Origin of the sequence: Actinomyces sp. S6-Spd3, from assembly GCF_000758755.1 — a bacterium.
Classification (GTDB): Bacteria; Actinomycetota; Actinomycetes; order Actinomycetales; family Actinomycetaceae; genus Pauljensenia.
This window is the reverse complement of sequence record NZ_JRMV01000196.1, coordinates 1-57,671: the sequence shown is the minus strand read 5'-3', so window position 1 is coordinate 57,671 and position 57,671 is coordinate 1. Positions and strand designations below refer to the sequence as shown.

At 58.8% G+C, this 57,671-nt stretch carries 38 protein-coding genes (1 of these 38 running past the window's edge); 29 read left to right on the top strand and 9 right to left on the bottom strand.

The features are described 5' to 3' along the window. Both cysS and rlmB read left to right on the top strand, forming a co-directional pair. On the top strand, positions 1 to 785 hold the 3' portion of the coding sequence (gene cysS / locus HMPREF1627_RS01330; protein ID WP_034500437.1) for a cysteine--tRNA ligase. Its footprint begins 679 nt before the window's first position; the window shows 785 of its 1,464 coding nt (coding positions 680-1,464); the start codon falls outside the window, past its left edge; it ends in the stop codon at positions 783 to 785. A gap of 125 nt (positions 786 to 910) precedes the next feature. Next, positions 911 to 1,897 carry a 23S rRNA (guanosine(2251)-2'-O)-methyltransferase RlmB gene (rlmB, locus tag HMPREF1627_RS01325; RefSeq protein WP_034500436.1) on the top strand — a complete coding sequence of 329 codons (987 nt, stop codon included), beginning with the start codon at positions 911 to 913 and terminating at the stop codon, positions 1,895 to 1,897. A 54-nt stretch (positions 1,898 to 1,951) separates the two neighbouring features. Here the strand turns inward: rlmB and HMPREF1627_RS01320 are convergent, their stop codons facing one another. After that, positions 1,952 to 2,557, bottom strand: a complete 606-nt coding sequence (locus tag HMPREF1627_RS01320) for a hypothetical protein (RefSeq protein ID WP_234305190.1) — start codon at positions 2,555 to 2,557, stop codon at positions 1,952 to 1,954. Positions 2,558 to 2,713: 156 nt separating this feature from the next. Between HMPREF1627_RS01320 and HMPREF1627_RS01315 the strand changes: the two genes are divergently transcribed. From HMPREF1627_RS01315 to HMPREF1627_RS01260, 12 genes are all read left to right on the top strand, one after another. Beyond that, positions 2,714 to 3,226, top strand: a complete 513-nt coding sequence (locus HMPREF1627_RS01315; RefSeq protein WP_034500435.1) for a DUF456 domain-containing protein — start codon at positions 2,714 to 2,716, stop codon at positions 3,224 to 3,226. A gap of 264 nt (positions 3,227 to 3,490) precedes the next feature. Further along, on the top strand, positions 3,491 to 4,777 hold the full coding sequence (locus HMPREF1627_RS01310) for an adenylosuccinate synthase (protein ID WP_034500434.1): 1,287 nt from the start codon (positions 3,491 to 3,493) through the stop codon (positions 4,775 to 4,777). Positions 4,778 to 4,965: 188 nt separating this feature from the next. Continuing rightward, positions 4,966 to 6,177 (top strand): hypothetical protein, encoded by a 1,212-nt coding sequence (locus HMPREF1627_RS10685; RefSeq protein WP_234305189.1) that lies wholly within the window; start codon positions 4,966 to 4,968, stop codon positions 6,175 to 6,177. Between the two features lie 214 nt (positions 6,178 to 6,391). Then, entirely contained in the window at positions 6,392 to 6,982 is a 591-nt protein-coding gene (locus tag HMPREF1627_RS01300; RefSeq protein WP_034500433.1) for an FABP family protein, read from the top strand. Positions 6,983 to 7,171: 189 nt separating this feature from the next. Beyond that, a complete protein-coding gene (locus tag HMPREF1627_RS01295) occupies positions 7,172 to 8,284 on the top strand; it encodes a folate-binding protein (protein ID WP_234305197.1) in 1,113 nt (370 codons plus the stop codon). Between the two features lie 94 nt (positions 8,285 to 8,378). After that, positions 8,379 to 8,804, top strand: a complete 426-nt coding sequence (gene dtd, locus HMPREF1627_RS01290) for a D-aminoacyl-tRNA deacylase (protein WP_034500432.1) — start codon at positions 8,379 to 8,381, stop codon at positions 8,802 to 8,804. A 436-nt stretch (positions 8,805 to 9,240) separates the two neighbouring features. Beyond that, complete coding sequence (locus HMPREF1627_RS01285; RefSeq protein WP_034500431.1) at positions 9,241 to 11,706, top strand: ATP-dependent Clp protease ATP-binding subunit; 2,466 nt, start codon at positions 9,241 to 9,243, stop codon at positions 11,704 to 11,706. A gap of 312 nt (positions 11,707 to 12,018) precedes the next feature. Beyond that, entirely contained in the window at positions 12,019 to 18,105 is a 6,087-nt protein-coding gene (locus tag HMPREF1627_RS01280) for an Ig-like domain-containing protein (RefSeq protein ID WP_034500430.1), read from the top strand. Between the two features lie 103 nt (positions 18,106 to 18,208). After that, a complete protein-coding gene (locus HMPREF1627_RS01275) occupies positions 18,209 to 19,174 on the top strand; it encodes an AAA family ATPase (protein ID WP_034500429.1) in 966 nt (321 codons plus the stop codon). Positions 19,175 to 19,216: 42 nt separating this feature from the next. Then, on the top strand, positions 19,217 to 20,518 hold the full coding sequence (locus HMPREF1627_RS01270; RefSeq protein WP_234305188.1) for a DUF58 domain-containing protein: 1,302 nt from the start codon (positions 19,217 to 19,219) through the stop codon (positions 20,516 to 20,518). Further along, on the top strand, positions 20,518 to 23,025 hold the full coding sequence (locus tag HMPREF1627_RS01265) for a transglutaminase-like domain-containing protein (RefSeq protein ID WP_034500428.1): 2,508 nt from the start codon (positions 20,518 to 20,520) through the stop codon (positions 23,023 to 23,025). Before HMPREF1627_RS01270 ends, HMPREF1627_RS01265 begins: the two co-directional genes overlap by 1 nt. Continuing rightward, positions 23,022 to 24,974: a serine/threonine-protein kinase gene (locus tag HMPREF1627_RS01260; RefSeq protein ID WP_081940731.1), complete on the top strand. Its 1,953-nt coding sequence runs from the start codon at positions 23,022 to 23,024 to the stop codon at positions 24,972 to 24,974. The genes HMPREF1627_RS01265 and HMPREF1627_RS01260 overlap by 4 nt, the downstream gene beginning before the upstream one ends. A 125-nt stretch (positions 24,975 to 25,099) precedes the next feature. On the opposite strand, the gene HMPREF1627_RS01255 is transcribed toward HMPREF1627_RS01260, so the two are convergent. The 3 genes from HMPREF1627_RS01255 to HMPREF1627_RS01245 are packed head-to-tail and all read right to left on the bottom strand — an operon-like array spanning position 25,100 to position 29,042. Beyond that, entirely contained in the window at positions 25,100 to 26,392 is a 1,293-nt protein-coding gene (locus HMPREF1627_RS01255) for a S8 family serine peptidase (RefSeq protein ID WP_052040782.1), read from the bottom strand. Further along, entirely contained in the window at positions 26,389 to 27,732 is a 1,344-nt protein-coding gene (gene eccB, locus HMPREF1627_RS01250) for a type VII secretion protein EccB (protein WP_034500427.1), read from the bottom strand. The genes HMPREF1627_RS01255 and eccB overlap by 4 nt, the downstream gene beginning before the upstream one ends. Continuing rightward, a complete protein-coding gene (locus tag HMPREF1627_RS01245) occupies positions 27,732 to 29,042 on the bottom strand; it encodes an EsaB/YukD family protein (protein ID WP_052040781.1) in 1,311 nt (436 codons plus the stop codon). Before HMPREF1627_RS01245 ends, eccB begins: the two co-directional genes overlap by 1 nt. Before the next feature lie 179 nt (positions 29,043 to 29,221). Here HMPREF1627_RS01245 and HMPREF1627_RS01240 point away from each other — a divergent pair, with 179 nt between their 5' ends. From HMPREF1627_RS01240 to HMPREF1627_RS01210, 7 genes are all read left to right on the top strand, one after another. Then, positions 29,222 to 29,539, top strand: a complete 318-nt coding sequence (locus tag HMPREF1627_RS01240) for a WXG100 family type VII secretion target (RefSeq protein WP_034500426.1) — start codon at positions 29,222 to 29,224, stop codon at positions 29,537 to 29,539. Positions 29,540 to 29,559: 20 nt separating this feature from the next. Then, on the top strand, positions 29,560 to 29,871 hold the full coding sequence (locus HMPREF1627_RS01235; RefSeq protein WP_034500425.1) for a WXG100 family type VII secretion target: 312 nt from the start codon (positions 29,560 to 29,562) through the stop codon (positions 29,869 to 29,871). 89 nt (positions 29,872 to 29,960) lie between these two features. Beyond that, positions 29,961 to 30,581 carry a hypothetical protein gene (locus HMPREF1627_RS01230; protein WP_197678554.1) on the top strand — a complete coding sequence of 207 codons (621 nt, stop codon included), beginning with the start codon at positions 29,961 to 29,963 and terminating at the stop codon, positions 30,579 to 30,581. A 24-nt stretch (positions 30,582 to 30,605) separates the two neighbouring features. Beyond that, positions 30,606 to 32,312, top strand: coding sequence for an alpha/beta hydrolase (locus HMPREF1627_RS01225; RefSeq protein ID WP_034500424.1), 1,707 nt, complete (start codon positions 30,606 to 30,608; stop codon positions 32,310 to 32,312). A gap of 134 nt (positions 32,313 to 32,446) precedes the next feature. Then, the gene (locus tag HMPREF1627_RS01220) at positions 32,447 to 32,944 is read left to right on the top strand and encodes a DUF4853 domain-containing protein (RefSeq protein WP_234305187.1); all 498 of its coding nucleotides are present in this window, start codon (positions 32,447 to 32,449) and stop codon (positions 32,942 to 32,944) included. A 170-nt stretch (positions 32,945 to 33,114) separates the two neighbouring features. Then, entirely contained in the window at positions 33,115 to 33,468 is a 354-nt protein-coding gene (locus HMPREF1627_RS01215) for a hypothetical protein (RefSeq protein ID WP_158705795.1), read from the top strand. Between the two features lie 21 nt (positions 33,469 to 33,489). Beyond that, complete coding sequence (locus tag HMPREF1627_RS01210) at positions 33,490 to 35,298, top strand: alpha/beta hydrolase (RefSeq protein ID WP_052040779.1); 1,809 nt, start codon at positions 33,490 to 33,492, stop codon at positions 35,296 to 35,298. A gap of 5 nt (positions 35,299 to 35,303) precedes the next feature. Here HMPREF1627_RS01210 and HMPREF1627_RS01205 read toward each other — a convergent pair whose 3' ends face one another. Both HMPREF1627_RS01205 and HMPREF1627_RS01200 read right to left on the bottom strand, forming a co-directional pair. Continuing rightward, on the bottom strand, positions 35,304 to 36,698 hold the full coding sequence (locus HMPREF1627_RS01205; RefSeq protein ID WP_034500422.1) for a hypothetical protein: 1,395 nt from the start codon (positions 36,696 to 36,698) through the stop codon (positions 35,304 to 35,306). Beyond that, positions 36,695 to 38,086 (bottom strand): hypothetical protein, encoded by a 1,392-nt coding sequence (locus tag HMPREF1627_RS01200; protein ID WP_034500421.1) that lies wholly within the window; start codon positions 38,084 to 38,086, stop codon positions 36,695 to 36,697. The genes HMPREF1627_RS01205 and HMPREF1627_RS01200 overlap by 4 nt, the downstream gene beginning before the upstream one ends. A gap of 167 nt (positions 38,087 to 38,253) precedes the next feature. Here HMPREF1627_RS01200 and HMPREF1627_RS01195 point away from each other — a divergent pair, with 167 nt between their 5' ends. The 5 genes from HMPREF1627_RS01195 (at position 38,254) to HMPREF1627_RS01170 (ending at position 48,916) form a co-directional block, all read left to right on the top strand. Then, on the top strand, positions 38,254 to 42,225 hold the full coding sequence (locus HMPREF1627_RS01195; protein WP_034500420.1) for a type VII secretion protein EccC: 3,972 nt from the start codon (positions 38,254 to 38,256) through the stop codon (positions 42,223 to 42,225). 160 nt (positions 42,226 to 42,385) lie between these two features. Then, on the top strand, positions 42,386 to 42,724 hold the full coding sequence (locus HMPREF1627_RS01190; RefSeq protein WP_034500419.1) for a hypothetical protein: 339 nt from the start codon (positions 42,386 to 42,388) through the stop codon (positions 42,722 to 42,724). After that, the gene (locus HMPREF1627_RS10680) at positions 42,721 to 45,591 is read left to right on the top strand and encodes a hypothetical protein (protein ID WP_234305186.1); all 2,871 of its coding nucleotides are present in this window, start codon (positions 42,721 to 42,723) and stop codon (positions 45,589 to 45,591) included. Before HMPREF1627_RS01190 ends, HMPREF1627_RS10680 begins: the two co-directional genes overlap by 4 nt. A 171-nt stretch (positions 45,592 to 45,762) precedes the next feature. After that, positions 45,763 to 46,110: a hypothetical protein gene (locus tag HMPREF1627_RS01175; RefSeq protein ID WP_034500418.1), complete on the top strand. Its 348-nt coding sequence runs from the start codon at positions 45,763 to 45,765 to the stop codon at positions 46,108 to 46,110. A 1-nt stretch (position 46,111) separates the two neighbouring features. After that, positions 46,112 to 48,916 carry a putative T7SS-secreted protein gene (locus HMPREF1627_RS01170; RefSeq protein WP_034500417.1) on the top strand — a complete coding sequence of 935 codons (2,805 nt, stop codon included), beginning with the start codon at positions 46,112 to 46,114 and terminating at the stop codon, positions 48,914 to 48,916. 110 nt (positions 48,917 to 49,026) lie between these two features. Here HMPREF1627_RS01170 and HMPREF1627_RS01165 read toward each other — a convergent pair whose 3' ends face one another. The 3 genes from HMPREF1627_RS01165 to HMPREF1627_RS09945 all read right to left on the bottom strand — a co-directional run bounded on the left by HMPREF1627_RS01165 (position 49,027) and on the right by HMPREF1627_RS09945 (position 52,172). Then, on the bottom strand, positions 49,027 to 49,317 hold the full coding sequence (locus HMPREF1627_RS01165) for a YciI family protein (RefSeq protein ID WP_034500416.1): 291 nt from the start codon (positions 49,315 to 49,317) through the stop codon (positions 49,027 to 49,029). A 108-nt stretch (positions 49,318 to 49,425) separates the two neighbouring features. Further along, a complete protein-coding gene (locus HMPREF1627_RS01160; RefSeq protein WP_234305185.1) occupies positions 49,426 to 51,306 on the bottom strand; it encodes a hypothetical protein in 1,881 nt (626 codons plus the stop codon). 83 nt (positions 51,307 to 51,389) lie between these two features. Next, positions 51,390 to 52,172 (bottom strand): hypothetical protein, encoded by a 783-nt coding sequence (locus HMPREF1627_RS09945; protein WP_052040778.1) that lies wholly within the window; start codon positions 52,170 to 52,172, stop codon positions 51,390 to 51,392. Between the two features lie 155 nt (positions 52,173 to 52,327). Here HMPREF1627_RS09945 and HMPREF1627_RS01150 point away from each other — a divergent pair, with 155 nt between their 5' ends. The 3 genes from HMPREF1627_RS01150 (at position 52,328) to ppdK (ending at position 57,611) form a co-directional block, all read left to right on the top strand. Continuing rightward, entirely contained in the window at positions 52,328 to 53,182 is an 855-nt protein-coding gene (locus HMPREF1627_RS01150; protein WP_052040777.1) for a PP2C family protein-serine/threonine phosphatase, read from the top strand. A gap of 17 nt (positions 53,183 to 53,199) precedes the next feature. Continuing rightward, positions 53,200 to 54,750 carry an FHA domain-containing protein gene (locus HMPREF1627_RS01145; RefSeq protein WP_034500414.1) on the top strand — a complete coding sequence of 517 codons (1,551 nt, stop codon included), beginning with the start codon at positions 53,200 to 53,202 and terminating at the stop codon, positions 54,748 to 54,750. A gap of 149 nt (positions 54,751 to 54,899) precedes the next feature. After that, on the top strand, positions 54,900 to 57,611 hold the full coding sequence (gene ppdK / locus HMPREF1627_RS01140; RefSeq protein WP_034500413.1) for a pyruvate, phosphate dikinase: 2,712 nt from the start codon (positions 54,900 to 54,902) through the stop codon (positions 57,609 to 57,611). Positions 57,612 to 57,671: the final 60 nt, after the last annotated feature.

Here is a 57,671-nt window from a genome sequence, read left to right as displayed (position 1 = left end):
GTGAGGCTTTTGATATCCACGGCGGAGGAATCGATCTGCGCTTCCCTCACCACGAAAATGAGCAGGCTCAGTCTCACGGAGCCGGCTGGGACTTCGCGCGCCTGTGGGTCCACAACGCATGGGTGACCACCAAGGGCGAAAAAATGTCGAAGTCCTTGGGAAATGTGCTCTCGATCGACACCCTCACGGAGGATTTCCCAGCAGCTGCGGTGCGTTGGGCTCTCTCGACCGTGCACTACCGCAGTGCCATCGAGTGGGGGCCGGACACTCTCCCGGATGCGAACGCAGCATGGGAAAAGTTCTCCACTTTTGTCACTCGCTCGATTGAGGCCGTAGGTGAAGCAAGCCCGGAGGAACTGTTCTTGAGTCCCGAAGAACTCCCCGAAGCATTCACTCAGGCAATGAACGACGACCTCAATGTTGCCGGCGCGCTTGCCGCAATCCACGAACAACTCAAGCTGGGCAATATTGCCTTGGCTGACGGTGATTCTCAGGCCATTAAACGCCAGCAAATCCTGGTCCGTTCCATGCTTGATGTGCTCGGTTTGGACCCGGCCTCGCCGCAGTGGGCAAATGCAGGTACGGGTGCGTCGGCCTCGGGAAATACCGGGGATGACCCACAAAAGCACGCACTTGACGTGCTGGTTGGCGCTCTCCTCGAGCAGCGTGCCCAGGCGCGCGCCGACAAGGATTGGGCAACAGCTGACCAGATTCGTGATCGCCTCGCAGAAGCGGGAGTCCAGGTCGCCGACGGAAAAGACGGAGCAACCTGGAGCATCGGGTAGTCCGCGCACATCAAAGGCAGGAGGGATCCGCGTGGAGTGTAAATTAGCCCACGCGCGCCCTCGCCACCCCGATGTGTCCCAAGACCGTATGCTTGTGTCAGTTCACGACGAAACAAGGAGACACGATGGCTGGAAATGATGGACGTCGCGGTGCCGTAAGAAAACCGGGCTCGAAGAAAGGCCCAAAGGTCGGCACTGGCGGTCACTCGCGCCGTCGCCTCGAAGGTAAAGGCCCGACGCCCAAGGCCGAGGACCGCACCTACCATCCCGCTTTTAAGCGCAAGAAGGCCCGCGAAGCCCGCGAGGCCCAGGAGGCCGCCATCGCGCGTGCTCGAGCCAAGTCCTCGATCAAGATCGCCGAGGGCCACGAGCTGATCGCCGGCCGCAATCCCGTTGCCGAGGCCGCGCGCGCGGGAGTGCCCATCGAACGTGTCTTTGTCCTTGACAACGTGAAGGACGACCGCGTTGAAGAAGTTGTCCGCCTGGCCTCGGGAATGGGAGCGCCGGTCTACGAGGTCACGCGCCGCGATCTCGACGTCGCAACTGACGGTGCGGTCCACCAGGGCGTCGCCATTGAAGTGCGCGGATACGAATACCGCGACGTCGAGGATCTTATTGCGGACTCTTTGCAGCAGCTGGATATCCCGCTCTTGGTAGCCCTAGATCAGGTCACTGACCCGCATAACCTGGGTGCTGTCTTGCGTAGTTCTGGTGCTTTTGGCGCGGACGGTGTGATTATCCCCGAGCGCCGCAGTGCAGGCGTGAACACCACTGCATGGAAGGTCTCGGCAGGAGCGGCGGCACGCGTGCCTGTTGCGCGTGCGACAAACCTTGTGCGAGCGCTCGAAGACTGCAAGAAGGCCGGTTTCTTCGTTGTCGGCCTCGATGGGGGCGGCGACACCGAATTGCGCGATCTCAAGCTTGCCGATGGGCCGCTGGTCGTCGTCACCGGCGCCGAAGGAAGTGGCCTGTCTCGTTTGGTTCGTCAGACCTGCGATCAGATCGTGTCGATCCCGATCGCCTCGGCGGTGGAATCGCTCAACGCGGCAGTTGCCACGGGAATTGCCCTCTACGAGGTTGATTCGCTTCGTCGCGCACGCGCAGAAAAGTAGCGAGAGTAGCGCTCAATGCGAATAATGCCCCCTGCCTGCGCAGGGGGCATTTCCTTAAATCTTGCCTTTGCGGCGGCGCTTGACGTCTCTGCGGATGCAGTAGATGTTTTGCGTCTCTAAGAAGTGGTCTTTCGGCAGGTCGGCGGCGTAGAAATACGTTGCACCCCCGCGCAAGAGACCAGTGTTTCGGTATTCCTCTTCGAACTGGTGCAGTGTCTCGTATAAAACATCGTTCAGAATCGAGTCGTTATTCGCGATGATGTCGCTTGGAGTGCAGTAAAGCTCAGTAAAGAACTCTCCTTCTGCGGACGCGCGGCGCGCGGCAACCAGCACCCGGTTCCTCCCGAGCATCGAACGCTTGAGCTTTTGCGGGAATAAACGCGGCGCAAAGTTCACCCAATCATCAGAAATTCCCGACCATAGCAACTCTTTGAGGTCCGAGCCGATAATGATCTCGGTGCCCGTCCACCCGTGAAGGGCAAGTTCCTCCCTGTATCCGGGAGTTTCCCCACGCGCGCCAAAGCGATTCCAAAAATCAAGGCAGCGTCCCACAGCGTGCTCGGGCGATTCATTGACCGGGTACATCGCTGAATAGCGAGCGACCGACGTTGTAAGAAAACCGGGATGTTTATTGGGATCTCGGTGTTTAATGAAACCCATCGTTCACTCCTTTGCTGCAGGGATGCGCTTTGGCACCTTATTGTGTCTTTTATTGTGGGTGCAAATCAAAGCCGAATAAGGCCGAAATCAGGACTGAGTAGCGTCAGTCAATTACTCACTGAAAAATTTCAGATTCAAGAATGCTATGATCCGCTCATGAGCTCAATTGGTCTAATCATCATCGGCTTGGTCATTCTCGTCGGCATCATCGGTGCAGTCGTTCAAGTTTGGCCATCTTCGCCTTTCATTGGTGGAGCAATCTTTGTCTGGGCGTGGATGACGGGAACGGGAATCGCCTGGACTGTTTTCGCGATCGCTGCGGTCCTTCTGGGAATTGCTGCGATTCTTAAATATGTGATTCCCGCGCGGCAGATCGCTAAAGCAGGAATCCCCAAATCGACACTGGTCTGGGGTGGTTTCGGTGGCCTCGTGGGATGGTTCCTCTCTGCGCTGACGGGACTTGTGGCGGCTTTCCCCTTCGGATTGCTCATCGGAATGGTCGCGGCTACCTACATTGCTGAATACCTTCGTGCCACGGACAAACAGACAGCGACGGCCTCGACACTCCAAGTTCTGAAAGCGTTCGGGTGGTCTGTTGCCATCGAACTCTTCGCAGCGCTCTCTTCTGCAACGGCGTGGCTCGCCATTGTCATCGTCGGAGCCAAGTGAAATATCGCCACTGATCTTGTGCCTGCGCGTGGGTGTCCTTCCTGCGCGCAGGCCTTTTTATTGTGGAATCAGCGGACATGCGGAATACTGCCTCCCGACCGTTAACGGTCCACAACGCGGCGACAAGGTCGGTAGCACCTGCTTGGCGACAAGATAGCCCGCTCAACCCGGCCTCGGCAATCCTCGGCTAAACTATGCCTGTTGCGCCTTCGCTGACGCGATCACTTCATATACCCGCTCAACGCATTGAATAACGGAGAAAACATGCCCGCCGTCATCGTTCTCGGCGCCCAATGGGGCGACGAAGGCAAGGGAAAAGCTACCGACCAGCTGGGACAACACACTGACTACGTCGTTAAATTCAACGGCGGCAACAACGCGGGACACACGGTCGTCATCGATGGCGAGAAGTACGCCCTCCACCTCCTGCCCGCGGGAATCCTCTCCGAAGGCGTCACCCCGATCATCGGTAACGGCGTCGTCGTTGACCTCGATGTTCTTTTCGATGAAATCGAGACCATCACGGCACGAGGCGTGGACTGCTCGCGCCTGCTGATCTCGGCAAACGCGCACATCATCCCCGCCTACAACCGCCTCATGGATCAAGCCAACGAGCGCGCCCGCGGCAATAACCAGATCGGCACGACCGGACGCGGCATTGGCCCGACCTACGCGGACAAGATGAACCGCATCGGTATCCGCATCCAGGACCTCTTCCACCCCGAGACGCTGCGCGCCAAGGTCGAGGCCGCGCTCGCCCCCAAGAACACGATCTTCGAGGCCGTGGGCCTGCCTACCCTGGACCCCACCGAGGTGACCGACCATCTCCTGTCCTTCGCCGATCGCATTGAGCCGATGATGTGCGACGTCTCCTTGGTCGTCAATGACGCGCTCGATCGCGGCGATACCGTCCTCTTTGAGGGCGGCCAGGCAACCATGCTCGATATCGATCACGGCACCTATCCCTTCGTGACCTCATCGAACCCAACGGCCGGTGGCGCACTCGCGGGCGCGGGCGTTGGCCCGACTCGAATCAATTGCGTTGTCGGTGTTGCAAAGGCCTACACGACTCGCGTGGGAGAGGGCCCCTTCCCGACCGAACTCACCGACGAGGTCGGTGACGACCTGCGCACGCGCGGCGGAGAATTTGGCGTCACCACTGGGCGCCCGCGTCGTACCGGTTGGTTCGATGCCGTTGTCGTTCGCTACGCAACGCGTGTCAACGGACTGACCGACTTGTGCCTGACCAAGCTCGACGTTCTCACCGGTTACAAGGAAATTCCCGTCTGCGTCGGCTACGAGCTTGATGGCGTTGTCGTTGATGAAATGCCGCCGGATCAGGTTGATTTCGCGCGCGCGACCCCCGTCTACGAGATGCTCGAGGGCTGGAGCGAGGACATCACCGGCTGCCGGAGCTTCGATGAGTTCCCCGAGGCCGCACAGAAGTACATCCTTCGCCTCGAAGAGCTTGTGAACTGCAGGATTTCTTCGATTGGTGTTGGTCCCGGTCGCGAGGCAACGGTGATTCGTTTCCCGCTGCTTGGGGAGTAGTCCTCCGACACGACGTGATTTTTAAGGCCGGCGCCGCGTTTCCATGTTGAGGGGAGCGCGGCGTTGGTGCGTGTGGGCGTCATTTGCGCATAAAAAAGCGCGCACCGAGCCGAAAGCGCCTGTCGGCGCGAAGGCCGCTCGTAGCGGCAGAAGTTGGAGCCCGGGGCTTAACAACTCGGTGCGCATGCATGAGCATAGAACACGAGCGTGCCATGCGCATGATGGGGCTCCGCGCTGGGATTAAGACCCCGGAGGCATCCATGTGGGACTATAGAGGAATGGAGAACCTCGAGTCATCCCCTCCGAAACTACCCTCGCGCCGCGAACGCCAGCGTGAACTCGCTGCTCAACGCGCGGTGGAAGAATCCGCGCAAGAAAGCCCCACCCAGGTTTCGCGTAGTGTTCTCGAGTACGACGACACGATTGAACCCGTGACACTGAGCACAGGTATCATTCGTGTTCGCCACGGTATCCGAGCGGGAGAACTCGCGCTTGCGGCTGAAGGCCGCCACTCGAGCACGCACTCTCACGAGCATCGGTCGATTAAACCCGAGCTTCGTCGCGGCCTCCACACATCCGCTCTTACGGTGCTGTTTCTCTCCGTCGCGACCTGTGCCCTCTGGTTCTCACCATGGGAATCCTGGGCGTGCGCGGTTGTCGTCGCCTTGGCCTCGTGCCTGCTGGCGGCGGGATGGCCATCGCTGACGAACACGAAGGTCACGGTCCCAGCCCAGGTCACGGTCGGCCTCGCGGGCTGTGTTTCTGCGGGCGTCGTAACTTTCACCGCCGACCTTATGGCGGCAACTGCCGTCATGGGGTTGGGGACGGTTGGCCTTGTGATTGTCGAGGTTTTTACGGCTTCAACGCCGCGTGATTATTCGAAGAGCGGGCGGGTCGTGTGGGCGGCGCGCTCGACGACTTCTTCGCTCATGAGTTCGATGACCGCGCTGCTCCTAGTTGTTTCCGCGTCTTCATGGGTGACCCTTGCCTCCTCGCAGGGGTGGAGGATCGCGGTTCCGATCGCTTGCGTGATTGTCTCGTGCACGGTGTGGGGCGATCAGATTGGCGCGAGTTTTCGTTCGCAGTCTTTCGGCGCGCTTGGAGCGGCGCTATTGTCGGGCGTCCTGGCCTCCGTCGCCGTGTGGAAGCTCGGCCAAAGTGCGGACCTGAGTCCGATCGTTCTGCCCGGCCTCGCGGCCTATTCGGGGCTGACGACAGCTGTCGTGATTTTGGGAGTGTTTACGGGAATTGCGGTTGCCCTGGTTGTCATCGTTTTGGATGGTTTCATGGGGGATACCGAGTGGGCGCGGCCGACGATGGGAGCGATTGCGCGTGGGAGCGCGAAGTTCCTGCTCGCCGCCTTGCCCGTGTACATCATGTTCCGGATCGGCGGGATTTAGCCGATTTCCGAGGCCGTGGCTGGTTGGTAGTGTCCGGGGGCTTGCGTGGAGTGATTGGCCGCGTAATCCCTGTGTGAGACCCGTTTGACGTGGGGCGTTCGCTTAGGGGAGCCATTGCCTCGAGACCCCGGTCCATGTGGGTATTCGCGCACGGATGGGTGGTGGCAGTCAATTTCGGTTCGCAGATGAAGGTGGGGCCGCTTAGTCTGGATGCATGATGGTCATTCCAGAAAATCTGCCCACTGAAATCGCCCCGTTGGCTTGGATGCTCGGCCAATGGAAAGGCTGGGGGATGCTCAGCGTCGATGAAGGCGAAGATCAGCCGATCTATGAAGAGGTCGAGGGTCTGATTAGCGGCGTTCAGATGAAGCTCGTGACAAGGATTTACTCTGCGAGCGCACGTGAATCGATCGATCCCATCTGGGATGCAGCCACGGGCGTGGCAGCCCTCGAAATTGGCGATCTCATGCACGAAGAAACGCTCTATGTGTCTCTACTTCCCGGGTCCGGAGTGCTGCCTGAACCCGGCCAGTTTGAGACCCGTGAAATGGTCGCGCAGGGTGCGCAAAGTGACGGTTATTGCGCTCGTTGGGTGGGGCGCTCCATGGGGCCGCGCGTTCAGATGGAAACAGATGCTCTGATTTGTGATCCCGCGGCAACTGTCTACCAACGTTTTTCGCGAATGTACGGCCTCGTTGCCGGCGAAATGTTGTGGGCGAACGAAAAGCAGCGTGACGGTGAAGAAGACAAGGTTGAATTGTCGGGACGTCTCATGCGCGTCAATGAAGAGGCTGGTGAAGAGTAAGTGACGCTGGTCGGAGAAGGTTTCTCTTCGGGGATTGGGGGAGCCGGCCTCGGTGACGGAGGAAGCGGCGGTGACGCGCAGTGGGTGTCTCCGCTGGCAGAGCTTCCCGGCGCTGTTGTGCTCGATGATCTTGACGCTGATCAGACGAAAGGGGACCTCGAAGAAGCGACTGGCGGCGCGGAGAATACCGTGCAGGAATCTGGGGCGGCCGGCTATGGCGCTATCGCCCACTACGGTGATCCTTCCGGAGAACAGTGGGCTCTAGAAGCGGGTCGCGCGCTGGTTGATCGTCCCGATCTTGCCATCGTCGAAGTTCGCGGACCAGATCGCTTGACGTGGCTCACTTCAATCTCCAGTCAAATCCTCACCGGAATCGAAGCGGGGGAATCGCGGGAGCTCTTGATCCTCGACCCTCAGGGCCACATCGAATACGCGGCCGGCGTGATCGACGACGGGGAAATGCTCTACCTCGTGACGGAACGCAAAAGCGCGCAGGGCCTTGCGGATTGGCTGAACTCCATGCGTTTCGCGCTCCGCGTTGAAGTCACTCTCTCCCAAGGTTGGTGGATCCTTGGAAGCGTTGGAAACAGTGGTGTTTCCAACTATGAACAGGTCGAGATGACCTGGAATGACCCGTGGCCAGGCGTGGTCGACGGGGGAGCGGAGTACTTCCGTGGTTCGCACCCGGGAAAGAATGTGTCCTTCCATATCCACCTGATTCCCAAGGAAAGAGCGCGCGAGTTCTGGCAGGCCTGGAGTAATGACCAGCCTAAGCGCCGCGCAGCGGGAATAAACGCGTGGGAAGCAGTGCGCATCGCGGCGTGGCGGCCTCGTCTGGGATATGAAACCGACGGGCGCTCCATGCCCGCGGAACTGGACTGGCTGCGAACCGCAGTGCACACGAACAAGGGCTGCTACCGAGGGCAAGAAGCCGTCGCGCGAATCTTGAATCTGGGGCGGCCCGCACGCCGATTGGTTTTCCTCCAACTGGACGGATCCAGGGGCGACATCCCCCAGCGGGGACAATTCATCGAACTCAGCGGTCGTCGCGTGGGAATGGTGACCTCGGTTGCGCGCCATGCAGATATGGGCCCGATTGCACTGGCACTGGTTTCGCGCGCCCTTCCGCCCCAGGTCGTGCTGGATTTGGATGGAATCGCAGCTGCGCAAGAGTTGATCGTGCCGGTCGACGGGAAATCTTCGGTATCGCCGAAGGAACGTCCGGGGGCCGGATTGCATAATCCCGAATTGCGCCGTCCAGATATTCCGGCACTTGGTGGGAAGTCAATAGGTAGCCGGTAAAGCCTCAGTCTTGCCCGGATGCTTGTCTCGCTGGTAACTATGGGATGGCACAGCTACAAGCGGATGATGAACTGAGGAGCCAAGGAGCACTCCCATGCGTGGAATTTTGCAGCGCGTTACTCGCGCATCAGTGTCGGTCGATGGCCAGGTTGTTGGAGCCTTTGATGGTCCGGGAGCCGTTGTCCTCGTTGGAGTGACTCATGATGACACGGTTGAGAATGCGAAGACTCTGGCACGTAAGATCGCTGAGCTGCGCATTTTCGAGGATGAGACCTCGATTCAGGACAGCGGGGCATCCGTATTGATCGTTTCTCAATTCACTCTCTATGGCGATGTGCGTAAGGGCCGCCGCCCATCGTGGTCGAAGGCTGCGCCTGGGCCTGTGGCAGAGCCGCTGGTTGATGCCGTTGTTGATGAGCTGAGTGCGCGCGGAATCCATGTTGAAACGGGGCGTTTCGGTGCAATGATGTCGGTCGATCTGGTCAATGACGGACCCTACACCTTGGTCATTGAGGTCTAGGCAAAGTCGTAGGAGGGGGCCGGAGCTGGTGACAGCTCCGGCCTTTGTCAGTTTTCGGTGGTTTTGCTGCGCCGGGGCTGCGTCTTTCCACTTCCTCCCTTCTCCCCCTCCCCCGCCCGCATTCCGTCACCGCCCGCACTCCTCCCCCTGCCCCTTCCTCCCCCTCACCCCCCGGACAAAGTGCGTCATAACGAAGGCGCTGAGTTCAGATCATGTTCTTTCCTTTCGCACTCTGACGCACTTTGTCCGAAGGTGGGCGCGGGATCGGGCATGGGATCGGGCATGGGATCGGGCCCGAAATACTCTCCGAGGCTCCGTAAAACCCATCTGCCCTCGGTGAACAAACGCGCGCGCGGCCTGAGTTCCCCGTAGTGTGGGAGTCAGTGAAAACCAGGTCGCCTGCGCCTCGCTGCGATCTGAACAAAAGGGAGAAACGATGTTTGAACGCTTTACGGACCGTGCCCGACGGGTCGTGGTCCTCGCGCAGGACGAAGCGCGCAGCCTCAATCACAATTACATCGGGACAGAGCACCTGCTTCTCGGCCTGATCACTGAAGGTGAGGGCGTGGCAGCCAAGGCGCTCGAAAGCCTTGACATCAACAAGGACGCCGTTCGCTCAGTCGTCATCGACATCATCGGCGAAGGTGAAAAGCCCGTCGAGGGACACATCCCCTTCACCCCCCGCGCCAAGCGCGTCTTTGAGCTGAGCCTGCGTGAGGCGCTGCAGCTTGGCCACAACTACATCGGCACTGAGCACCTCCTCCTCGGCCTGCTCAAGGAAGGCGAAGGCGTTGCCTCGCAGGTCCTCATCAAGCTCGGCGCAGACCTTAGCAAGGTCCGCCAGACCGTGATCGAGCTCCTCTCTGGCTACCAGCGCAATGGCGACGACGGCCGCGAAAGCGTTGGCGTCGGCGCTTCCTCAAGCGGAAGCGGCCAGACGAATTCGGCGATCCTCGAGCAATTTGGCCGCAACCTCACCCAGGCTGCCCGCGAAAACAAGCTCGACCCGGTGATTGGCCGCCGCACTGAGATGCAGCGCGTCATGCAGATCCTCTCGCGCCGCACGAAGAACAACCCCGTTCTGGTCGGCGAGCCGGGCGTCGGTAAGACCGCCGTTGTCGAAGGTCTCGCCCAAGCAATCGTTGCCGGCGACGTGCCCGAAACCATCAAGGACAAGCAGATCTACAGCCTCGATATGGGCGCGCTGGTTGCCGGTTCGCGCTACCGTGGTGACTTCGAGGAACGCCTCAAGAAGATCCTCAAGGAAATCCGCACTCGCGGCGACATCATCCTCTTCATCGACGAGATCCACACCCTGGTTGGTGCCGGCGCAGCGGAAGGCTCCATCGACGCCTCGCAGATGCTCAAGCCCATGCTCGCACGCGGCGAACTGCAGACGATCGGTGCAACCACCAACGACGAATACCGCAAGTACATCGAAAAGGACGCGGCTCTTGAGCGCCGTTTCCAGCCGGTGAAGGTCGACGAGCCCAGCGTCGAAGAGACCGTGGGAATCCTCAAGGGCCTGCGTGATCGCTACGAGGCCCACCACCGCGTCATCATTACTGACGCTGCGATCCAGGCCGCCGCCGAGCTGGCCGACCGCTACGTCTCGGATCGTTTCCTTCCCGATAAGGCCATTGACCTGATGGACGAGGCCGGTGCCCGCCTGCGCATTTCCCGCATGACCGCGCCGCCGGAGTTGCGTGAGCTCGACGAGAAGATCGCCGAAGTGAAGCGCAATAAGGAGTCCGCGATCGACGATCAGGACTTCGAGAAGGCCGCTGCTCTTCGCGATGAAGAGCAGAAGCTGACCGAAGAGCGCAAGCAGAAGGAATCCAGCTGGCGCGATGGCTCGCGCGACTCGATCGCTGAGGTGACGGAGGACGATATCGCCGAAGTTCTGGCTATGTCGACCGGTATCCCGGTCTTCAAGCTCACTCAGACCGAGTCCGCGAAGCTGCTCAAGATGGAAGACGAGCTGCACAAGCGCGTCATCGGGCAGGACGCCGCGGTTAAGGCTCTGGCTCAGTCGATTCGTCGTACTCGAAGCGGCCTGAAGGACCCGAAGCGTCCCGGTGGCTCCTTCATCTTCGCCGGCCCGACCGGCGTGGGTAAGACGGAGCTCGCGAAGGCCCTGGCTGAATTCCTCTTCGGTGATGAGGACGCGCTGATCCAGCTCGATATGTCCGAGTTCTCTGAGAAGCACACCTCTTCGCGTCTCTTCGGTGCTCCTCCCGGCTACGTCGGTTACGACGAGGGTGGCGAGCTCACCGAAAAGGTTCGTCGTCGTCCCTTCTCTGTCGTCCTCTTCGATGAGGTTGAGAAGGCTCACCCGGATATCTTCAACTCGCTGTTGCAGATTCTGGAAGAAGGCCGCCTGACCGATTCGCAGGGCCGCAAGGTTGACTTCAAGAACACGGTGATCATCATGACCACCAACCTTGGTACGCGCGATATTAATAAGGGCGTGCTCACGGGCTTCCAGTCCACCGAGAACATCACTCACGATTACTCGCGTATGAAGGCAAAGGTGAACGAAGAGCTCAAGCAGCACTTCCGTCCCGAGTTCCTCAACCGCGTGGACGAGGTCGTGGTCTTCCCGCCGCTGGACAAGGAGCAGATCAAGCAGATCGTGGATCTGATGATCGCCAACCTTGCCAAGCGCATGGAGGCTCAGGATATGAAGCTCCAGATCACCGACGAGGCGCGCGAGCTGCTTGCCGACCGCGGTTTCGATCCGGTTCTGGGCGCTCGTCCGCTGCGTCGAGCGATTCAGCGCGATATCGAGGACGCGCTTTCCGAGCGCATTCTCTTCGGGGACATCCTTCCGGGGCAGGTTGTCACTGTCGGCGTGAAGGGCGAAGGAGAAGAACGAGAGTTCACCTTCAACGGCCAGTGAGGCCGCAAGCGGTGGACGTCCTTGGGTGGTTCCCCTTGAGTTCGCCGTGACTTGTTGTACGAGGCCGGGCGGGGGTCTGCGAGAATTGTTGCGCAGGCCCCCGCCCGGTTTGTGTGCGTCTTATCCACAGCACTCAATACGTACATGAATGTAATTTCTGCGAATTTTTTCGCGAGATTCCGGGAAAAAGCTCGAAGTGACCTGTGTGAAATTGAACTTCAGTTCCTCAAATGAGGGCAGTGCATGGGACACTAAAAGAGGTCAACTTTAAGAATCGACACCTCTATCCTGTGCAAGAGTGGTGAGAAGTAAATGAAGCAGAAGAATAGTGTTCAGCGAAAGCGCATGAACCGACGCCGGATCCCGGCTGCGTTGGTTGCGGCTTTCACTGTCACTGTTTCAACTCTTGCCATTCTTCACCAGGGCGTTACGACCGCTGAAGTCGACGTCGATGACGGCGGCATTTGGGTGACGAATTCTTCGAAGAAACTCGTTGGCCACCTGAACTACGATTCCCGAATCCTCGACGGCGCTTTCCGAGCGAATACGACGGAATTCGATATCGGGCAGTCCGGCAATGATGTGACCTTTACCGATAAGACCGCTCACTCGGTTGCCCCGGTTGATGTTGCTCAGGTGTCACTGGGTGCCGCAACGTCTCTGCCCGAAAATGCCCGCGTTGTTCAGGGCGGCTCGCGCTTGGCAGTTATGGATGCCTCGGGGGGACAGGTCTGGCTTTCCCAGGTATCCAGCCCTTCATCAACCGCCTACACGGATGAGGGCGCAGTTGCCACCGACATGGATCAAGGCGTTGCAACTGTTTCCCAAAAGGGCACTCTTTTTGCGATCTCCCCGCGTGCTGGACGACGAATCAGTGTGACTCGCGAGGGGCAGCTTGACCGTCTCAAGTCCACCGACATCAAGGGGCTGTCGGCTAACGCCGAATTGGTGCTGACCGCTGTTGGTGAACAGCCCGTCGCCTTGGATACTCGCAACAGGGTTCTGGTTCTTCCCGATGGCTCCCTGCGCAATCTTGCAGATGATGGGATTAGTGCTTCCGTTACCCTCCAAGATGTCGGCCCGGATTCTTCTTCGGTCCTTCTTGCAACTGATCGTGAACTGATCTCGGTCCCCCTCAAGGGTGGTGCGGTCACGAAGATCCCGGCATCAAGTGATGGGGCTTCAGGAACCCCCGCACGCCCCGTCTTCCATAAGGGATGCGCGTATGGGGCATGGGCAAAATCGGGCGCATATGTTCGTAACTGCACGGATCCCAGCCTGAATAATCAGATGATCGTTGATTCCTTAAAGAAGGCAACGACGATCGTCTTTAGAACAAACCGCACTCGAATCGTCCTGAATGACACTACTTCGGGATCCGTATGGCTACCCGAACACAATATGGTCTTGATGGATGACTGGGATAAGCAGGACCCGAATCTTGATAAGAAGGAGAAGGAAGAAGATTCTCCTCAGATCACGGACCAGATTGCTGATCCCCAGAGACAAGATCACAACACGCCTCCCGACGCAGTCGATGATGAGTTCGGTATTCGCCCGGGACGCACAACGACTCTTCCCGTTCTGAACAATGATTCAGACGCGGACGGCGATGTTCTAACTGCTCGACCAGTGACCGATCCTCAATTTGGTAAGGTCACACGCACTCGCGGTGGCCGAGCGCTGCAGATTACAGATATTAGTGATACTCAAACAGGAAGTACCTCCTTCACCTACGAGGCCTCAGATGGCCAGGCGGTTGATACCGCGAAGGTGACGGTGACCGTCCACCCGTGGGATATGAATTCTGGTCCCAAGCAGCTGCGCGATCCGGGTATCGCTCTGGGACACCGCGCGCAGATTGAATACAACGTTTTGACAGATTGGCAGGATCCGGACGGCGATCCAATCTTCTTGGCGAACGCGCGTGCCCCTGAAGGAATCGAGCTGCAGTTCCGTGAGGAAGGAACTTTGCAGATTCGTGACCTGGGCGCCACTGTGGGAATCCACACCATCGCTTTGGAAGTTTCTGACGGCCGTACGACCACTTCGGGAACTTTGACCGTCAATGTCCAAAATCCCGGTAACCTTCCGCCGGTCGCCAACGCGGACTTCTATGTCGCGCGTGCTGGCGAAATCACGACGATTTCTCCTTTGGCAAATGACACCGATCCCAACGGTGACAACCTCTCATTGGTTGCACTTTCTGTTGCTCCTGCAGGTAGCCAGATCACGCCGGATCTTGAACTGGGAACCGTCAACTTTGTCGCACAGGCCCCTGGCTCTTACCAGTTCACCTACACGGTGAGTGATGGTCCCGCGACCGCTTTGGGCGTGGTCCGAGTCGATGTTGTCCAAGTTGATGAACAGGCAGTCCCCGTAGCCGAGGACGACTTGGCAGTTCTTCCTGCGGGTGGTTCCGCCCTTGTCGCTCCGCTGAACAATGATTCCGATCCGGCTGGTGGCGTCTTGGTTGTTCAGCAGGTCGAGGTTCCCGACGGCCTCGGACTGGAAGTTACCCTGGTTGACCGTCACCTCTTGCGCATCACTGCGCCCGCTGGTTTGGATTCGTCAGTCTCCTTTGACTACGTGGTCTCCAACGGAACGAATACAGCTCGTGCACGTGTGACCGTCGTTCCAACGACTGCCGAAGATACGAAACTCCCGCCCGAGCTCCAGCCTGACCGCACTCGCGTGCGCGTCGGAGATATCGCCTCGGTACCGGTGCTTGCCAACGACCGTTCGCCTTCGGGATTGACTCTGAAGGTTGACCCGAGTCTTCAGTACACCCCGAACGAGGCCGTGGGCACGCCTTTCGTGACCGGTAACTTGGTCCGCCTTGAGGCCGGCAACACCCCCGGTGTCATGCACGTGGCCTACACGGTTCGCGATAGCGCCGGAAATATGGCAACCTCAACGGTTACTTTCGAGGTTCTGGAGAAGAACGGAACGAATGCTCAGCCTCAGCCCAAGGCATTGACTGCATGGGCGGTCAGCGGTGAAACAACGCGAATTTCCGTGCCTTTGAACGGCATCGATCCCGACGGTGACTCGGTGACTCTTGTTGGTATCGAGCAATCCCCGACCAAGGGCACCGTTGAGCTTGGCGTCGATTGGCTGGAGTACACCCCTGCCCCGAATACCATTGGAACCGATATCTTCACCTACATCGTTGAAGACCGTCAGGGCAAGCAGGCCTCGGCGCGAGTCCGCGTTGGTATCGCGCCTCCGGCTACCTTGAATCAGCCGCCAACGGCAGTACCAGACACGGTTCTGACCCGTCCTAATAGGCAGCTTGGTGTCGCTGTGCTTGCCAATGACATCGATCCCGATGGCGATACGATTTCGCTCGTTCCGGGTTCTCTGCAGACCACGACGGAAGAACTCAAGCCCGAAATTCACGGTAATTCCATCTTCCTGACGACTCCTGCCGCGGACGGCTCCTACTTGGTGTCCTACCAGGTCACGGATAATCGCGGCGGTGTTTCACGTGGCACATTGACCATTAACGTCGCAAGTGATGCCCAACTTCAACCGCCCATCGCGCGCGATGACGTCGTTTCCGCCTCGCAGCTTCCCGCCAAGGGTGGAACTGTTAAGGTCTCGGTCTTGACTAATGACGAGGACCCCGATGGCGATGTCAATAACCTCCGCGTCACGACGAAGGCCGAAGGAGTCGAGGTTTCCGGCTCTGACCTGGTGATTACTCCGAAGGAAGAGCGCATGCTGATCGTCTACACGATCACTGACGCTGATGGTTTAAGTTCCTCGGCGGTTGTGTCCGTCCCCGGACTGGAACGCAATCACCCGGCTATTGACACCACCAAGGTTCCCGTCAAGGTGAGAGCCGGTGAAGATGTCTCCTTGGATATCGCCGACTACGTCATTGTTCGTGACGGTCGCAGCCCGCGCATTACCAATGCGGCGACGCTGCGTCCCTCCGCCGGCATTGATGAGGGCATGACCCTGAGCGATGACCGCCACGTTCACTTCCATGTGAATTCAGAGTGGTCTGGTAAGTCATCTTTCTCCTTCGAAGTCTCCGATGGAGCGGCAGGGGATGACTCGGCGTTAACCTCGACACTGACTATTCCCTTGAAGGTCGAGGCGACTCAAAACCAGCCCGTTTCTTTCGTTCCGACCGGAGTTCGGGTCGCCGCAGGTGAAGAAGCCACCGCAGTCGATCTGGCACAGATGGTGCGTGACCCAGAGGGTGCGGATCCTGCTGGCTTCAAGTACGAGATTTCGAACCTCCCCGAGGGCGTGGCAATTAGCCTTGACGGACACACCTTGCTGGTGCGCGCCGATGTCGACCGTGCCAAGGGTCCGGTTGGCATGGTGACCGTCAGCGTTGATGATGGCGCCGGTGCGGTCAGCGGCCAGCTGCCCATCACGGTTGTCGCATCGACCCGCCCCCTCATCCAGGTTTCCGATGCACTTTTGGAGACAGCACGATCGGGCGGCCTCGAAGTCGTCGATCTGACTCGCTACACGATCAACCCCTTCCCGGGAACGCCCATTCGCGTTGTCGGTGCCTCCATCCAGATCGGTGAAGGAACTGTTGACCCCCAAGGCACGAACCTGAATATCACTCCCGCCGTTGGATTCCGCGGGCAGATGACGGTCAGGTACCGTTTGATGGATGCAACCGGTGATCCGGATCGTATCGTCGAAGGCAAGGTCCGACTTGTTGTCCGTGACCGTCCCGATGCTCCGACGAATGTCTCGGTCACGGCGACCGGCCCCGGTTCTGCTCTGGTCACCTTCCAGGCGGGAGCAGATAACGGTGCAACTATTACAGGATTCACGGCGACGGACCGTGCAACCGGCCGCAGCTATTCCTGCGAGTCTGGCTCATGTCAGTTGAATGGCCTTGAGAACGGTGTTCGTCACTCCTTCACGGTTGTCGCGCACAACGCGGTCGGTACCTCCGATCCCTCGGCTGCCTCGGCTGAAGTTCTCATTGATATGCGTCCTGAAGCGCCGCTTCCTCCGACCGTCGAGGCCGAAAACGGTGCAATTATCGTGCGCTGGAGGCCCCCGACGAACCAAGGCTCCGCAATCCGTAATTACACGCTTTACGTCTACGAGAACGGTGGTGCACGCCAGATTGAGGTCCCCGGAAACGTGACCGAATACCGAGTCGATGGTCTGCGAAACGGTCAGACCTACTCGGTTGCGATCTCGGCGCGTAACGGTGCAGAAGAACCTTCACCGACGTCACAGAACTCGCAGAAGGTCGTTCCCTTCGGGCCGCCAGAGCGCACCGATGGTATTCGCGTCGAGAACCTTGGTGGTTCAGGTGACCGCGGACGTGTCCGCTTCACGTGGCCGACCCCCAATGCGAATGGTGCGGAAATCACGCGTTACACCATCGAGGTGAACGGTCGCTCCGTTGGTGAAGTTGGCGGAGATAAGAACGAGTACACGGCTGAACTCGCCACCGGTGAGAACTACCGTGTGAAGATCCGCGCCTACAACTGGCGCGATCAAAGCTCGGATTCATCTGAGGTTGCGTTCCAGGTCTACACCTCGCCTCTGAACCCGAATGTGTCGTCCTTCTCCTCGACCGCAACGGGCGAGCACGGAATGACCAAGGTGAACGGCCTAGCTGTCGTACCCGGTCAGGGCTTCAATAACCGCAACCTGCACTTGGAGTGGTCGCGAAGCTCTGGCGGAAATGGGCAGTGGAATTCTGTGACCAGCGGCGAAACCATCAACGTCGGAGCCGATGGTGATATCCAGATTTTCATCCGCCAGGTCGGAAATGTGAATGGCCAGGATGTGCCGGGTAACGCTGTTCCCGTCACGGTGAAGGCGAACTCGAAGCCCACAGCTCCGTCCTTCACGGTCACCATGACTGGAAGCTCTGTCATCGTCAACTGGGATGCGACCCCGCCCGGAGGCTACTTGGCCCCCGATGAGGTTGTCTTCTGGCAGAGGACAAATGGCGCTGAGTCTGAGGCCTCCATGGGCAAGGTTCTTCAGGGAAGCAAGACCGTCTCTGTGAACCCCGGCCAGGTCATCGAAGTCGGAATCGGGTCACGTAATTCCTTGGGAACCACGTGGGGCACGCTCTCGGGAACCAACAAGGATACGGTCAAGATCAACGTTCCAGGTGCATTTACCGCAACTGCGACGCAATGTACTGAAAGAAATGCTCGAGGTGCAGAAGTCGCTCAGTGCCAGATGGTTAGCCTAACTCTGCCTTCCACGTGGGCCGCCGATGCTCTCCCCATGAAGTGCTCGATGTGGGATGACTTCTCGCAAAGCTACGCGACCTTCACGCCTCGAGGCGGTGCGGGTTCGTCCTTCGAAACCGGTGTTCGTTTGAGCAAAGCTAACGTCGGAAATCTCGGGATCTTGATCAGTCGAATCACCTGTTCCTTGGGGGGATAAGCCGTGACGCCACCTCCCTCCGCCCCGCGCGGGGCACCGAGTCCCGCCACCCACAATCAATATGCACATCACTCGACACTGAAAGATGAATGGAGTCCCTCCCATGGCGCTTAGCACGCAAGATGCCCAGCGTTTCGCAGAAACCTTCGCTGGCCTCGTCGGCGGTATTTCTCAGGCGCTTCTGGATAAAGAACCGGTGATCCGCCTGGCACTGACAACCATGTTCGCCGGGGGACACCTCCTTCTGGAAGATGCGCCGGGTACAGGAAAGACCGCTCTTGCTCGCGCGATTGCTGCGACCATTGCGGGTACTCATTCGCGTATTCAGTTCACGCCCGACATGCTCCCCAGTGACATCACCGGCGTGAATGTCTACGACCAGAAGAACAACGAGTGGCATTTCCGCTCGGGCCCGATTTTCGCTTCCATCGTCTTGGCTGACGAAATCAACCGCGCCTCGCCCAAGACTCAGTCCGCTCTCCTGGAAGTCATGGAAGAAGCGCAGGTCACGGTCGATGGCGTGACTCACGCTGCGCCTCGCCCTTTCATGGTGATTGCAACGCAAAACCCTGTGGAGCAGGCGGGAACGTACCCGCTCCCCGAAGCTCAGCTTGACCGTTTCTTGATGAAGGCCTCGGTTGGCTACCCCTCGCGTGCAGCCATGGCGGAAATCCTCGACGGTTCGGCGGCCCCGGACCGCTCCAAGCGCCTCAAGCCTCTGCTGGATAGTGGCCAGGTTGTGCGCCTGGCGGATTTGGCCGCGCAGACCTACACCGAGCGCGCCGTGCTCGAGTACGTTGCTGCCCTTGCCGAGGCCACGCGCGAAGATGACAGCGCAACCTTGGGTGTGTCGACCCGTGGCGCCATCGGCATGGTCCGGTGCGCGCGCGTGTGGGCCGCTGCTCAGGGCCGCCACTTTGTCCTCCCCGATGACATCAAGGCGCTCGCTGCACCCGTGTGGGCACACCGCATTGTTGTCGACCCGGATGCAGCCTTCTCGGGAGCGACCGCGCAGGGCGTGATTGCTCGCGCACTGTCCTCGGTTCCCGCCCCGGCGGTGAGCGCCTGACAATGCGCGCATCGTTGCAGTATCGAGTAAAGGTGGGTGATCGTGGGTAAGCACTCTTCTGGTAAGCGTGCTGAGAAGCGCTCATCCTTGGCCTCGGCGCGCGCAAATCTGCGTGAATCTCTGAGCGGGCTCCGCCAGGGCATCGCGCGTTTTGCGCACTCCGTTGCCTCGGCTCCAGGCATGAAGTACTTGCGCCACGGCGCGCGCTCGGTGACTTCTGTCGGTTGGGCTGTTGGTGCCTCGGTACTCCTTGCTGCACTTGTCTCATACCTGTGGGGTTGGGTCGAAGCATTCTTCATCGCCTGCGCAGGTGCGGGTGCTCTCCTTATTGCCATCATCTGGGTGATTGTTCCTTCCCCTCACAAGGTCTCGATTCGTCTCCCGCGTCAGCGCATTGTTGCCGGGCAGACGGCCGTCGGCGAAATTACCGCAGAAAACACCTCGGATCGGCGTGCGCGCAGCGGCTTGATCGAGCTTCCTATTGCGTCCTCGGCTTTGCAGTTCTTGGTCCCGCCTTTGGGTGGTCGTGAGGTATGGAGTGAGGTTTTCTCGGTCGTTACTCACCGCCGTGGCGTTGTCACCGTCGGTCCCGCTCGCGCGCTTCGAGCCGATCCCTTGGGTTTGATTCGTCGTATCGGCACCTGGTCTAAGCCTGTGATTTTGTACGTTCACCCCAAGACGATCCGCATTCCTTTCGATGCCACAGGTATTCACGCGGACGTCGAAGGCGTGACAACCGCGAAACTATCCTCGTCGGATGTGTCTTTCCATGCCTTGCGCGATTACGTTCCCGGTGATGACCGGCGTAATGTGCACTGGCCGATGAGCGCACATACGGGCCGCTTGGTTGTTCGCCAATTCGAGGAAACGCGTCGTTCTCACCACCTGATCATTTTGGATACTCGTCTTGGACAGTGGAGCGATCGAGATTCCTTTGAAAATGCGGTGTCGGTTGCGGCTTCGCTTGCGGTTGCAGATATGGCTGCTTCTCGAAATGTGTCACTGTCGACTGTCACCGATTGGGTGACGACGACTGCCGCAACTCGCATGTTGGATGCCCTGTGTGCGATTCAGGATTCCGGTGAGGAAGACCTGATGGCTCGCCTGCGCGAGGCCATCGCGAAGCGCCCGGGTCTTTCCGTCGTCACCGTCGTTGTCGCCCCGACTGTCGATGACAATCAGGCGTCGCAGTTGCTCAACGCGATTCCTATCGACGTGCGCAGTGCGGTTGTCCGAGTTCGCCCGGGACACCCGAAGATGCGTCGTTTGAGTCATGGAACCTTGGCGGATTGTCCTACGCTTGAGGATCTGCCTCGACTGGTAGCAGCGGGGGGTCTGTCCTGATGACAACATCGACACAAGGCCTTCATCTTGATGCGCGCGCGGGCTTCCAAGTATCGCGCGCAGGTTTGCCCGCCTGGTTCCTCATCGGCCTGGTTGCGCTTTTCCTTCCAACAATCTGGATTCACGAGGCCGTATTCGGTTCGTGGGCTGGCTTGCGTGCCGCCGGCGCTGGCGTTGCTGCGGGACTTTTCGTTGGGTGGGTCTCGTCCTTCTGGCGTTGGGATACGATCTCTTCGATTGCGGGGCTCATCGCGACCCACTTCCTTGTTGGCGGAGTGGCTGCTTATCCCTCGACGACTTTCTATGGCCTTCCGACTGCTCGGACTCTGCAGCTCTTGGTTTTGCAGGTCGTGTATTCGTGGAAAGACCTGTTAACTGTTACCCCTCCGGCCTCGGCGTACATCGGTCCCACGATGGTTCCGTGGCTGACGGGACTCCTCTGTTCCTTCATCGCAGCTCTCCTTGTTTTGCGGTCAGGGCGCGCCATCGCGGCGGTTATTCCCGTTGCGGTCATGGGTATTGTCGGCATCGCGTGGGGTAAAGGTGGAACTTTCCCGAATATCTACCTGGTCGCCGTGTGGTGGGCGCTGGCCTTGGGATGGTGCGCCTGGGCAGGACAGTATCGTCGCCTCGAGGCCGGTTTAGACGTTCGCGTCGGAGGAGCGATCGATGCCGATGCGGCAACGACCCTGGGTGAAACAACTCGGGGAGGGTCGCAGGGCACGATCCATGTGGGACGCCAAATTGCGGGCGGGCTCTTGGTTATTGCCCTGGTTGCGGGCGCAGCTGTTCCACTGACGAACCTTTACGGCCCGTGGTACTCGCGCATCGTTCTGCGTGATGTCGTTCAACCCCCATTGGATGCTCGCCAATATCCTTCGCCTCTGTCTGCTTTCCGCCACTACAACGTGGACCTCAAAGAAGACACATTGATTCACGTGGATGGTTTGCCCGAGGGTGCGCGCGTGCGTATCGGTGTCATGGATAGCTATGACGGCACCACGATGACCATGTTGTCTCCGGGTAGGGGACCGTCAAACGGCTATATCCACGTGGGATCGACTTTGCCCCAGCACAAGCCTGTCGAGGGTAGCTCAAGCGCCCAGATGTCCTTGAAGACCTCGCAGCTTTTGGGGCCGTGGGTCCCCATCGTGGGAACCCCCTCGACTATCGTCTTCAACCAGGACACATCGGCCTCGGGTACTCAAGCAACCGCGCAAGCGACGACTCTTCAGGACGGTCTTTACTACGATGCGTGGGCTAATGCCGCGCTGTCGACCACGAAGAATGTCCAGGGCGGGAACATGGAGTACTCCACGGAGTCGATGATCGTTCCGATCTGGTCTGACGGCCAGCTTTCCGGAACTCACGCCGTGCCCTATACCGGTGGAGACACCAGTGTCCCGGATGAAATTCGTGAGTTCGCAACCCAGAAGTCTGCTGCCGAGCAGGGAGACCTCGCTAAAGCTCGCGCGATCGAACGTCACCTGAAGGAAAAGGGCTTCTACGAGAACGCCGATGATCCCAAGTCCCGCCCGGGTAGCCGCGCGGACCGTTTGACTCGCATGCTCGAGAGCGAGCAGATGATCGGTGACGATGAGCAGTACTCCGTGCTCATGGCCCTCATGCTGCACAGCCTGGGCATGAACGCTCGCGTTGTCATGGGCGCCTACCCGAATGACTCGAAGGGTGGAGACATTGACCTGCGCGGTTCGGATGTGCATGCGTGGGTTGAGGTTGAATTCCAGGGTGTTGGCTGGGCGATTTTTGACCCGACTCCGCCCAGGGATCAGAAGCCGATTACAGAGGAAACCCGTCCTCGCTCGGTCCCGCGTCCCCAGGTGCTCCAACCCCCGGAGCCTCCCGAGGAACCGGCAGATCTTCCGCCTTCGACGTCGGACCGTGGTTCGGATTCGAATGATGATTCTCGTTTGAAGATCCCGTGGGGAGTTATTGCAACCGGTAGCGGTGTCCTTGCCTTGCTGACGGTTCCGCTGCTTGCCATTCTTGTGGCGAAGAGTCGCCGCCGTAAGAAGCGTCGAGGGGCTGTACCTTCGCGTGCGCTTACGGGTTCGTGGGATGAGGTCGTTGATCTTGCGCGCGATGCGGGCGTTGTCGTTCCCACGGATATGACTCGCCAGGAAGCCGCGTGGATGCTCACGTCTTCGCCTTTGTGGCCGGCGAGTGCCGCGAAGCCTGGATCGATGTCGAACGCGCAGTGGTACCAGTTTGGTGAGGAATTGCCCAGGCCAGTACGTGTTGCGCGTGCGGCCGATACCGCGGACTTCTCCGGCGACGAGGCCCTCGCACAGCAGGCCGATGAATCGTGGCAAATCGTTGACGAACTTAGCAGCGAGCTGAAATCGAATGCGTCGCGTTGGACCAGAATTCGTCGCGCCCTGTCTGTGACCTCTTTGAGCGCACGCTACCGCCAAAAGCATGGGGCATCTCCGCTTGGGGTGCTTCGTCGACGCCTCCGCCATCCTTTTAGAGGACACCAGTCATGACGCCTTCGGTTCCAGCACGTCGCCTTCCTCCTCCCGAACTGCCCGGTCACACGTGGCTGCGTTCGCTTGGTTCGGGTGGTTTCGCGGACGTGCACCTGTATCGCCAAGAACAGCCTGCGCGTGAAGTTGCCGTGAAGGTTGCGCGCTCGGTGGGCGATCAGGTGGAGTATGCGCAGATTCGCCACGAGGCCGATGTGATGACCTCCATCGCCGGCCATCCCGCCGTGGTGGAGTTGTATTCCATTGGAACCTCTCCGGATGGTCGCCCCTACCTGGAGATGGAGTTTTGCCCGGTAGCGAATGTGGCCGAGCAGGTGCGCCGAATGCCTTTGGCTGTGGATCGCGCGCTTGACGTCGTGATCAGGCTGTGTGGCGGTGTCGAAATGCTGCACCGCAATGGCTACGTTCATCGCGATATCAAGCCCGCGAACGTCATGTTCGATTCCTACTCCTACCCGGTGCTGGGCGACTTTGGTGTTGCTGCTCGCATCGGTGCTCTGGAGAAGGGAAGCTTGGATGGCTTTTCTGTTCTTTGGGCACCTCCGGAACAGCACAATCGTTCGACTCATGCGCATCCGACCCAGGACGTGTGGGCGCTGGCAACGACGCTGTGGACTTTCCTCAGTGGTCGTAGTCCTTTCGAGGACCCGGTTGGCGACAATAGCGCAGCTTCTGTTGCCGCCCGCGTGTACGAGGGACGAATTCGTGGTCTTTCGCGCCCCGATGCCCCGAAGGAACTCGAGAGGGTCCTGCGCCACGCGATGCAATTGGATCCGCGAAAGCGAACCTCTTCTGCCGCCGAGTTAGGCCGTCAGCTCCAGGAAATCCAGACGCTCATGGGGCGTCCTGTGACGAAGATGGAGCTGCGCGACGGAAATGCGCTCTCCAGTTTTGGTGGGCAGTCTGCATCGGGGTCTTCGGCGGACTCTTCTGCATCATGGAATGCGGACCAGTCGGATCAATTTTCCGGGGGAGCCGCTCAAGACGAGGCAACGCGTCTTCGTGCGATGCCATCGATTGATGCGGAGCGTACGCGCCTGCGTCCGTCTTCTGTGGATCTTCGCCCCTCCTCGGCTCCCGATTATTCCTTTACTTCCCCCGCGCCTAGCGGGGGCGGGTCCGGCGGTGATGTTTCTGCTAGCCCGGCCACGGCCTCGGGGATCAACGCAGCTCAGGAGGGTGCTTCAGGTGCGGCGTCAACGCAAGCTGGCGGCACCGAACTTGGGGATCCTTCCGCAGTCGATCCGCAGATGGGCCAGGTGCCTGCACCTGGGGGAGGGGCGAGCGAGGCGTTTGGGGCGGGCTATGCGCCTGCGCCGGACTCGTGGCGAGCTCCAGGGCACACGACCGAGAACACTTTCGATACCTCGCACCCCTTGGGATATCTGCCAGATGGTCGATCTTCGGGTCCGAAGAGAATCATCGCGATCGTTGCGCTTGTCGTCTTGGGAATGGTTGTTTTAGGCGCGGTTATTGTCGCAATGCTCACGGGTGGCGGGAAGATCGTCGGTGTCGGCGATACGACCCCGACTCCCTCCGCAAACGTAACGACAAGCGCTCAAGGAGAAGACCCTGTTTCGGTTCCTCCGCCGGCGGTCGAGCAGCTCGTTGCCCGCGTGAATGGGGACAACATTCAGTGGAGTTGGACGGATCCCGCGGCTGCTTCCTCATCGGCTGGCCGCAGGCGCTACGTGTACACGGTGAGTAAGCCCGGCCAAGATGATGTTGTCGCGGATACTCGTCAGAATGCGGTTTCCGTGAAGACTGTTCCCGGTGACGTGTGCATCGAGGTTGTCTCGGTGGCTGAAAATGGCCGTTCTTCACAGCCGACGAAGGCTTGCGTGAAGATCGGGGACAATGGGCAGCTGATCGAGCAGCCCACTCCGAGCCAAAGCGCACAAAAGAGCGCTCAACCGGCTCCGTCAAGCACGAAATCTAGCGCTCACTAGGCGGCGGGAGAACGACCGGGGGACGTCGGGAGAGCGGGGCCTCCGCGAAGAGCGGACCGCCTGGCCGCCCTACTCGTCTTTTGCGCATTCCGACCGCTCGCGGCGCTCCCGACCCGTCGCGTACCCTACTCGTCTTTCGCGCGGAGCCGGCGGATCAGCAGGACTGCAATGACAATTGTCAGTCCCGCACCGGAAATTCCGAGTGCCCACAGCCTGCGCGGAGTCGTCGTATCAACGGGGAGATCCGGTTTAACTATGACCGGGTTCGCGGTTTTTTGGATCGGCGGGTAGATCGGGTTTTGGGGGCCGGGCATGGTCCCGTCGTTGACAAAATTGAGCGCATTGAAGGGCGCGACGATTCCCCACCCTTCCTCGGCGGTGCGCTGCGAAGGCGAGCTGCGCAAAGCGGTTGCGAGGAGCCGGTACTTCCACTGGTCTGGTGTTTCATCGGGATAGCGCGCTGCGATCAGTGCCGCGATTGCGCCCATGTATCCCGTTGCGTACGAGGTCGACGCGCCTTGGGTGGCGAACATACAGTCGCCGTTGGCGAAGAAAGTGGTTGCGATCTGCGCACCGGGAGCTGCGATTTCAACGTGCGTTCCGTGGACGACAGACTGACTGGGGTTACCTTGCGCATCAACGGCGGTCACGGACAGGGCCTCGGGGTATCCCGCGGGGAAACGGACCGCTGTGTCTTGCGAACCCGAGTTCGCATTCTGTTCGACGTTTCCAGCCGAAGCGACAACCAGCGCTCCCTTGGAGTGCGCGTATTGGGTTGCTGTGCGCAGGGCAACATCGTCAGAGGTCAAGGATTGCGGGACAACGATCACGCGAATTCCCTGGTCTGCAGCCCAACGAATACCGTCGGCTGTTCGTGCGGCTGTCGGTCCCTTGCCCGCGCGCTTGGCGTCGTCGCTGGAGTCGGCGTAGACGCGAACGGGGACGATGGTGGATTGTGGAGCGAAACCGACGACGCCCGAACCTGAGACTTCTCGAGCGGCAATTTGTCCTGCGATCGCCGTCCCGTGCCCGAAGGAGTCCTTTCGTCCGTCGCCGGATTCGACGAGGTCGACGCCGGGTTCTACCGCATCTTTGAAGTGTGCGTTGCCCGCGGCGACTCCGGAATCAACCAGTGCAACGCGAACGTTTCCGCGGGAAAGCTCTAGTGCCTCTTTCATTCCGAGGAAGGAATACGCGGAGGGAGCTTGGGCGAGCCACTTGTCGACGCCGATTTGGCAGGGTTCTTCCGGCGCCTTCGAGGGCCCGTTTCCTGCCTTGGGCTGTGAGTGCTCGTTTTCGGAGGCACTCTGAGTGCTTTCCGGTGTCGGCGTGTCAGCGTTGGCAGCGGGGATTGCTGCGCCTGCAAAGAGGGCAAGCACAGCGCAGGACCCGAGGAGAGCCTTTTTGACGCGTGTCACTGAGCACCCACCGTTTCCCATGCGGCACTCGAGGTGAGTTCTTGCCCTTCGGGGATCAGTGCGAGCCACGCTGCGGGTAGGGGAGAGACCGCGTTTTCGGGCAGCCCGAGTCGCGCTAGCGAATCTGCCGGGTTTGATCCCAGCCCGTGTGCCTTGCCGAGGTCGGAGACGAAGATGACCGGTCCTGCTGCGCCGCCAGATGAGGCTCGAACCAGGGCGCCGGAACCACCGCGAACGTTGATATCGCGCGGCTTAAGTTGGGCCATTTGGGTGGTCGAGAGGGACATGAGCTTCGTCGAGGCCTGGGAATGGTTGATGGTCAACTGCGCGCAGGGCAGCTCATCGCCGCCGAGGACTTCGCCAACTTGGGTGGGCCAGTCGGCGGGAATGATTCCCTGAGTGGACACGGTCAGCGATGCGAGCTCTGAGAGGTCGATCATGAGGTTTTGCGGGCTTCCGCGATCTGCCCACGATGCCTGGTAGAGCTTGTAGGAAAAGTCCGTGAGCGGGGTGATCGTTCCGTCGCCGGTGATGACGTAGCGCCTGGGCGTGCCTGATTCATCAACTTCGATCAGTGTTCCGACCTGTGCGGCCGTGATTCGTGATGACATTCCCGATACGGGGCGGCCCAAGTTGGGGATGTTGAGCGGGGCCAATGTTGACCCTTCGGTGAACAAACTGAGCCAGCTTGCACTGACCGGGGTGACGTTACGCCCCGACAGGTCCAGGACGTTAATAATGGCTTGAGACCGCGCAGGATCGATGGGGTAGCGGACGCCGCCCGAGACCAGGTAGAGCCGGCCTTCGTTTGATACCAGTGCGGTGTTGGCGTTTTGGAGCCCATCGGGGTTACCAGCGACCCAAGTTTTCATACCTGAGGACGAGGCGCAGGACGTCCACTCGTAGGAATGAAGCTGGGAGGCTGCAGGGATATCGTCGGGGACGTCGCTCAGTCCGATTGCGCTCCCGCGCGGAATACCTTCAAGTGAGGAGGTCGCGACCGACGAGGTCACCATCTTGCCGTTCTCACTGAGAAGCTTCGCGGAAGTGACATTGGAAATCGGGCGCAGGGTTCCCTCGATGGAGTAGTAGCGTGCGCCTTCGCCCTTGGTGATGATCAGGTGTGAGTTTTCCCAGCCTGATGGCAATGTCGGCAAGAAGCGTCCAATTGCCACTGCGATCAAGACGACAACAGCGGCTATGGATGCTCCAACGATGAGCGGGCGAGTGGTCGATTTTGATTCGAGTTCCTTGCCTCCCGGAGTGCCCGAAGTGAAGGCGGTGACCAGTCTGCGGCGGTTGAATCGCTGGGCTTCGAGGATGTCCTTATTAGATGGCATTAGAGCACTCCCCACACCAAAGTTGCGATCGGCACCAGTGCAAGCATGCTGACAAGAGAAAGGGCATCAGCGATTCGAGTGACCCACGGGCGCATCTTGGGATCAATAACGGTCAGTGCCAGGACCAAGCCGGTTGCGACGAAGAGAAGCAAAACGACGGGAATGAGCGCCTGAGGCATCAAGACTGCGCTTCCGATTGCGCCGCTGAGAATCAGGATGATTCCCAGCAGTGCACCGATAAGAACTTCGGTGCGTGAGCGCAGTGAGCGCGTTGAGAGCAAGAGCGCAACGCCCGCACAGATCAGGAGAAGCAGCGAGTAGCGCGTATCGAGGAGGAGTGGGATGCAGATCAGGCTTCCCAGTGAAGCACCAGTTTTGAGGGAAACGGTCAGAATATAACCCTCGTGAACCTTGTGGACGACCTCGTAGGGATCGATAGTTTCTTGGATTCCTGTCACGCGCACAGGAATTCTGGCCATGGCAAACCAGGGTGCGATCAAAATAAGCACTATTAATAAGGTATAGACCGCACTTGCTGCGCGTTGCGTGGAAAGGTGTGCGAAGCCAGTCAATAGGCCAATTGCTGTGGCCGAGAAACCGTAGGTGAGCGGTGCCGTGACGGATCCGCGCAGAGCTTTCGGGAGGACGACAAGGAGTACCGAGGCGCTCAGCATCGCTGCAATTCCAAAGCCTGCAAGGGGAAGACCTGACCAAGAGCCGGGAATTGCGCTCATGACAGCTGCGCCCGCGAGGATCGGAATTGAGTGGGCAAGAGATAGGGGTGCGAGGCGCGATGAGTTGCGTGCGATGACCGCGCAGGCGAGGGAAGCGAGGACTGCGCCGGATAATCCGACGATGAGTCCCATGGTGCTTCCGCGGCCGCCTGTGAAGATGAGGACGGCTGCTGTGAGGACTAAAAGCGCTGAAGCATGTGTGCTAAGATCGACCGAATTGTCAGAATTCCACGGAGCCTGATCGTTCTCGACCGCGGTTCCCACTGCTTCCACCAGGTCGTCATAGCGCAAATCCTGTGTGCTGTCGCCAATTTTCGACAGAATCAGAACGGATCCTGCTTGGACTCCCTGATTGATCAGAGTCTGGCTTTGGTCGAGGACCTTGCCCTGAGAATTCGTAATTCGGTAGCCCTGAGAGGCAGAACTCGCAGATAATTGTGTGATTTGCGACACAATATTTGGGGCAAATTCTGCCAGTGCAACGTTGGTCGGCACCGACATGTCGACGGTGTTCTCACCCATGCGAATGCTAACGGGCATAAGGGCTGGAGGCCTGGATGCGGTAGTGCTTGCCATGAGGTTCCTTTGCTCAATAGTGCTGTCTTAAGCCTAGCTGGTTTCATGAAACCTGTATTTGCATTCCCAGATCGCTTCGATAATGTAATACCCGACATCGAGATTGTGCCCTCCGTTACAGGGTCTCAATCGCATAGAGAACTTCGGGGAAACCCGAACAACAATTAGGAGGGTGAACTGTGAGCGGTGCAAATATTTCTGCCGAACAAGAGAGCTATAACGCAATTCGCACGGCAGTCCGTAACCTGCAGACCCATCTGCAGACGCTGAACGCAAAGGTGAAGGCCGAGGTCGCTACCGCTACCGGTGGATGGCAGGGTGGCGCTTCGCAGGCATTCAACTCGGTCATGGAACAGTGGGATGCTGGCTCGGCTAAGGCCACTCAGGCTCTGACTGACTTTGATAGTGCGCTTGCCTCCGTCGGTGGCAAGGTCACTCAGAACGAAATGGAGGCACAGGCTGCTGTTAACCGCGCCGGTGCCGCCATGTTGAACTAATAGAGAGATTGGATGAGGAAATGAACGGTGGAGATTTTCGCGTAAGCCCTCAGGTGCTCCAGCAGGTGTCGGCTGAAATGCGTTCGCAGGCAGCCGATCTGCTCAACCGACTCGGAGAGTTCGACAGGGATGTTGCGGCTCGTAGCGCCACTTGGGAAGGTGCTGCTAAGGAGTCCTACACCCAGAAGCAGGGTCAGTGGAACGAAGGCATGAACCAGATGCAGGCGGCTCTCGAGGCCTTTGCGCGCTTGGTGGATCAGCTCGCTGGCAACTACGTTACGACTGACCAGCAGGGTGAAGCGACCTTCAACAGCCTCGGAATTGGTCGCTGAATCTTCTTCGACGCATTGCGCATAAGAAGCATGCATATGACTGTGGGTGAGCATTTCACATGCTCACCCACAGTCATACACTCAACAACTTGATCAGTCGAAGTGGACTGATCGTTCTATTCGCTTCCTTCTTCGAAGGGTTCACGATGACCGTCATCAACGTTGTCGCCGGGGAATACGGATCAACAGCGGTCACTCTGTCGCAGGTCTCGGCTGAGCTACAGGGTGCAAAGATCGACGACCTATCCGAGACTGTCCAAGAATCGATGAATGGCGCTCAGTCGATTTCGACAGCGGGCACCGTGGAAGCTCGCTACACGTCTCTCCTCCAGACTCATTCCACGGCCCTAAGCGAACTAGCCAGCGCTGCGCGCAGCGCTGGAGTGAATCTCGATCTGACCGAAGCGCAGAATACGGCGGCTGTCAATAGTCAGGGGCAGGCGGTGCCTGGCGGTGCGAATGTGGGCTCTGCGGCCTCGTCAGTGGCGGCGCAAAAGGCAACCGCGCTCAATGGCCCAGCCCGCGGTCCTCTGCGCTCGGGATACGCCATGCCGACGCTGCCGACGACTACCGGAGGGGCGCAGGTGGATACGCCCGTCTACCGGCCAGGCCAGGGGATGCCTCCCTATGCGCCGAGTCCAACCGACTATCCGGAGGGGGACGGCTTCGTTTCGCTCCCCACACCACCCAAGACTCCCGTCATGGCGTAATTCAGGCGTAGTGAAGGACTAACAATGTCGTTAACGTGGGGCCAGATTCAGACCTGGAGTTCAGCCGGTTTGTCCACCTATGCGGGGACGGTTGGCGCAAGGCGAGATACTGTCGTGAAGCAGGCTGATGCTCTTCAGGCACGTATGACTTCCTTTAAGGGCGAGGGAGCGACTGCAGATGCGCTGCGTGCGAAGATGGGCGTTGCTCACAAGGAACTGACGACGCTTGCCGATGACCTTCTAGAAATCCAAGAGGCCGTCAAAGTTGCAATGGGTGATGTTTCCCAGGTCGAGAACGCGGTGAAGGTGGCGCTGCAACAGGCGTCCTCGACGCACTGCACGATTTCCGCGGCGGGAATAGCGACATGTACTTCTCCTGGGAACTCGATGAGCCAGTACACGCGGCAGAGCATCGAATTTTCGGTTAATCGATTGGTGGGTCAGGCGGTCGACTTGGCCAATACTGCCGACACGACGTTGAACGCTCGTCTTCAAACCGTCGGGACGCCGGGGAGTACCGCGAAATCGACTTCGACGCAGACGCATGATCTCTCGGATGCTGAACAGAAGAAGTTCAAGAAGATGACGCCGGAGGAGCGCGCGAAGTATTGGTCGCAGCAATCTGAGGCGCAGAAGCAGCATCTGTGTGACAAGTACCCGGATCTGATCGGTAACGCTGACGGCGTTGAGGGCTGGGCACGGGACCGAGCGAACAGAAATCGTCTCCCGAAACTGAAGCAGGAAGCAAAGGACAATGTCTCCACGTACACGGAGCTCCTGAAAAGCCCGTGGATTGATAGCAATACCCGTGCGTACTATCTGAGTGAGCTGGATAAGGCAGAGAAGGCAGTGAAAGCCTATGACGCCGTGCAAGAACAGCTCGACAAGGGCATAAGCCTTGAGGACTACCAGCACGGGAAGAAGGGGGATCCTGTATCGCTCCTGACTCTTCAAAACGATGGTGCGCGAGTCAAGGCCGCGATGGGTCAAGGCGACGTTGATCATGCGAAGAACGTGGCGACTTTTGTCCCCGGTATCGGCACGACAGTCGAAGGCAGCATGGGTGACTACATGCGACAAACCAAAAACCTCCGTAGCGCTGCGATGGCTCAGGGGAACCTGTCTGCGCGTGATGTCGCGACTGTTGCCTGGCTGGGCTATGACGCCCCGGGTAAGGCTGATTGGAAGCAGCCTCAGAATATTCCGGGGATCATTTCCCCCTTCCTTGCGCAGTCGGGTTCGGACCGTTTGGCTGGTTTCATGAACGGTATGCAGGCATCGCGTGACTATGGTGCGGGCGATGCACACATGACCCTCGTCGGGCATTCTTATGGCTCGAGTACCTCTGGCATGGCAGCAACAAAGGTCAAGTATGGCGTGATCGATGATCTGGTGCTGTGTGGCTCGCCTGGTATGGGGACCTACGATGCGAAAAACTACCACGTTGATCAAAATCATCTGTGGGTCTCGGGGGTCCCGAAGGGCGATAGTGTCCAAGGTATGGGGGCAATCAGAGGTGGAATCGTCGGTAGCTTGGGCAAGAATCCCATGGACTCTGATTCAGGGTTTACTCACCTCTCGGACGATGCGACAGGCTCGCCGAAATACAACAAGGACGCCCCCGCAAGTAAGCCGTTTAATTTCAACTTTGATAACCACAGCATCTATTTGGAAGATGGCACTGAAACGCTACAGGATATCGGTCGCGTCGCTGCGGGGGTGAAGCGCTGATGCGCGCGTTGTGGCGGCCTGTGTTGGGAGCGGCATGTGTCCTGGCCCTAGCTGCATGTTCGCCCTTCCTTAAGGGTCCCCAGAGTACGGCTACGCAATCGGCGTCATCATCAGAGAGCGGAAAGGCAACAAGCATGGTCTATTGGGATGGAAGCCTCCCCCTGGAGCAGCGTCAGTCCATTCAGGCGTTTCAGCGTGATGAGGAACCGAAGATTCTTGAGTTCCGTCGTCGCCTTGCCGAGGCCGGTGGCGGAGGTGTGTGGGAAGCGCGCAGTTTTGGGTCGGCGATCAATAAGGAAACTGACCAATCGTCAGGCCACGAGCAGCCAGCGTGGGAGCTTGTTGGGCAGGACGTTGCTGGTCCATACGTTCCCGTTCCTGAGGTTGAGAGGATCGGGCGCGAGGTCTTGTCTGAAACCTACTCTGATTATGAGTTGGGGTCAGACAAGGGCGGCGTTCGTCAGCTGTCGTGGAGTGACCCGGTCAATGGGGGCTTCTTGTATGTGACTGTTCATGAGGGGAAAGTGACCTTGATGCGCTATCAGACGGGTTTGCGTCCCTCGGATGGGACGACGGAGAACCCGCGTGATTTCATCACGGGGCGCGTCGATATCGACATCCCGGAAGAGTGATCAAAATCCTTGGCAATGTTGAACCATCTGTTCAGCAATGCTAGTGTGATCGGTGCAACAAATGTGTTGTGCTGGTAAAGAGAATCCAGTCGATACATAAATGAATTCAATATTTTCAGTCAAGGCTGACTGGTTTTTTACTAGTGCTGTTTGTTATGGGAGGTTGCGCGATGGCTGTAATTAATTGCGTTTCAGCGGAGTATGACTCGGCGTCACAGGATCTCAGTAATGTGGCGTCTGAGCTTCAGTCGGCACAGATTAATGATTTTTCGGAGGTTGTTCAATCTGCGATGCCGGGTGCTTCCCGATCAGTCGCGGCAGCTTCATCCGCTGAATCGCGTTTTCAATCTCTGCTTATTACCCATTCGAAAGCTCTCTACGAACTTGCCAGCGCAGCGAAGGCTGCAGGAGTGAACTTGCAACTCACCGAGCAGCAGAACACCCAGGCAGTGGGGAATAGTCGAAGCATGGTTGTCAGTGGTAGTTCAAGTCATCGAACCGCCCAAGTTCTTGCGGTCGCCTGAGGTTTGAGGAGAAGAGACGAAATGCCTACGTGGTCAGAAATTCAACTCTGGAAAGCTGCGACTCTCTCGAGTTATGTCGACACTGTGAGTTCGAAGAAGCAGACAATTGATCAGCAGATCGCAACACTCCAGGCGCGTCGCACCAGTTTTCAGGGCGAGGGGCAAACCGCAGATGCACTGCGTAATGCGATGAGTACAGCACATAAAGAGTTGAGCAACCTTGCAGAAGAGTTGCGTCATGTACACATTGCGATTACGCAGGCAACTAGTCGGGTGCAGCAAGTTGAGTCATTAGTTGCGAATGCACTGTCAAGCGCTTCTGCGAGGCACTGTACTATCAGCGACAGTGGAACAGTCACGTGCACCTTCGGCCATGACTTCTCGGTGAGGCACAAGCTCGAGTCTGAGGTCCAATCTATGGTCCGTAATGCAATTCGGGCGGCAGAGCAGGTTGATAATGACTTCCGTGCGCTTTTGACGAATGTCGGGACTGCGCGGACGGCTCCGGCATATCGAGCGCGGGGGACTCATGCTTTATCAAAAGCCGAGGAAGCTGCTTTTCCGAAGATGACGCCACAACAACGTGCGGATTACTGGTCTCAGCAGTCTGACGAACAAAAGAAATTTCTTTGTGATAACTACCCTGACCTTATCGGTAATGCGGACGGTGTTGAGGCATGGGCGCGAGACCGCGCGAATCGCCGTAGGCTACCAAAGCTCAAACAAGCGGCAGAGACGGAGAAAGCTAAACTCGAGCGAGACATAGCAAATGCAGGAGATAATACAGCTCTCAAGGCGGATTTAGAAGAACGTCTAACGAAGGTTAAGGCTCGATTGGACGCCTACAAAAAAATTGAAGAAACAGTTATAGGTTGGGGTCCTATTGATCCTAACGTTAAAGACGGAACGCAGGTAGGCTTCTCCTCTACATACGGAAAGCAGCGCCCGGGGTATCTCTCGCTCCTAACCCTCCAAGAAGAGAACGGACGCGTGCTAGCTGCCGTGGCCCAAGGTGACGTCGATCATGCAAAGAACGTTGCCACCGTCGTGCCGGGTATCGGAACGACGGTTGAGGGTGGTCTTCAAAACGAAATTAAGCGGGGTGCGAACCTGCGCAGTGCGGCAGCTGCAGAAGGCAATATCGATACAAAAGATGTGGCAGTGGTCTCATGGCTGGGATATGAGGCTCCTCCGGCACCTTCTAAAGATCTTGGAGAAGATCTCAAGATTGTGACAATGGACTTGGCTGAAAAGGGATCGGATAAACTGGCCGGTTTCTTAACAGGAGTGAATGCGTCTCGCATGTATGGCGCAGGGGATGCAAATATGACCTTGTTGGGCCACTCCTATGGCTCAGTCGTTTCGGGAAGAGCAACGACAAAGATTGCAGACGGCGTCGTTGACAATGAAATATTGTTCGGCTCTCCTGGAATGGGAACCTATGATCCCTCAGAAATACACGTTCCTGAAGGACGTCGTTTCGTATCGGGTGTTCCAAAGGGAGATTGGGTCCAAGGTGCGAGTGACGATCGAGGAGCGTACTACTTAGGGTTAGGCATTCTGGCGCCACCGCTCATCCCAGCAGTAATCGGTGCGGGGAGCGCCGCAGAGTTGTACGGGGTTGGTCAGCTCGGTATGGATCCAATGAATCACGACTCAACTTTCATTCCGATTTCAAGCGATGCCACAGGATCCTACGCGTATGCTGATGGGCTGTTTGATGCAGGATCCAAGACGGTCTTGAGAAATCACAGCGTCTACATGGACCCAGGTACTGGAACACTCCGCGACATGGGTCGCATTGTTGCGGGTGGAAACCCGAAGCCGTAAGGCTGTTATCGACTAACCGACAGCCTGCGCTCACCCAGCAAGAGCACGGTCCCAACCGGGACCTTGACGCGCTGCCCACGGGGCAGCGGCTGGGTTGAGCCGTCGGGCGCCTGCAACCGCGTGCCATTCGCCGAGAAGGTGTCCTCGATCCACAAAGCCTCGCCGTCGGCGGGCGCAACGCGCAGGTGCGTGCGCGAAAGCGAACGCGTCGAGTCCGCAATCGCAATGGCCTGCGCGTCCGCAGGAGTCTGCTCGGGTGCGCGCCCCAGAACAATCTGAGCATTCACCTCAATGCGCTGCCCATCATCAACAATGATCGCCAGCGTCGGTGCCGAGGCGAAAGACGGCCTCGGCGCGGCCTGCTGCGGTGCGCTTGCCTGTGGGGTCGGCGCTTGGGGAACCTTCGGCATTGCCGAGGCCCCGCCATGCCGCGCGGGAACAGCGGGCCGCGCCGGTGGAACCGGCTGCTGAACGGGCGCCGAAACAGCAGGAGCAGTCATCGAAACAGCTGCGCCCGTAGGCGCGGGAGCGGCAATCGGTGCTTCCACCGGTGCCCCGGTAGGAGTCGGAGCGGGCATAACTACCGGATCTGGCGCAGCCACAGGCGCTACGGGCGGAGCAACCTGGACCGGCGCAGTCGTAGGCGGAGCCATCGGAGCGGGCGAAGGCGCAGCAACTGAGCCGGGCACGGCCTCGGGAGAAGCAGAAGGACCAGCCCACTGATGAGCAGGGGAGGGCGCAGCAACTGAGCCGGACACGGCCTCGCTTGCGGAAGTTTGACGCAAGGCAAAAACAGCCTCAGACGCACTCGAGCGGCTCGCGCGAATATCGAGGTTCCCCATGCCGCACACGCGATCAACCCAGGTCTGGCCATCTCGAGCAATAGCCCACGTGATTACCGGTCCAACGACTGTTACATGCAAGAGCAACATGATGAAGCTATGCGCACTCTGCCTGCCCAAACCCGGTGCACGGTCAAACTCCACCCCGCGCTCGGTGGGAGTTGGCTGCGTAGAAATAGCAGCGATCTGCATAGCAAAAGCACCGGGAGTACGCCCCGAACGCGCACGAATAAAAGTCCCAATAATCCACAGCTCGCAGGCAACAATCACAACAACCGGCAACGAGGGATACACCCACCAAGCCAGGGCCGTCAGCGCCGCAAAACACACCATATCGATCAGGTAAGCAGCCGCCAGCGCGCCACCGCTCGCAGGTGCCGAGTAGCTGCGCGGTGCCGCAGCGGGCGCGGAAAAAGCCCCCGGCTGTCCCGGGAATCCCATGGAAGCAGTGAAATCAGGCTGGCCAGGGTAGCTCGGCTGTCCGGCAAAACCCATCTCGTCCACGCCCCTTGCCTGGGAAACAGGAACCTGAACCGGAGTAATACGAAGCTCGCTCATGATGCCACCTGTCGAATGAGGTCAAAGAGGTCCGCAGCGAAGAAAGAAGCCGGGAAAATAACGGTCAATGAAAGCGCCTGGAAAATATCAGCAAAACGCCCGATCAAAGGCGCATGGTCCTGCTCGGCGCGCATGCGAGTCCACATGAGCGACACACAGCCCAGCACGACCAAAGCGGCCGCAGCATAAGCATTGCCAACCAGGCCTCGGGACGCGGGAGAAATCAACAGTGTCGCAAGCAAAATCAGCGCGCCCACGCGAGGAACCACGCGCGAGGACGCCCAGCGGCGCTCGCGGGGAACCACAACCAAGGCGATCACCGAAGCGCAGACCAACACGAGGCACGCGATCTGCCGCGTCGAATGAATTCCAACCATCGAGTAAATGACCGGCGCACCGACGAAGATCAAGCCCAAGCCCACGTACTGCACCAGGCGTGTGCGTGAGGTCGCGTCGGTGACCGTGCGGTTCACGCGTCGACCCGTGATACGCGAGGGGGAGGGGACCTCGGGGGAACGGACAGTCGGTGCCGAAGTCGTCACCAGCGGCATGTCGAGCAACTGCGTGGCGGGAATCCGCACCGACAGGCTCGGCGACGCAGTAATCGCGCAAACGGCGAAAGCAATAGCAAAGGGGGCAACGCGATGAAGAGGCGCATCAAGGAAGGTCAAAACCGTCGCGCAACCCGTGAGAAGCCCCCAGCTCACTGCGTGTGCACTGCTCAGGGGAGTGCTGCGCCACAGCCACAGGCCAAGCGCCACGCCGGTCGCACCCCACAGGGGGAAGAGGAGCGCCGCAACCTGCGACATCGTCATGATCTGCGAGGCCTCGGCGTAGATTCGCGCGTTGCCCAGCGCTGGCAGCAGCCCAAGGAAAGAAATCCCCGCGCTCAGCGTCCACGCACACAGCAGTCCCGCGTTGGTGTGGACTCGGCGCTGGTAGAGCATGACCAGGCACAGCACCAAGGACAGCGCACCGACCGTGAGCGTCGCCCACCAGGGAAGGGACAACTTCGTCGCAAAACGGGGAGCAATGAGCGCACAGAAGATCAGGAGCGCATCCATCGCGCAGGCAAGAAGACCGCAGATGGTGAAGACCAGGGACGGGCGGAACCAAGGGTCGGAGGTTCTCTCGATCGCGCGCTGCTCTTGAATCTGGCGCTCGCGGCCAGAAGTGATGGAAATAAGGACGCCTTGGGGGAGATCCGTTCCCAGAACGGCTCCCAAATTTAAAGCGCGACCATCGGCTCCGGTGATCTGAAGACTCGGATCAGTTGAATCGATATCGAGCATGGACAGAAGACCAGTAACTGTTGTCCCCAAAGGAACAATGAGATCTTGAGTACCCGAAGCATCGGTGACAGTGACTGCCGCCTGTTTGAGAGCCACGCCCCCTCCTTCACTTCGGTATCACCCGGATTTGGTCGTCAATTCTGTTCAAAAGTCACCATTCAGACTACCCGACGAAACAAGCACCATGCCACGGGCAGCCCAGCTACAAGCTAGGATACATACAGATATGAACAAAAACGGGAGATTGAACTCCAGGAGACTGTATGGCCGTCAATGAAACGGAAGCCCCCGAGCTCCCCAGCGGTGAAATCGCTGTCGAAAAACCGCCCAGCCAAGTTGAGGCTGGGGGAATGGGCTCGATCTTCGCGACCGTCATCCCCATGATGGGCTCGATGGGTGTCATGGTGATCATGGCGCTCACGCAAGGGCAGAACACACGCATGCTCTTAATGGCCGGCGGCATGGTCTTCATGATGCTCTCCATGGTCGGTTTCAACATTTACCGCCAGGTCTCCCAGTATCGGAACAAGCTCAACTCCCAGCGCCGCGAATACCTCTCTTACCTCTCCGAGACTCGCACCAGCGTGCGCAACATCGCCGCGAAACAGCGAATCTTCATGCAGTGGTACCTTCCCGAGCCCGATGCCCTGGTGCTCCTCGCCGAAGAAGGATCGCGCCTGTGGGAACGCGAAGTCGGCGACGAGACGGCAGTTTCGACTCGCGTGGGCACATCCGATCAGGAGCTCGCAATGCGCCTGGTTGAGCCCGATATCCCGCAGATGGCCAACCCCGACGTCGTGTGTCACTCGGCCATGCGCCGCTTCCTCGACGTTCACCACACGGTCGAAAACCTCCCCTTTAGCTTGGATCTTGGCCAGTTCTCTCACGTGGAGGTTGCCGGTGACGCGGAGCTTGCTCGCGGGGAAATCCGCGCACTCTTGTGTCACTTGGCGGTCATGACGCCGGACGCGGCCTTGAAGATCGCGGTGCTCACCAGCCCTGAGAATCTCTCCCAGTGGGAGTGGATGAAGTGGCTTCCCCACATCCGCTCCGCCGAAGTGACCGACGCCCTGGGTGGCGCGCGCATGGTGTGCACGAGCTACGCCGAACTCGAGCAGCTCCTGGGCGAGGAAATGACGACCCGAGGCCACTTCCAGCCTCGAAACGACGCCAGCCCCTGGCCGCACCTCATCGTCGTCACCGACGGCCTAGAACTCCCCCCGGACTCCCACCTGGGCTCCATCGAGGGCTGCGCGGGCGTGACGATCATCAAGGTCCTCACCTCGTGGGGAATGTTCGCTTCCCCCACCGGCGTGCGCCTGCTCCTTCACCCGAGCTCGGACGAGCGCACCCCCATGGAGATCCTGCTCCTGGAAGCCAAGCCTGTGCTTGCCAACGCGGACTTCATGGGTATTCCGCAGGCCGAGGCCGTGGCCCGCCGCCTGACTCGCTTCCTGACCGCTGGCGGCAGGGATGCGGCAACCCCCGTTGGTAAACCCGACCCCAAGCGTTCCCAAGACCTCATGGAATTGCTCAATATCGGAGATATTCGCGATTTCGATGCCGATCACCAGTGGAAGCGCAGGGTTGGTCGTGACCGCTTGCGCGTACCTTTCGCGGTGACCCCCGAGGGCATCCCGGTTGTCTTGGACATCAAGGAAGCCGCCCAACAGGGTATGGGTCCCCACGGCCTGCTGATCGGTGCGACCGGTTCAGGTAAGTCCGAAGTGTTGCGTACCTTGGTCTTGGCCCTGGCGCTCACGCACTCTCCCGAACAGCTGAACTTCGTTCTGGTCGACTTCAAGGGTGGCGCGACCTTTGCGGGCATGTCTGATCTGCCCCACGTCTCGGCCATGATTTCGAACCTGGAATCGGAACTGTCCCTGGTTGATCGTATGGAGGACGCTCTCCACGGTGAAATGGTTCGCCGCCAGGAGATCCTGCGCGACGCGGGTAACTACGCCAACGTCACCGATTACGAAGAGGACCGTTTGGCCGGGAAACACAACTATCCCGTGCTTCCTGCGCTCTTCATCATCCTCGACGAGTTCTCTGAACTCTTGACCGCGAAGCCCGACTTCGGCGAACTCTTCGTCGCCATTGGTCGTCTGGGCCGCTCCTTGTCGATCCACATTCTGCTGTCCTCGCAGCGCCTGGAGTCCGGCAAGCTCAAGGGCCTGGATTCGCACCTGTCCTACCGCATTGGTCTGAAGACCTTCTCCGCCTCTGAATCGCGAGAAGTCCTGGGCGTAACGGACGCCTACGACCTTCCTCCCTACCCGGGTTCGGGCTTCCTCCAGCCGGGTACCGACCAGCTGATCCGTTTCCGCGCCTCCTACGTCGCAGCCCCGCCGCCGCCTCGTAGCGTACTGCCCAGCGCGCAGGCCGAAACTGCGCGTATCCGCCTGCTGCCTTTCTCGCTGGGAGAGGTCCTGGATGAGACTCCCGAGGATGACGTTCCCGAGGGCGGCCTCGTTGCTCCCGGCGACGAGCGCTGGGAGGGGATGACGGAAATCGACATCGCGGTGGCGCGCATGAAGGGCAAGGGAATGCCCGCCCACCAGGTGTGGCTCCCGCCCCTGGATGTCCCCGAGACCATGGATTCGCTCATGCCGGACCTGGCCGTGGATCCCGAGCTCGGCCTCATTTCGCACGAATGGCGCGCGAAGGGACCGCTGCACATTCCGCTCGGTATTGTCGACCTTCCCCACGAACAGCGCCGCGAAACCCTGGAGTACGACTTCTCCGGGGCCGGCGGTCACATGTCGATCCTCGGTGGTCCGCTTTCAGGTAAGTCCACCGCCTTGCGTTCTGTTGTCATGGCGCTGTCCCTGACGCACACGCCGAAGGAAGTGCAATTCTTCGTCATCGATTTCTCGGGCACTTTCGCGGCTTTCGAGGGCGCAGCCCACATCGCGGGCGTTGCTTCCCGAGACGACGAGGACATCTTGAACCGTATGGTCTCTGAAATTGAGGGCATCATCGAGGACCGCGCCGCCTACTTCCGTGCGAACCGCATCGACTCCATGGCGACCTATCGCCGAGGCCGTGCACAGGGACGCTTCGACGATGGCTACGGCGATATCTTCCTGATCGTCGACGGTTGGGGAACCCTGCGAAGCGACTTCCCCGATGCGGAAGACCGCATTCGCCTCATGGCTGAGCGCGCGCTCTCCTTCGGTGTCCACTTCATTGCGACCGCGTTGCGCAAGATGGACTTCCGTCTTCAGATGCAGGATATTTTCGGTTCGCGTCTTGAGCTGCGCATGGGTGATCCTTCGGATTCGGAGTTCCGCCGTGAAAAGGGAAGCAAGGTCCCCGAGGGGCGCCCGGGTCGCGGTCTGTCGATGACGGGTCACCACATGCTTGTTGCCTTGCCGCGCGCCGATGGGATCCATGATCCTCAAACGATCGGTGAAGGTGTCGAGGCGACCCTTGTTCGCATTGCTTCCGCGACCGAGCTTGGTCCGCGCCTGCGCCTGCTGCCTGAGAAGATCACAGTCTCGCAGATCGAGGCCATTCACGGTCCGCAGAAGAGGATCGTTCTGGGTCTGGAAGAACGCCGCTTGAAGCCGTGGACTTTCGACCTCGACAACGAGTCGCACATGTACGTTTTTGGCGATGCGAAGTGCGGAAAGAGTTCCTTCTTGCGCAACCTGGGCAATCAGGTCTTGGCCAAGCCGGGAAGCCGGCGCGCCATGCTGGTCGTTGTCGATGTTCGCCGCTCCCTTCTGGGCGAGTGGAGCGAACAAGACATGCCGATGTACATCTCGAACCGTGATGAGATCTTGGGCAGCATGGAGGCGGTTGCCGAGCAGCTGCGCATGCGTCTTCCCGGACCGGACGTCACTCCCGAGCAGTTGCGTCAGCGCAACTGGTGGAAGGGGTCAGAGGCGTGGGTCCTGGTCGATGACTACGACTTGATCTCTACGGGTGGTTTGAGTGGTTCGCCGCTTGCGCCGCTGATTCCCTTGCTGTCTCAGGCGCAAGACATTGGTTTCCACCTGGTGATTACTCGCCGCATGGGTGGTGCTTCGCGCGCAGCCTACGAGTCTGTTTTGCAGGCCCTGTCTGAACTGTCAGCAACGGGCATCATGATGTCGGGTAACCCCTCAGAGGGCATGGTCATTGGCCGCGAACGTCCGCGTATGCTCCCCAAGGGCCGAGGCCTGGTCGTCTCGCGCGATCAAGGAACCTTCTTGGCGCAGATGGCGTGGGATGAGCCGCGAGCCTAATAGCCAGAATTTTCTGCTGCTTTCTTAGTCTTGAAACGCGGGACTCCCAGCGAGTTTGATGTTTTAGATGGTAACTTGTCGCCTGGTAAGTTCGCTGACCGGGCAGGGTTTGCGCGTTTCACGTGCTGGTGTGGCCGGTCACAACGGAAAGCTGTGAACTGTGGCAGATAAGATCACTTTCGACCGCGAGGCGATCGGCGTCGTCGAAAAGAATCAATGGCAGGATGCTGACTCTCTAGCGCAGATTGGTGCGTCTGCGGGACGCATCTCTTCATCTGGTGTGGCCGTTTCTCTTCCTGGTCCTGGCGGCTCGGGTCCGCAGGAACTCACGTCTGCTGTGGATGCCTTCAATAAGGCAATGTCCATGGTCATTCTCGAGTATTCGGATGCGGCGTCAAATCTTGGGTCGGCCACAAAGGGCGCGTCAGCGAATTTTGACAGTACCGAAAAATACAATCAGGAACGCGCTGCTAGGCTCGGAGTGGAGTGGGATAAATGAGCATTGATCTTCGCCCGGGCGCAACTGCCCTTGAGTCTCCCAAGCCTGTACCAATGGCACCGGAGGTTGCATCCCACTGGACCGCAATTAGTACGGCTTTAACGCAGACTCAGGCTGTTCAAAACGCCTCGATTCCCCCTGAATCGTGGACCGGCAAAGCTGCAGATGCGGCTTCCGCTGAAATCCAGACATTGGGTGGGAAGCTTTCGGATCTTGCCGGAGCTTTCCCCGGTCCCGCGAATTCACTGAAAACCTGGGAAGATCGCAATAACCAGGGTATTCAGACGATCGAGGGCCTCCAGCAGCAGTGGGATGATGCAATTACAACCTACAAGCAGAGGATGGCCGAGATTAAGGCGCAAGCTGACTCGGACAAGGAATACAATCCTGCTCCAGATCGCAAGGCAGCACGTGAGACTCTGTCTTCTGCGCAAGCTCCGCTGAAGAAGTCGTATAACGACGAAATTCACCAGCTTGATGAGGCTGCAAAGACGGCTGCGACCGCAATTCAGAAAGCTTCGGATGACAAGATCTCGCCCGATGCGGTGAAGGGTGGGCGTGCTGCGGTCGGTGCTGCACTCTTCGGTGCTGATATGCCTATTTCCGATGGTGCCGCGGAGTGGGAGTATGCTCGCGATCACGCACCCGATATGCGCGACGATATTGAGAAAGCAGCAAATTCTGATAAGCCTTTGACCGAGGAGCAGGTCAAGAAGCTTCAAGAAAAATGGGGCGATAAACTGCAGAACCCTTACTGGGTCCAAGCTCTGGCTGACGCTTACCGCGCGAAGCACGGTAAAGACGCAAACTTCTCCGATGTGCTCAATAGGCTGGCGATTAATGCGGCGGGCACACCTCAAGATGAGTACGACTCGGGAGGAACACGTAACCAACTGATGGCATCAGTTGGCAGCGCTATGGTTCTTGCGACCGGTGGTTTCGATGCCAGTGCAGGGGCTATTGATACTAATGCGGCGTATCAGACAGTAAGGGCTGGTCTCCGTGGCGTTGATGGTACGACGACGATTGCTCAGATGGAAGCGAACAATATTGCTGACTTCAAGGAGACTGGAAGCCAGTCTTATGAGCGCTTCCCGGGGCAAGGAGCCACTGCGCAGTTCAACGGCTTTGACGTCTTTACCCAATTGACGGGATATGCTGCAGCGAAGAATCCAGACCTCACTTTGGGCGCAGGGGTTTACCATGCCGCCCCGGGGGAGACTTCTCTTGCGTCCGACATTATGGCCTATGATCATCAAGCTCAACGCGGCTATAACTCCCTGTATGGGGGTGTTGCTGATGACGTTTCGCGTTATTCGTTGATTGCGATGACGAAGGACGATGCTAGCGCTCGTGGTTATGCTCTGGACCCGATGCAAAGCCTGTACATGCTGTCGGATACTCCCGATGCCTTGCAGGACGGAGCTGGGCCCGCGTCTATGCAAAAGGCTGAAACTGCCAGGTTGATGTATTTGCGAAGCTTCCTCGATGGGGATACCCCCTTCGATGTTGACCTTCCTGATGGTGCGGGTAAAGATGGACCGATTAATGTCGCTCGTTATCTGACTGGTAATCGAAATCAAGGTGGACCCGGGGCGTTCCTTGGAACCGTCGATGGGGGCGATGCGCTTGGCAGCATGCTGAACGATGCCTCTAATCCTCACACTGCTAGTGCAGCTGAGCCCGTGGCCGGTGATTTCCCTGACGACCCGGATCAGAAGCAGTTTAAGGCTGCTCACGATATTTGGGAACGTGACGCTCGTGCGCGGCCGACGATCGCGGCGAATACTATGGCCGGTTATCAGGATGGCCTATCTCGCGATAACTCTGGTGGATGGGGTAGCGGGGTCGAAGATAAGACCAAGCAAGGTGAAGACATTTACGGCAACCACAATTCGCGCTTGCGTTCGTGGATGGGATCGATTATTTCGCCTTACGCAGCTGATTTGGCCGATCAGATGCACAATAACTCATCGACTGGAATGCAGGCTGGATCCCGAATGGGTGAAAATCACACGGCGCATATGCGTTTCAGTCGAGACATGGTCGATCGCTTTAAAGGACCGGGTGGTTTGCTCCAAGACCTTGCCTTTGACCAGCCGGAAGTTATCAAGGACAGCCATTACGATAATGGCAACCCCTTGGACGATAGGTATGTGGGTGGGCGTATGCCGGCCCTGAAGGCAGTTCAGGTTGCCGCCTACACCGGTTACATGGACGGTGTTGCTCAGGCGATGGAAGAGCCAGACTATGGCGTTCGTATGTCAAGGGTTAACCGCACTACTGACATCTGGACTGAGCTGATCCAGGAAACCTTCGATGCGCACTCAGACAAGAACGTGGAAGTCGCACGCGCACTTGATAAGTCAAACGAAGAAGCGCGTAAGATTGTCGATTTCATTGTCGACAAGGGATCAGACTATGCGAGTAGTAAGGTTCCCGTTGGTGGAGACTTGCTGCAGCATGCGATCAAGTCTGCTGCTGGTGCAGGTGAAGACGCATGGTGGCCGACCGATAATGAGTCAAAGGTTTGGGATGAGGGACGCCACGATACAAACAAATCTGCACACGAGCTTATGCAGCGCGGTCTGACGCGCGCGATGTATGACTCGCCGCATTGGACTGAGCGTGGAGGCACGGTGGATGTGTCGCCTGGTAGCCAAGGACTGGCAAATAAGGGCTTCTCATTCGTTAAGCAGGACGGCACTATCAAGCCTTATGACTCGTTAACTGACGACGAGCGCGCAACAGTTGATGGTTACTTCAAGGGAATCGATAGTGATTTCCATGATGTTCTTGATCATCAGTATCAGGTGCAGCAGGATGCCGAACAAGATGGAGCAGTTTCGCGTCCGAAGGGGAAGTAAGGCAAGCTAGCTGCCAATAAGCTGTGCGAATTCTGGTTGGTGTTGCCTGTGGGATTTTCCTGCAGGCAACACCCTTTTTAGTATCTGTTAAGGTTGAAATGTTATTCTTTAACGGTAACTTGTGACCGATGGTGATCCGCGCTGCGCGTGTCCGAACATTGAGAGGTTCAAATGACGAATATTAGCTTCGATCGCTATGCTCTGGGCATTGCGATGAAGAGTCAATGGACAGATGCTGAAGATCTTGGACAGGTCGGCGCAGCAGTGGGCAAACTTAATACATATGGAGTGGCGGTTGATCTCCCAGAGGGGGACAACGCTGGCGTTGCCGCGCTACGTGCAGCTCTGGATAAGTTTCGTGACTATATGAGTATGGCAGTTCTTGAGTACTCTGATGCATGCTCGCTTCTTGGCTCTGGTATTGCCAGTTATTCTGAAGATGCTGATTCAACAGAAACATACAATCGTGAAGCAACGCGTACAGCAGCTTCACGTCTAGGCGTGGGGGAGTATTTCTGATATGGCTGATGTAAGAAGTGGGGCGGAAGCCCTTCCGCAGGTCCCTCGAGTTGCGATGTCCGCAGAGGCAATCGCCACTGATATCAATCGGCAAGGTACTGCAATTGGTAACACACAAGTGGCTCAGAACAGATCCTTGCCGCCTGAAGAATGGACAGGAGCAGCGGCCGATGCGGCCTCTACTGAGATTCAGAAACTCGGCGAGAAGACCGTTACTTTGTCAGAGGCGTTCTCGCCAGCGGCAACCGCGCTTAATGAGTGGGGTAGTGCGGTAAATTCTGCAATTTCCGACGTTACGGGGCTGCAGAATGAATGGGACAAGGCAGTTCAAGACTACAACAAGGCTATCGAAGAAGCGGATGCTGCTTATGAAGCTCATGGCCCTGGAGTCCTGCAACCGTACTTGTATGGCGGTGGTTCGGACATGTACCGGGACTCGAATGGGCTACTGCGTTCGAGAAGTGCTGACCGCGATGAAGCCTATAATAATGCATCAGGGGTACTTACAACGGCGCAAGACGATATCCGTGCACGCTATGTGAAACGATTGAACGAGTTGGATGACGCCGCTCAAACTGCAGCCGACAATATTAATGCTGCTCGTGAGCCAATAGTCTCCGATGAAGCGGGCGCTGGAGGGCGAAGTGTGGTAGGCGTTAATCTTTTCGGCTCAGACACCCCTCTTCTGGCTGGCGCGGAGCAATGGGAGGATGCTCAAGTCCAGGCCGAACAGATGGCTGAAGTACTGAAGAACCAGCCAATGACTGCGCAAGATATTAAGGAGTTCAACGAAAAATGGGGCGATCTTCTTGAAAACCCGTTCTACGCTTATGCGTTAAAACAGCGAGTGTCTACTGACGAGCTCTATGCAGCAGTGCTTAATGCCGGGACTTTAGCCGGTCAGGACCCTAAAGATCCAAGCTATACCTTTAATAAAAATCTTGGTACAGCACTCGCACTAGCGACAGGTGGTGCTAACCTATCTGACAGTAATCGAGAGAATCAGAAGATATTCGATACTGTTTCGGGCGGACTAGTCGGTGAAAACGGTCAGAGGATCGATGGAACAACTCAGCAGACTCTGAACGAGCTGAAAGAAACTGGACGGAAGCAATTCGCCCCTCCGGGATACGATAACGCTACCCCTGAATTCACGATGGATGGCTACGACATCGCAGGCCAGATTATGGGCCAAGCAGGGCGTGAAAATACATCACTAACTCTGGGGCCTGGTTTCTATCATGATCCACTAGATCCAAAACCTGACCCTGATCACCCGGAACTCCATATTAAGTCGGTATTTGAAGATATGGTTGCTTGGGATTACGAGGTTGGAGCAGGTTCTCGCGCTACAGAAAACTACACGGGATCTGCTTGGCGAATGAATTTAGTCCCGTACGAGCATGGTAATAGAGACACCATGGGTTATCTTGATCCGCTCCAGAATATTTTCACTTTGTCAGATACCCCTGATTATCTGCACGGGAACTCGGATGACGTACTACAACAATATGAGGATAAACGTCTTGCTGCGTTGAGGTACGTGCTTGCCTCTGACGGTCCTGAGGATGAGGGTGGGATCGAGGTTATCCAGCCCTCAAAATCCGGGAAGATGAATATGACACGCTATCTCACTGGTTGGCGAGGCCTAGCAGCGAACGGAGGGTTAGCCTATATCGATGGAGGAGATGCCTTTGGTGATATGGTCAACGACGCTTCCGCACGGACCGCAAAACCATTATCTCCGAGTGATCCAGGCTATCTTGAGTGGCAAGCTGATGACCAGCTAAGGGCGCGGGTTGCAGAGAATTTCCTCGGTGGTTACGAAGACGGCCTCAACCATAATGCGGATAAGACATCGACCGGAGAAGATGTATTCGGGAACTCTAACCCGAAGCTCCGATCTTGGTTGGGAACCGTTGTCGCCCAGCGTGTTGATGATCTGGCGTATTTGTCTAATCAAGCGAATTTTGTGGGGATGGATACTGGTCATTCGATAAATCCTCAGAGCGGTTACTCAATGATGAACCTTTCGGCGGAGCAGGTAAGGCAACTCTATTCAAAGACTGGTTTCTTAGCGGACCTCACGCATGATCGTGCCGCTTATCAGAATCTATCCGATGCTGCATGGATGGGGTATTCGACGGAGGTTCGAAACCTCGTTGGCGCTGACTATGGCTCGAATGGGAAGGACTGGATCAATAACTTCAACTCAAATACTCAAGGCTGGGATATTTTGATCAATGGCATTGACACTGCACCGACAGATGCAGGTACTGCTTTGACCGAAGCTGAGCAGCGGACAAATGCCGAGCACCGAGCGGCGATCGATTTCGCCTTGTCTGTGGTTCCCGTTGATAAAATTCCCGTTGTTGGTCCTGGGCTCAGTGTGGCAAAGACCTTTGCTGAGGGTATTTGGAAAGATCCGCTGTATGAAAAGTATCTTCCGACGGAATTTAGCGCGGAGGATATTCAGCGGCGTGCCGATGCCGAGTTTAAGGTGGATGCGGAGATTGGAGAAAAGCTGAACGCAGAAGTGAAATCAGCGTTCATGGCCCGTTCGGAATGGCCGAATACTGCAGGAATGTCGAAAGAAGAATTACTGGTGGAGTTCGCTAAACAATATCCGGATGATGTTAGGGAGGATGGCTCTGTACCAGCATATAGCCAGATGACATCTGAAGAACGAGGACACCTGCGCACATTCCTTGACAGTAAAAATATCTCGAGTTTTGCTGAGCTTACTGGAGCAAACGCTGAAAATGCCAAAGCAGCAAATACCTTTGTGGAGAACTGTAGAAAATAACGAACCACAAAAAGGTGGAACCTGTGGGGGCGAGTGGTCTTAGACCCCCCCGCCCCCACAGCTTCTTGCTCATGCGTTGAGTGAATAGCGCTAGCCCTGCTACTCCTGTTTTACCCCTCCGCCGGAATACTCCCGATCACGGGGTTCCACTCACGGGGGATACGCTCGGCGATGAAACCGACCTGATTAAACGGGTCGGCTTCCAAGAGCTCCAGAGCGCCGGCAGCATCCTCGGCGCGCACAATGATCAACGCATCATGCGTACCGGTGTAGGGGCCTGCCGCAATCAGACGGCCCTTGGCTGCTAGCTCGCCATTAAACGCGCGGTGCGTGGGGCGGATCTCGGCCATCTCCTCGTCACGGTCAGTGACGTAGTGGTATTCGACAGTGAAAACCTTCATTTTTCCTCCTCCATAGGGAAACACACTTCACGATATACCGACGAAGTTCTCGACGGGAAATGAAAAGGGGCACGAGACTTCAGTCTCGTGCCCCTCACGTTCATTCTCTTACCACTGGTCGCCCTGATCGCGTGCGGCAACCGGCTTCAATGCAGCAGCACTACCAGCCGAAAGCCCAGCGGCCACAGGAACCTGCTCCTCAACGCCATCCACGCGAACGGCCTTGAAGCCCGCCAGCGCCTGGCGCTTTGCGCGCTCCTTCTCTTCCTTCGAAGCAGTAGCAGCAGGAATGCCACCCAAAGCACCACGTCCCATAGCCGAAGAAGCCGCGCGTCCAGCCGAAGCTCCGGCTGCCGCGTTTCCGCCAGCAGTTGCGGCGCTGCCCTTCACACCGGTAGAAGCCGATGAGCTTCCCGCCTTCGCAGCGGAAGCAGCACCCTTAGCAGAAGCAGCCGCTCCTCCCTTTGCAGAGGAGGCACCACCGCGCGTAGAGGCAGATGCCGTGCCCTGAGCGGTCGTTGCCCCGCGAGAACCTGCGCCAGCAGTCCGTGCACCAGCCGCCGCCGAAGTTCCCTTCGCGCTGCCTGCCGCGCCCTTTGCTCCGGCAGTTCCAGTCTTCGAGGCGCTCGCAGCCGAGCCTGTTGCCCCGGTTGCTCCCGTCGTACCGGTAGCCGCACCGCCGGCAGGACGGATGCTCGCTGCAGCGCGTGCGCGCGCTGACATGGTCGCAGCGCGGTTCGTTGAAGCAGCCCCGCCCTGAGCCGAAGTACCTGCACCAGCAGCCCCGGTAGCACCGGGAGCGCCAATTCCACGCGGGAAACCAGAACCCGTCCGAGCAGCACCAGTTGCCGGCGGAGCGCCAGCATTGGCAACTCGAGCTGCGTTACCCCAGTTTCCAGCCTGGGCAGTGCCACGAGGGGTCAGAGCGCCTCGTTCGAGATCGTTGAGCACTCGCGAAACCATGTTCGAAGATGACAGGCGTGCACTGGTCGACGGCGCAAGCTGGCCACCCGCCGGGACCGTCCCGAACTGGGACGAGGCAGCACGAGAAGCAAGAGCACCCATGGAGCTCCCGACCGAGGTCGTCATGCTTGACATTCGACCAAGGCCAGCCAGAACGCCGCCCGTTGAAAGAGCGCCACCCGTAATAGCCAGGTTCTTAGAACGAGATGACTGCCCGAAAGGATCGTAATCATCACGCCAACGGGGATCATTAGCATCGGTGACGGGAGCAGGGATATGGCCGCCAACAGGGCCATCTGCCGTCATGTACCCGCCGACCGGCATGGTCGTCACGTCCACTCCCGCCAAAATGGAGGACGAGGGGGAGACAGAGGGAAGCGTGGTCACTCCAGCAATTGGGCCGCCGGTGGCAGCTGAAGGAGCAGCTCCACGACCCGACGGGCCTCGCCCAGCAGGAGCGTTGTTCCCAGCCGAACCATTGTTGTCGGGTGCGCCGCCGGAATTCTTTGCAGCATTCGCATCCGCTGCCTCTTGCGAAAAACCAGACGAGGCTGAGTGGACGCCGCTGTTCATAGTATCCAGAGCTGCCTGAGCAGCAGCTTCACGCTGCGTATTGCGCTGAACAGCAAGGTTCTCGAGGTACTCGCGCTGAATCTCGGCAGCATTGGGCTCTCCGCCAGCGAGATGCCGGGCGGCTGCGTAATCAGAGGGGTGAAGAAGCTCTGGGCTCAGCGTTCCATGCGTGGATTTGGCAGTTGTCATTGCAGCGCGGGCTTCGGTGTGCGCAGTGCTTACTGCCTGCAGGCGAGCCTCAAGGGCGTCCAATTTTGCATGGAAATCAGCGACCCACTGTGTCATTGCCGCTTGAGTAGCACCCTGGAGTCCGGTGTTTTGCGTGAAGGTTGTGCACGACTCCCGGATTGAGGTGATTTGCGATTGAACCTTTGAAATCATCCCGGCATCAGGGTCGGAGTAATCGAGTTTGGAAACGTCCGTCAACCGATCGTAGAGGGGTGACGCAGGCATAGAAACCATGAGATGTCTTTCTGAAGGGAACGAACAAGATTAAGCGGAGCAGCCTCAATGATGAATACGTCAGAAAGGCATATTTAGTGATACAAGTTCTGATCGATAGGCCCGGGCAGATTCACACCGAAAGGATCGTCTGGCGTCGACGACGTTGGCCAAGCAGGTGTCGTTGGCACTGAAGAAGGCGTCGGGCGCGCGAGCATCGGAGGAACTTGCGGAGTGCTCTGAGAAGTAGACCAAGGATTCGTCCCAGCCTGGGGACCGCCTTGTCCAGTCAAAATCTGGGTTCCAGCTGCTGCAAAAGCTGCCGCCTGAGATTGGGGTGTCGGAGCAGTCGAAGGTGCGGGGGCGGCCGCAGCAGAAGTCGTGTTGCCGGAAGGTAAGGTGACTCCGGCCTGTTGGGCAATGTCTGCGACAGTCGCCTTCCCAGAGAAGAAAGACACGATTCCTTGCGCCATCCCCTGAGAAATCATAGCGGCGCCGGTTTCAGTCGCAGAAACCTTCGATGCTGCGTCATATGAATCAAGGATCTGCTCAGTGAGATACGTAACTGCCTCGGTACTTGAGAGCTCGTTTTCTGAAAAGTTCTCTCGGGTCTTCGTGACACCGCTCAGGAAGGCGATGAGGTCCGTATTGCACTGAGTGACCTGTTTCTGCATGTCAGAGATGGACTCTGTGTATTGTTGGCGCGCCGAAACAGGCCCCTCCTCAACTCCCCACTTTGAGGATGTCTGGGTCAAGCTGAGAGAGGAGAGTTCGGCAGGAGCTTCGTGCGAGAAATCGTTTCGAGAATCATCAAGATTTTCCTGTGACGCTTTCAGCATCTGTTCGACCATGCCGACAACGGCATCATCTGCGGCCATAGGAACTCTCTTTCTCCCATGTGCGACCCGGAAACGGGAAGCTCAACCTTACCTGGCACCTGAAAACACGCGTTTTCGTTCAAAGGTGCACAAGTCCTTCGATATATGGGATTATTTTCGCGTAAAAGAGAACGTACGTCAAAGGAGGTTGCACTGTGGACCTTCCTCTCTGTGGGACCGTGATCCGCACCGTGTGGGGTGCGACCAGTGACATTGGCCCCGTACGTTCCTCGAACCAAGACTCCTGGCTCGTCCAAGAACCCCTCTTCGCCGTCGCAGACGGGATGGGCGGAAACACCGAGGGCGAACTCGCCTCGACAACCGCGCTGGAAGTCCTCTCCACCGCACTCAGTCCCGAGGCCCTCTCCGCCATCGACCCCAACCCTGCCGAGCTGGTCGACGCGATCCGCGACGCAGCTCAGGCTGTGGCCTCGTTAGGGGAGGAGGGAGACCCCGCGGCCCCGGGGACCACGCTCTGCGGGACTCTCACCATCGACCAAGACGGCCCCCAGTGGTTGACCTTTAATATTGGCGATTCGCGCGCTTACCTGATCGCCCAGGGCAGCATCGTCCAGCTCACGACCGATCACTCGGCCCTTCAAGAAGCAAAAGAATTCGCGCAGCGCACAGGCGCAGACCTTGTTCTTCCCCCTTCGAATGTCATCACTCGAGCGCTCGGCGCCGCAATGCCCGAGCTCCCGCAGGCCGACTACGTCCTCACTCCCATGTGCGAAGGCGACCTTGTCCTGGTCTGCTCCGATGGAGTCCACGGAGTTCTGAGCAACGAAGACATCCTCGCCGCGGTCAGTGACGATGCTTCCCCGCAAGAAATCGCAAACGCCTTGGTTGACCAGGCCTTGGCTGCAGGCACTCGCGATAACACAACCGCTCTTGTCATCCGTGCACAATCGGTTGTGGGAAGCCGCTACGATGGGGACATACGCGCGAGCGTGCGTCCACGTATCCCAGTGAGGCCCCTCCCGGTCACGACGGCGCGCCGCGCCCGATAAGAGAAAAGAGTTTTTCCATGCTGCAATTGGGCCGCCATGCAGTTCGCGGCAACGGTGGGTTCATCGTTGCCGGACCCCTCGGCTTTGCCTTGGTTCCCGCTGAGCTCGCCGATTCCGCTCAGCGCCTTGTCAACGATTCAAACGAGGACTTGGCAACGTGGGTGAACCACGCTGCCAGCACCGGACTGCCCTTTGCTCACATGGATCTGCGCGGCGCTGTGCCGCTGCTCTCCCTTGGTGGAAGCGCGAACGTGCGCGCCGTCGCCCCCGGCTACGAAACCCCCTTCACCTGGGGCGGCCCGCTGTCCATGTGGGAGTTTGTCCCCGGCGAGTGGACCATCATGGACATCGCCTTGTCCTCCTTTGACGATTCCCAGCAGTGGGTGCACTTTGCGGATACAGCCGCCGAGGCCAGCCAGGTCCGCGTCGGTTACCCCGTCGAGCCTGAGCTCTCTGCAGCCCCCGCATCCACTCACGAGGCCGCGCCCGAGCCCGTCGAGGAAGCTCCGCAGGCGCAGGAAGAATCCGTTGAGCCCGCCGCTACCCCTGAACCCGAGGCCCAGCAGAGTGTGTGGGAACCCATCGCTGAGCCCGTCGTCGAAACCGCCGTTGAGGAGCCCGCAAACGAACCGGCTCCGCAGTACCTGTGGGCACCCGAACCCGAGGCGGATAACGCCCAGAGCGAGGACGCCTCGGACTTTGCAGCAGGAGCCCAAGTCGCCGCGACGCAAGCTGTGCTCTCTCCCGCAGCTGCACCCGCCTACACCAGCCCCGAGGCCCTAGAAGCAACCATCACTTCCGAAGCTTTTGCTGCAATGCAAGACGCTGCAGCGCAGGAAGCTGCTGCTCAAGAGCCCGCCGGCGCCGAAACCTACGCGGATGCTCCGCAAGTGGAAGAGGCTGCTGAATCCTACGAGCACGGCCAGTCGGTTGAACAGGCCCCCGAAGCGACTGAAGTTCCCCAGGAATTCCCGGTCGCTGAAGAGGAACAAGCCCCGGTGGCTAGCGAAACCCCGGCGCAGGTTGAAGCAGAGCCTCAGGCGGAAGTGGTGGAAGTGACGGATGTCACCCCGCAGGAAGCCCCGGTTGTTGAGGAAAGCCCAGCTGAGGCCTCGGCAGTCGAAGAAAACACGCCGGCGGGGCCGCTCGCACCCGCCTTCGAACTCGACAACGCGGACACAGGGGCAACCGTCCTGCGCCGCGTGAGCGACGACTCCGCTCACACGAGCGTCGGATACCTGGTCTACGCGGGCGCCGCGCCCGTCGAACTCACCCACGATGTCATCTTGGGTCGCGACCCCAACGCGCGCGTCCTCACCGGTCGCCCCGCCGCAACCGTCATGCGCGTGCCCAGCCCCGCGAACGAAATCTCGCGCTCGCACGCCGCGGTCATGCCCAGCGGATTTGGTTCTTGGATGCTCATGGACTTGGGAAGCGCCAATGGAACGCTCCTTCGCAGCTCAAACGGCAACGTTCAAGATGTGCCTCCGCGCGTCACTGTGGCACTCAACGATGGTGACGTTATTGACTTGGGAGAGAACGTCTTGGTCGAATTCATCGTCCGATAAACGCTGACCATATTCTGAACGGGCCACCTCGCGGGATTCCGCGGCGTGGCCCGTATCATTTGGAGGGCACTTTTCCATTAGTTACTATGTGAATACACAGGGACCCGAGGACGGGTATCCCCCCAAAACAACGGAAGTTGAGGGACCAGATGGTCAAGTATGTATATGACTTCTCCGAGGGCGACAAGTCAATGAAGGACTTGCTCGGAGGCAAGGGTGCGAACCTGGCGGAAATGACGAAGCTCGGTCTGCCCGTTCCTCCCGGTTTTACTATCACCACCGAAGCATGCCGCGTCTACCTGCACGACGGCACTGCCCCCGAGAGTCTCGATACTGAAGTGACCGTCGCCCTTCGCAAGGTCGAAGAAGAAATGGGCCGCAAGCTGGGCGATCCCAAGGATCCGCTCCTGGTCTCCGTCCGCTCGGGCGCAAAGTTCTCTATGCCCGGCATGATGGAAACTGTCCTCAACATCGGCCTGAACGACGAATCCGTCCACGGCCTGGCCGAAGTTTCCGGCAACGAGCGTTTCGCGTGGGACTCCTACCGTCGCCTCGTCCAGATGTTCGGCAAGACCGTTCTGGACATCGACGGAGACCTCTTCTCTGACGCGCTGGACAACATGAAGAAGGAACGCGGCGTTAAGGGCGATACCGAGCTCAACGCTGAGGACCTCAAGAACCTGGTCGATATCTTCAAGACCATCGTCTACGAGCAAACTGGCGAAGAATTCCCGCAGGATCCTCGCACCCAGATGGACATGGCCATCGAGGCAGTTTTCCGCTCCTGGAACACCGAGCGTGCTCGCATCTACCGTCGTCGTGAGCGCATCCCCCACGACCTGGGCACCGCAGTCAACATCTGCACCATGGTGTTTGGCAACATGGGCGAAAACTCCGGCACCGGCGTGTGCTTCACCCGCGACCCCTCCACCGGTCACTCGGGCGTGTACGGCGACTACCTCGAGAACGCACAGGGCGAAGACGTCGTTGCAGGTATCCGCAACACCCTGTCCCTGGCCGACCTTGAGAACATCAACAAGCCGGTCTACGACGAGCTGCGCGGAATCATGCACAAGCTCGAAACCCACTACCGTGATCTGTGCGACATCGAATTCACCATCGAGCGCGGCAAGCTGTGGATGCTCCAGACCCGCGTCGGCAAGCGTACCGCTGCCGCCGCCTTCCGCGTCGCCGTCCAGCTGGTCGACGAAAAGCTCATCACCCGCGACGAGGCCCTGGGCCGCGTGACCGGTGACCAGCTCACCCAGCTGATGTTCCCGCAGTTCGACTCTTCTGCTTCTAAGGAACTCATCGCTCGCGGTATGGCCGCCTCCCCGGGCGCAGCCGTTGGCCGCATCGTCTTCAACAACGCTCAGGCCGAGGCCTCGGCAGCAGCAGGCGTCAAGTGCGTGCTGGTCCGCCGCGAAACCAACCCCGACGACCTGCCCGGTATGGTCGCAGCCGAGGGCGTTCTGACCGCCCGCGGTGGTAAGACCTCCCACGCCGCCGTCGTTGCGCGTGGCATGGGCAAGACCTGTGTCTGTGGCGCTGAAGCTCTCGAGATCGACGCCGAGGCCGGAACCGTGACCGTCGCAGGACGCGTCCTGACCGGTGAAGACGTTATCGCCATCGACGGCCAGACCGGTGAAATCTTCCTGGGCGAGGTCCCCGTGACCGACTCCCCGGTGACCACCTACCTGAGCCACGGCCTCGAAGCTGGCCTGGCTGCAGCAGCTGGCGACCCCGGTACCTCCGAACTGATCGAGGCCGTCCACCGCATCCTCACCCACGCCGACGAGGTGCGTCGCCTGCAGGTTCGTGCCAACGCCGACACCCCCGAGGACTCGCAGCGTGCGCTGGAGTTCGGTGCGCAGGGCATCGGCCTGTGCCGTACCGAGCACATGTTCCTGGGCTCGCGTCGTCCGCTGGTTGAGCGCGTCATCCTCTCCGAGGAAGGCTCTGCTGAGCGTCAGGAAGCATTCGACGCCCTGGAGAAGCTGCAGAAGGAAGACTTCCTGGCAATGCTCGAGGTCATGGACGGCAAGTCGATGACCGTGCGTTTGATTGACCCGCCGCTGCATGAGTTCCTGCCTCAACTCACCGAGCTCGAGGTCAAGGTTGCACTCGCAAAGGCCGCCGGAACCGTTGATCCCGCGGATGAGGAAATGCTGGTCACCGTGCGTCGCTTCCACGAGCAGAACCCCATGCTGGGCCTGCGTGGCGTGCGTCTGGGCATCTACCTGCCTGGCCTCTTCGCCCTGCAGATGCGCGCACTGTGCGAGGCCGCCGCTGAGCTGGTTGCCCATGGCAAGGACCCGCGTCCCGAGATCATGGTTCCGCTGGTTGGCTCGGTGCGCGAGCTCCAGCTGATCCGTGAGGAAGGCGAGCAGATCATCGCCTCGGTTGCCGCTGACAAGGGCGTTGACCTGTCCGGCGTGACCATCGGCGCGATGATCGAGCTGCCGCGTGCGGCCATGACCGCCGAGGATCTGGCTGAGGAAGCCGACTTCTTCAGCTTCGGTACGAACGACCTGACCCAGACCGTGTGGGGCTTCTCGCGCGACGACGTCGAGGGCGTGTTCTTCCCGCAGTACATTGAGGGTGGCATCTTTGGTGTCTCGCCCTTTGAGTCAATCGATGTTCACGGTGTTGGCACGGTTGTGGCCGAGGGCGTGCGTCGCGCACGTTCCACCAAGCCGGATATCAAGCTCGGTGTCTGTGGTGAGCACGGTGGCGATCCCGCATCGATCCACTTCTTCCACCAGGTTGGACTCAACTACGTGTCCTGCTCGCCGTTCCGCGTGCCTGTCGCACGTCTGGAGGCCGGTCGTGCAGCCGTCGAGGATCACGTCGCACTGTGATGTCTGAGATGAACTGACACTGGTCTGAACCGGTCCGCCTCGCACGCATAAGCGTGCGAG

Excerpts from the sequence above, each read along its gene's own strand:
- HMPREF1627_RS01310 (WP_034500434.1), top strand. The coding sequence starts at position 3,491 with ATGCCCGCCGTCATCGTTCTCGGCGCCCAATGGGGCGACGAAGGCAAG.
- HMPREF1627_RS01225 (WP_034500424.1), top strand. The coding sequence starts at position 30,606 with ATGTCGTTAACGTGGGGCCAGATTCAGACCTGGAGTTCAGCCGGTTTG.
- HMPREF1627_RS10685 (WP_234305189.1), top strand. The coding sequence starts at position 4,966 with ATGAGCATAGAACACGAGCGTGCCATGCGCATGATGGGGCTCCGCGCT.
- dtd (WP_034500432.1), top strand. The coding sequence starts at position 8,379 with ATGCGTGGAATTTTGCAGCGCGTTACTCGCGCATCAGTGTCGGTCGAT.
- HMPREF1627_RS01245 (WP_052040781.1), bottom strand. The coding sequence starts at position 29,042 with ATGGCAAGCACTACCGCATCCAGGCCTCCAGCCCTTATGCCCGTTAGC.
- HMPREF1627_RS01160 (WP_234305185.1), bottom strand. The coding sequence starts at position 51,306 with ATGCCTGCGTCACCCCTCTACGATCGGTTGACGGACGTTTCCAAACTC.
- HMPREF1627_RS01235 (WP_034500425.1), top strand. The coding sequence starts at position 29,560 with ATGAACGGTGGAGATTTTCGCGTAAGCCCTCAGGTGCTCCAGCAGGTG.
- HMPREF1627_RS01165 (WP_034500416.1), bottom strand. The coding sequence starts at position 49,317 with ATGAAGGTTTTCACTGTCGAATACCACTACGTCACTGACCGTGACGAG.
- HMPREF1627_RS01175 (WP_034500418.1), top strand. The coding sequence starts at position 45,763 with ATGACGAATATTAGCTTCGATCGCTATGCTCTGGGCATTGCGATGAAG.
- HMPREF1627_RS01210 (WP_052040779.1), top strand. The coding sequence starts at position 33,490 with ATGCCTACGTGGTCAGAAATTCAACTCTGGAAAGCTGCGACTCTCTCG.
- HMPREF1627_RS10680 (WP_234305186.1), top strand. The coding sequence starts at position 42,721 with ATGAGCATTGATCTTCGCCCGGGCGCAACTGCCCTTGAGTCTCCCAAG.
- eccB (WP_034500427.1), bottom strand. The coding sequence starts at position 27,732 with ATGCCATCTAATAAGGACATCCTCGAAGCCCAGCGATTCAACCGCCGC.
- HMPREF1627_RS01195 (WP_034500420.1), top strand. The coding sequence starts at position 38,254 with ATGGCCGTCAATGAAACGGAAGCCCCCGAGCTCCCCAGCGGTGAAATC.
- HMPREF1627_RS01215 (WP_158705795.1), top strand. The coding sequence starts at position 33,115 with ATGGCTGTAATTAATTGCGTTTCAGCGGAGTATGACTCGGCGTCACAG.
- HMPREF1627_RS01315 (WP_034500435.1), top strand. The coding sequence starts at position 2,714 with ATGAGCTCAATTGGTCTAATCATCATCGGCTTGGTCATTCTCGTCGGC.
- HMPREF1627_RS01280 (WP_034500430.1), top strand. The coding sequence starts at position 12,019 with ATGAAGCAGAAGAATAGTGTTCAGCGAAAGCGCATGAACCGACGCCGG.
- rlmB (WP_034500436.1), top strand. The coding sequence starts at position 911 with ATGGCTGGAAATGATGGACGTCGCGGTGCCGTAAGAAAACCGGGCTCG.
- HMPREF1627_RS01320 (WP_234305190.1), bottom strand. The coding sequence starts at position 2,557 with ATGGGTTTCATTAAACACCGAGATCCCAATAAACATCCCGGTTTTCTT.
- HMPREF1627_RS01170 (WP_034500417.1), top strand. The coding sequence starts at position 46,112 with ATGGCTGATGTAAGAAGTGGGGCGGAAGCCCTTCCGCAGGTCCCTCGA.
- HMPREF1627_RS01265 (WP_034500428.1), top strand. The coding sequence starts at position 20,518 with ATGACAACATCGACACAAGGCCTTCATCTTGATGCGCGCGCGGGCTTC.
- ppdK (WP_034500413.1), top strand. The coding sequence starts at position 54,900 with ATGGTCAAGTATGTATATGACTTCTCCGAGGGCGACAAGTCAATGAAG.
- HMPREF1627_RS09945 (WP_052040778.1), bottom strand. The coding sequence starts at position 52,172 with ATGGCCGCAGATGATGCCGTTGTCGGCATGGTCGAACAGATGCTGAAA.
- HMPREF1627_RS01275 (WP_034500429.1), top strand. The coding sequence starts at position 18,209 with ATGGCGCTTAGCACGCAAGATGCCCAGCGTTTCGCAGAAACCTTCGCT.
- HMPREF1627_RS01205 (WP_034500422.1), bottom strand. The coding sequence starts at position 36,698 with ATGAGCGAGCTTCGTATTACTCCGGTTCAGGTTCCTGTTTCCCAGGCA.
- HMPREF1627_RS01285 (WP_034500431.1), top strand. The coding sequence starts at position 9,241 with ATGTTTGAACGCTTTACGGACCGTGCCCGACGGGTCGTGGTCCTCGCG.
- HMPREF1627_RS01300 (WP_034500433.1), top strand. The coding sequence starts at position 6,392 with ATGATGGTCATTCCAGAAAATCTGCCCACTGAAATCGCCCCGTTGGCT.
- HMPREF1627_RS01220 (WP_234305187.1), top strand. The coding sequence starts at position 32,447 with ATGGTCTATTGGGATGGAAGCCTCCCCCTGGAGCAGCGTCAGTCCATT.
- HMPREF1627_RS01145 (WP_034500414.1), top strand. The coding sequence starts at position 53,200 with ATGCTGCAATTGGGCCGCCATGCAGTTCGCGGCAACGGTGGGTTCATC.
- HMPREF1627_RS01260 (WP_081940731.1), top strand. The coding sequence starts at position 23,022 with ATGACGCCTTCGGTTCCAGCACGTCGCCTTCCTCCTCCCGAACTGCCC.